Raw genomic sequence first — 57,671 nt, forward strand, 5'->3', positions numbered from 1 at the left:
TAAAATAGCTTGGTACAATAGGATATTTTTTGTCTAAATTCCGGTTATTAGTTGTCTGTTCCGGTTGTTTCTTTTTCAAGAAATGCAGCCGCTTCTGCTTCTGCAATAATGCGTTCGTGGTCTTCATATTTTTCAGAAATAGTTTCTTCCTGTATGAAAGACTCTTTTAGCTCATCAATCGGTGCCGGATGCTTCTCCTTTTCTGTATTTGTCGGATTTTCAGCTTTTTCACGTTCTGCTTTTGCTGCAAAAATGATATCAATAAATTGCGGATCATTTTTGATTTTGTTCAGTGTTTCGTGAGCAGCCTCCTGTTGTGATTCTTTTTTAGAGTATCCTTTACCTTTTCCAGCAGCTATATTTTCAACCAATATTTGCGATTCGAAAACAGGATTCTGATCTTCATCGTGAGATTGTTCAAGTAATTCGAAGCTGATTTCAAATTTGTTTTTCTGACTCCATTCTATCAGTTTCGATTTAAAGTTCACCTCTTTGCGTGAGATTTTCTCCAAATTCAAATATTGTTTGATAATACGCTCTTCCATGAACATTTTGCAGGCACCGTAGCCTCGGTCCAGATAAATAGCTCCTATCAAAGCTTCGAATGCATTCCCGCACATATAACTGTTGTGCGACGACTGTTTTGTAGTGTATTTTATTAGCTTATCCAGACCTATTTGCTTACCGATGTGGTTCAGAGTTTCTCGCTGTACTATTTTAGAACGTGTATTTGTAAGAAATCCTTCCCGTTTTCCCTCAAAACGTTTGTAAACAATATCTGCTACAACTGCATCCAAAATAGCATCTCCCAGAAATTCCAGTCGTTCGTTATTCAACAAGCGTCCCTTCCCTGCTTTGATAGAAGAAGACTTATGTAGCAGAGCTTGTTGATAAATGCTAATGTTGTGTGGATAAAATCCAAGTATTCTATAAAAACAAAGATAAGGCTCCTTATCCTTTCGGAAGAGGAGTCTTATCTTATCTGTTATATTGCTAAACACAGTTTATTCAGTGTATTTTTTTACGATTACACATGCATTGTGTCCACCAAAACCAAATGTATTACTTAACGCAGCACGAACGGTACGTTTTTGTGCCTTGTTGAAAGTGAAGTTCAGGTTGTAATCGATTTGTTCATCGTTGTCACCTTCTTCATGGTTAATAGTAGGAGGAACAATGTCGTTCTTAACAGACAATACGCTAGCAATTGCTTCTACTGCACCAGCAGCTCCAAGCAAGTGTCCAGTCATAGATTTGGTAGAGCTGATATTCAGTTTGTAAGCATGTTCTCCAAACAAAGCCTGGATTGCTTTTACTTCTGAAATGTCTCCTACCGGTGTAGAAGTACCGTGTACATTGATGTAGTCGATATCCTCCGGTTGCATACCTGCATCTTCGAGCGCATTTGTCATAACCAGTTTCGCACCCAGACCTTCAGGATGAGAGGCTGTTATATGATAAGCGTCGGCTGATGCACCTGTTCCGGCCAGTTCGGCATAAATCTTAGCACCACGGGCTTTTGCATGTTCCAGTTCTTCCAAAATCAAACATCCGGCACCTTCACCCATTACGAAACCGTCGCGGCTTGCGCTGAACGGACGTGAAGCGTGGCTTGGATCGTCATTTCGGGTAGATAGTGCATTCATTGCGTTGAAGCCACCTACACCAGCAGGGTAGATTGTTGCTTCAGCACCTCCAGCCACAATCATGTTTGCTTTTCCCAAGCGAATCAAGTTGAATGCTTCACCGATAGCGTTTGATGAAGAGGCACAAGCAGAAGTGGTAGTGAAGTTAGGACCGTGAAATCCATAAATCATAGAGATGTGTCCTGATGCAATGTCTGCAATCATTTTCGGGATAAAGAATGGGTTGAAACGTGGGCCAATAGTATCTTTGGTCTGTGCGTAGTTTAAAACTTCTTCTTCGAAAGTATGAAGTCCACCGATTCCTACTCCGAAAATTACTCCGATTTTGTTTAAATCTTCTTTTTCGACGTCAATGTTGGCATCAGCTACAGCTTCTTTGGCAGCAGTGATGGCATACTGAGTATAAAGGTCCATCTTACGAGCCTCTTTGCGGTCGATAAAATCGGTCGCATTGAAGTTCTTTACCTCACAAGCAAACTGAGTCTTGAACTTGCTGGCGTCGAAATGAGTAATAGGTCCCGCTCCGCTTACTCCGTTAATCAGGTTGTTCCAGAATTCAGGAACAGTATTACCTACAGGAGTCAATGCACCGAGACCTGTTACTACAACTCTTTTTAATTCCATAAGAAGAATTAATTATTTTGCGTTAGCTTCGATGTAAGAGATAGCGTCGCCTACAGTCTGGATTTTTTCTGCCTGATCATCTGGAATAGAGATACCGAATTCTTTTTCGAATTCCATGATCAATTCTACTGTATCCAAAGAGTCAGCACCCAGGTCGTTAGTGAAGCTTGCAGTTGTTGTTACTTCTGATTCTTCTACGCCTAATTTATCAACAATAATCTTCTGTACTTTTGATGCGATTTCAGACATAATTTTAAAATTTTAAGTTTATAAATAGAATAAATTGTTTACTTTTCGGTGCAAAGGTGTGAATATTTCTTGTTCTATACAAATATTCCGGCAAATAAATGCATATTCTTTGCACATTTTTATATATTATGTGCATGAAAAACCATTTTAGAGTGACTATGAATTAGTTCTCTCCAAAATTAGCTTCTATTGTATCCAGAATCTGATTCAGACTTTCAAGAGTTTCAGCGCGTAACATGGCAATCCGTGTTTCTTTAAAGTTCGGTATTCCCTTAAAAAGAGGGGAGGCCGCCAAGTGTCGTCGTACATGTAAAATACCCCGGCGTTCATCAAGCAAGTTTACACTGTCTTGTACCTCCCGTCGCAGGACATCCATTCTCCATTTGAAGGAGAGGGGAGGAAGTTCTTCTCCAGTATTCAGATAGTGTTTTACTTCTTTAAAAATCCAGGGGCGTCCAAAACTTCCGCGTCCTATCATGATGGCATCTACTCCGTATTTGTCGAAACACTCTTTGGCGCGTTGGGGAGTAGTGACATCTCCGTTTCCGATGATAGGAATACGCATCCGAGGATTATTTTTTACTTCTCCAATTAGTGTCCAGTCTGCTTCTCCGGTATACATTTGCGCACGGGTACGTCCGTGTATGGTAAGTGCTTCGATTCCACAGTCCTGTAGCTGTTCTGCCAAGTCGACAATAATTTTATGCTCGGCATCCCATCCCAAACGAGTCTTGACTGTGACCGGAATCTTTACAGCATTTACGACAGCTCGGGTAATTTCCAGCATTTTAGGTACATTTTGCAGCATGCCAGATCCGGCTCCTTTACCTGCTACTCGTTTTACAGGACAGCCAAAGTTTAAGTCCAGAATATCTGGTTGTGCCTGTTCTACGATACGTGCAGCCTCTACCATGGTTTCTGTATCTTTTCCGTATATCTGTATTGCAACCGGACGTTCTGCATCGCTGATGTTCAGTTTTAGCATCGTTTTCCCAACGGAACGGATCAGTGCATCGCTCGATACAAATTCTGTATATACCATATCGGCTCCGAATTCCTTACACAATAGTCGGAAAGCCGGATCGGTTACATCTTCCATTGGAGCCAATAGTACAGGCTTTTCTCCTAAATCTATGTTTCTAATCTTCATATTGACATGCTTTTAGGCTGCAAAGTTAATAAAAATCTGCATGAGTTGATGAGGCTATGGGTAATACCATTTTTATCCCATGATATAATATGGAGCCTGCTTATTTTTAATAAAATAAAAACTCCCAGATGAACTGTGGCTCATCTGGGAGTGTATAACAAACTGTTTTTATATGAACTTTAATTATAGAATGGAAGCATTGGGTATTTTGTGTAAAGATTTGCATTCTGCAATTCTTCCTTTTCCGGAATACGGAACAGATAGTATTTGCTGTTCGGTTCAAATGCTGATCCATCGGGGAAGACTGTTCTTGCTGCAGTATGTCCCTGGATGAGTGTACATCTTTCCTTTTTGTAGCTTTCGGGTTTATCATCTGCAAAAATCAGATTACCGTTTTCGTCTACAATAGGAATATTAGAATTGCTTCCATCAGGATTAAGAACACATTCTACGTAATGACTCCAGTTTTTACGTTCCAGACTTTTCTGATTGCGGAGCAAGTCTGTCAGAGAAAATCCTTCTCCCCACAATTCTTTGCGGCGTTCCATCCAGATTTCTTCTCTCAGCTCATCACCTGTTGCAGTAACCTCTTCTGCAGTGTGCCCAGCTTTCAATCGTGCCTGGCGTAACTCTTTCAACAGGTTCTGCGCTTCACCTTCTTTACCAGACAAATAAGTAGCAGCTTCTGCTTTAATGAGGAACATTTCTGCTACGCGCATCAGGATAATGTCTGCCAATGCATTGTTGATATCGGCAAATTTGAACTTATAGTTCAGCATAGTCCATTCGCCATAACCTGCGTTAGGTCCCCACTGGAATAAATCTTTTCGGTAGTCATTGTCATCAAATTCTTCTTTAAAATAGGGGTCTACATTAAAGCAGCTGTAATAAGAGCCCTCAGTTGTGCAGTCTTTGAAGTTGAAGTTATAGGCAGACAGATTATCTTCCTGAGTAGAAGAAAATCCCCACATCCATTCTTCGTTAGTTGCATCGTTGAATCCTCCCTTAAATTCTTCTTCCGACATGAGGTATTTGTTTTTGGCAGTCATGGCTTCGTCTGCATATTTGTAAGCATCTTCCCATTGTTCCGCATACAAGTTGGTGCGTGCCAGCAATCCTTTTACTACAGTCTTGTCTATACGGTACTGATCGGTTGCATTGATTCCGCGGTTATAACTGTCTGGAATCAGGCTATATGCTTCTTTCAAGTCGGTCAGTGAGCGTTGGAATACCTCTTTTACAGTCGATGCCGGTTTACCGGTCATTGCCATGTTCAGGCCGGTTGGTTCTGTATAGATAGGAGCACATGCATGGTTTGCATACTGTTCGTTTCCTACTCCGAAAGAGTAGTGAGTAGCCAGAAGCATATATACATAGCCACGTGTAGCCAATGCTTGCCCTTTAATAATATTTTTTTCATTATCACTTCCTGCAGCCTGGTCGATATTGGCAATGATGTTGTTGCAGTTATTGATAGCATCGTAAAACAACTTCCATGCCATATTGTTAATTTCTCCGCGTCCGTATCCGTTGGTCAGGCTGTAACTTGCACTATATCCGTAGCTGGTTGTTCTTACTACATCCGATCCGGCGAAATCATCGTTCATCATAATAGAGCCTAATCCGATAGATGCATAGGTAGAGCCGTTGGTAAAAAGTGAACTCCATGTTCCGTTTAGTACACTTTCGCAACGTGCTGTAGTTTTAAACGCGTCTTCAGAAGGAAGGTAGTTAGTGGGAATCGTATCCAAGTCGCAAGATGCCATGCTACATGCGAGTAATATCCCCCAGGCTATATTTTTATAACTGAATTTCATATTTTAAAAATTAAATTAAAGTGTTACATTAATACCGAATGAGAAAGTTTTCATAGCAGGGTAGCGGAATGAAACAGAACCACTGATAGGCTGTTCCGGATCAAGACCCTGCTGGTGACTGAATGTCAGTAAGTTTTCTCCCTGCAAGAAGACACTTGCTTCTTTCAGTGATGCTACGTGTATCCATTTTTTCGGTAATGTATAACTTAATGTCACAGTTTTTAAACGTAAGAATGAACGGTCTACGAGCCAGCGGCTTGAACCACTGGTGAAGTAGTCTGTCTGGTTGTAAGCCAATTTGGGTACATCGGTAATGTCACCCGGTTTCTGCCAGCGTTCCAACATTTCTTCGCTCAGTGAACTACCGTTACCTCCAGAGGTTTTCATCATCATCACATAGTCGTTGTTGTATAATTTACCTCCAATTGCATAAGAGAACAACATCGACAAGGATACATTTTTCCAAGTCAAATCAGACTGGAAACCTCCTGTCAGTGTCGGCAGTGAACTTCCCAATTTTACCTTATCGTTTGAATTCAGGGAAGAATAGTCGCTTGTTGGTACTCGGCTTCCGTCTTTTTGTGTTTTATACCATTGCGGTGCACCTGTGTCAGGATTAACTCCTGCCCATTCATACAACCAGTAATCGTACAAAGAGCCGCCTTTTACCCATTTTTTTGCACCGTTCCACATAACGTCTGTAGGAAGTTCTACAATTTCATTTTTATAGGTAGTTGCGTTTGCACTTAATTTCCATGTCCAGTCTTTAGTTAGAATAGGGGTTCCGCTGATTGTGAATTCCCAACCATAGTTTTTCAGCTTACCGATGTTGGCATCAATACTAGAGAATCCGCTTGATGGAACCAGGTCGCGTGAGAACAGCAAATCTTTAGATGAACGCTGGAAGTATTCGATAGTACCGTTCAAGCGGTTGTTCCAGAATCCGAAATCCAAACCGATATTCAGGTTTAAGTTAGTTTCCCAAGTCAAGTTAGGAGTAGCCAGACGATAAGCTGTCAATGCAGGGTTTCCAAACAGGCTTCCCATACCATACAAAGCCTGATATGCATAGTAACCTACATTATCATTACCCTGTGCACCATAGCTGGCACGCAAAGTCAAGTTTGTCAACCAGTCATTTGCAGCCGATTCGAGGAATTTTTCGCGTACGATTTTCCAAGAAGCACCAAAAGACCAGAATGTTCCCCAGCGATGATCTGGATGGAAACGAGAAGAACCGTCTGTACGTACAGAAGTTGATGCAAAATATTTTCCTTGGTATGAGTATTCTGCACTACCAAAATAACTCAATAATTTGTACTGGTCGCTGTAACCAGAGAAACTGTTCAGTGTAGAAGCAGCATCGGGTTCAAAATATCCGTCGGTGATGACACCCGAACGTGAACCGCCGAAGCTGGATGTATTGTATTCATAATACTCCTGACCCAACATTACACGCACATCGTGTGCATCGTTGAATGTATGATTCCAGTTCAATACATTGTTGAATGTCATACCGGTAGTACGGTTATTTTCTTTCTGTACACTTCCTATCAAAGGTTGTTTACCATAAGTCGGGTTATCATAAAAATGAGTGAAACGGCTGTTATAGTCTAAGTTTACAGACATCTTGTAACTCAATCCTTCAATCGGAGTAATTTGCAAAAATCCACGTACAGATGCAGCGTCACGTTTGTATTCTTTTTTGTCATAGTACATAGACTGTGCAAAGTTATGTCCGTTGTAAGAGCCTTTACGATAGGTACCATAATCGTAGATTCGGTTACCGTTTTCATCCAGAATGTATTCTCCGGTATCCATATTACGTTCGTAAACCGGATAGAATGAAGGAATGCTACGAGCTGCCAATACAATATTGCCAATTGCTGTGTCATTTTGTTTCGGATAATTTTGGATAGAGTGGCTTGCCGATACGTTCAAACCTACTTGCAACCAATCACGTAAATCAGTGGTAATATTGGTTCTTAAGTTGTAACGTTTAAATCCAGAACAGATATAAGCACCTTGATCGTCCAGGTAACCCAATGAGAAATAGTATTTGGTTTTCTCGCTACCGCCAGACACACTGGCATTCAAATCTGCATAATGTGCATCTTGTGTCAATGCATCTTCCCAACTGTCGTCCCAAAGAGGAGTGGCTCCTTCTACCAAGTTTCCGTACTGGTCAATGGGTTGAGGGTATTTGCTACCGTAAGGGTTGATACCCAGTCCGCCGGTACCAGTTGTAGCCAAAATAGCAGAAGCTGCTTTTCCTGCTTCTTCAGCACTCATAGCATTGTTTCCGGTCATATAGCTGTTGCGAAGTGCTTCCCATTGCAATTTAAAGTAGTCGTTTGTACTCAACTGATTATAGTCGCTGACAGCACGGCTTGAAAAACCATATTTAGCAGATAACTGGATGGTTGGTGCAGAACCGGTTTGTCCTTGCTTGGTTGTAATCATAATTACACCATTGGCTGCACGAGAACCGTACAGTGAAGCTGCTGCTGCATCTTTCAGTACAGTGACAGAAGCAATGTCTTGTGATGAAATAGAAGACAGTTTTCCATCGTAAGGAACTCCGTCAACTACATACAAAGGAGTTTGTGAAGCATTTACAGATCCTACACCACGAATATAGATATCTGCATCTTCACCCGGTTGGCCGCTGGTAGAGAATGACTGCAAACCGGCTACGGTTCCCTGCAATGCTTTAGAAACGCTGGCTACCTGTGATGAGGCCACAATTTTTTTGTCAATTACACTGGCTGAACCTGTAAAGGTAGACTTCTTTGCAGTACCATAAGGCACGGCAATCACTACTTCTTCCATCGCAATAGATGATTCTTCCAGATTTACGTTGATTACTTTTTGGCCTTTGATGGGAACTTCTACAGTTTCATAGCCAATAAATGAAAAAACTAATGTGCTTTTAGCGTCTACTTGCAAGGAGTATCCTCCGTCGATAGAGGTAATGGTACCTTGGGTTCCTCCTTTTACCGCTACTGTTACACCCGGCATCTCTTCGCCGTTGGCTGTAACTTTACCGTTCACAGTAATGTTCTGTGCGTAAGTCGTTATGCAGATTAGCATACTGCATAATAGGGATAAAAACTTACTCATAAAATCTCTCTTAATTAAAGTTTACTTAGATTTATAATTAAACAACTCTCTGTTTTTTTTTATTCATCAGGGTATTGATTCGCATCAATATTTTTCAAAGTATTTAAAATTTTTATATACTTCTTCTTTATCGGGGCGCAAAAATATGAAATTTTTAATTAAAAAGTAATAAAGAGTAAAAAAAATCGTCGTTTTTCTTACTATCTGTATGAATAGTTATTTATTATTCTGTTTGTTGAAGGAGAAAAAGAGAGGGGGGAAGGGGTGTTTGTACAAGCTTTTTCTGTGGTTCCCGGAAAAATCGTTACCTTTGTAGCGTAAATCAATAAGAAGCGATGAATTATTCAATAAAGGATTTTGAAATCATGGCACCAGTGGGTTCTCGTGAATCTCTGGCTGCTGCTATTCATGCTGGAGCAGACTCTATCTATTTTGGTATCGAAAGTCTGAACATGCGTGCGCGTTCGGCAAGTACGTTTACTATCGATGATTTGCGCGAAATTGCACAGATCTGCGATGAAAATGGAGTAAAGAGTTATCTTACTATTAATACGATTATTTACGACGAAGATATCACTTTGATGCGCAAGATTGTCGATGCGGCAAAAGAAGCAGGTATCAGTGCGGTAATTGCTGCCGATGTAGCAGTAATGGCCTACTGCAATAAAGTAGGGCAGGAGGTGCATCTTTCTACACAGCTCAACATCAGCAATGTGGAAGCCTTGAAGTTTTATGCACAGTTTGCCGATGTCGTGGTATTGGCTCGTGAACTGAATCTGAAGCAGGTACGCAAGATATACGATGCCATTCAGGAACAAGGTATCAAAGGACCGATGGGAGAGCCGGTACGCATTGAAATGTTCTGTCACGGTGCTTTGTGTATGGCTGTATCGGGCAAGTGTTATCTGAGTCTGAATGAACTGAATGCATCTGCCAATCGCGGAGCTTGCATGCAGGTCTGCCGTCGTTCGTATATAGTGAAAGACAAGGAGAGCGATATCGAACTGGAAGTGGACAATCAGTATATCATGTCACCTAAAGACCTGAAGACCATTCATTTTATGGATGAAATGATTGAGGCAGGTGTACGGGTGTTCAAGATAGAAGGACGTGCACGTGGACCAGAGTATGTACGTACTGTAGTGGAGTGTTACAAGGAAGCTATTCAGTCTTACCTGGATGGAACTTTTACCGAAGAGAAGAAGGCAGATTGGGATACTCGCTTGAAGACTGTGTTCAACCGTGGATTCTGGAACGGATATTATTTGGGACAGCGTTTGGGAGAGTGGAGCTGCAATTATGGTTCGGAAGCTACAGAGCGTAAAGTTTATGCCGGAAAAGGTATTAAATACTTCTCCAATATCGGAGTGGCAGAGTTCCTGATCGAAGCCAGTGAAATCAAGGTTGGCGACAAGTTGCTGATTACAGGACCTACTACAGGAGCAATGTATGTAACGTTGGAAGAGGCTCGTGTCAACCTGAAACCGGTAGATGTAGTGAAGAAGGGGGTACATGTATCGTTTAAAGTACCGGAACGGGTACGTCCGAGCGACAAGCTGTACCGTATTGTACCGGCAGAAGAATTAAAGAAACATTGAAATACAGATAGGGTAGTTGGTATATAAAGCACTTGCGATGAGTGGAGTATACCGATTTCTCTGATTACGTTCTATATTCGACGCCGTCGATTGTAGATTCAGCATCGCCGAATATAAAGCCGGCATCGCTGATTATACGGACAACGGCGTCGTTTTTATTGTATTATATGTAAAAAGAAACCATGCTTCCGGTAGTTTTGATGAAGCTTTCCTGTTTCATCCTGCTTGGAAGCTTTTATTAATAGGAATTAATCGGTATCTTCGTACCGGTTAATTCCTATTTGTCTTATGAAAAAACTGTTCACGTTAATCGTTAGTCTCTGGGTATGTAGCTTGGCTGCATGGGCACAGGAAAGTATACCACAGGTTATTCCTGCATTACAGAATTGGAAAGGATATTCAGGAAGACTGGTTTTGCCGGGGGAGGGGCGGATTGTCATCGAGCCATCGGCAGAAGCACAACTTGGTGAGGTGGCTGCTACTTTAGCAGACGATTTGAAAGAAATGTTCGGACGGATGTATCGGGTAACAACCGGGAAGCCGTCGCGACAGGATATTTATCTGTATCTGGCAAAGCCCGATAAAGTACTGGGTGAAGAGGGGTATGAATTGGACATCCGTTCGCATGTATCGTTAGGCGCTTCGGCACCGAAAGGTGTGTTCTGGGGCACCCGTACCTTGCTGCAAATGCTGTACAACCAGCCGGAAGGGTTGCAGAAAGGAAAGACTGCCGATTTTCCGGCTTATGCACACCGTGGTTTTATGCTCGATACCGGGAGAAAGTTCTTTTCGATGGATTTTCTTGAAAGCTATGTCAAAATACTTTCATTCTATAAAATGAATGAGTTTCAGATTCATTTGAATGACAATGGATTTGTGGAGTTTTTCAATAATGACTGGAACCAGACTTATGCCGCTTTTCGTCTGGAAAGCGACTGTTTTCCAGGGCTGACAGCAAAAGATGGTTCGTATACTAAGGCAGAATTCAAGGAGTTTCAGAAACTGGCAAACCGTTATGGCATTGAAATAATACCGGAAATCGATGTACCGGCCCATTCGTTGGCGTTTACTCATTATAACCCGAGACTGGCAGCCGAGAAGAAGGAGTACGGCATGGACCATCTGGATTTGTATAAGCCGGAGGTATATGCTTTTCTCGATACCTTGTTTGCCGAATATATTGGGGGTGATGATCCTGTTTTTACCGGTCCGTATGTACATATCGGTACCGATGAATACAACATCAAAGAAGTGGAGCAATTCCGTTACTTTACAGATTATTATCTGAAATACATTAGAAGTTTTGGCAAGACTCCCCGTTTGTGGGGAAGTCTGAAACAGATGAAGGGAACTACACCGGTAGATATAAAAGGCTGTTATGTAAATGCATGGAATTATGGGTGGCTGGATCTTGAAACGGCATTGAAAGAGGGATATAAAGTGATTAATACCTGTGATGCCTATCTTTATATTGTACCCGGTGTCAACTATTATCATGACTATCTGGATATACGATGGTTGTACAATGAATGGACTCCGGAGCAAATGAATAATGGGTTTGAAGTAGAAAAAGGAAATCCGGATTTGCTGGGGGCTATGTTTGCGGTATGGAACGACAGAGTAGGAAACGGAATCAGCCAGCAAGATGTACACGCCCGTTGTTTCCCTGCTTTACAGGTACTTTCGGAGAAAATGTGGAGAGGAGATAACCGGAACCGGATGCCTTATGAGGCTTTTGAAAAGCTGTGTCATAACATGCCGGAGGCACCGGGAGTGAATTTGCTGGCGAAGGTAAAGGAAAAAACAGCTTTAACTCCTTCCGAAGAGCTACTTGTTTTCTCGGGGGCAGATACTGTGAATACCGTATTGGATGAAATCGGTTATCCCTATGCTGTGGAGTTTGAAATCTGTCCGGATGCAGAGCCGGTGACAGATGCGGTGTTGTTCAAAGGACCTCATTCTGTAGTGCTTACTAACTGGAATGGAACGGGAAAATTTGCATTTCGTAGAGAGGGGTATGAGTTTGTGTTTCACAATTATCGCTTGCCTGCGGCACAATGGACCAAAATAAGAATAGAGGGAGACGGTAAAGGGACTTCTCTGTTTGTAAACGGGAAATTGGAGGAGCGTTTGGAAGGCCGCGTCGGTGAAGTGTATAATGCGAAATGGAAGCGTAAGGACCGGATCTGGTACATGGAAACGCTGGTGTTTCCGCTCCGACAGATAGGAGATAGTATGATGGGCTTTAAAGGGAAAATGAAAAATGTGGTGTGCATACCACAGGAAAAAGAAGTTCAGTAAGAATTTAAAACTTATAATTTTACATATATGCGAAAATTAGTATTTGCAACAAACAATGCTCATAAGCTGGAAGAAATCCGTGCTATTTTGGGTGATAAAGTAGAAGTGTTGAGTCTGAAGGATATTCAGTGTGATGTTGATATTCCTGAAACAGCTGATACACTGGAAGGAAATGCGGTTCTGAAAGCAGAATATATCTACCGTCATTACGGATTGGACTGCTTTGCCGATGATACTGGTCTGGAGGTAGAAGCACTGAATGGAGCTCCGGGAGTGTATTCTGCCCGTTATGCCGGAGGTGAAGGACACGACTCGGAAGCGAATATGCGTAAACTGCTTGCAGAAATGGAAGGGAAAACTAACCGTAAGGCGCAATTCCGTACGGCTATTTGCCTGATTGAGGGTGGAGCAGAGCATTTGTTCGAAGGTGTGGTAAAAGGCGAAATTATCGAAGAAAAACGCGGTGCTTCCGGTTTTGGTTATGATCCGGTATTTATGCCGGAAGGATATACCGAAACTTTTGCCGAAATGGGAAGTGAAGAAAAGAACTGTATCAGCCATCGTGCACGTGCCGTACAGGCTCTGTGTGCTTATTTGAACCGTTGAGAGAGTAAAAGCATCCCGTATACGTATGTACACGTGTATGGGATGCTTTAGTATAAAATAAGGCGATTATACGCTTTGCTTTCCTACCTCCTTGAGGTATTGCTCTACTTTCTCGAAGAAGAGGGATACATGGGCTCCGTCTACAAAGGCATGGCTCACTGTCATGGCAAGCGGCATTACCAGCCTTCCTTCACGGCGTACTGCTTTTCCGGCATTCATCAACGGATAGTCCAGTGAGTGTCCGGGCGCATATTGGGTATATGTAATGGAGGTAAAATACAGTTTGGGAGTAGCACTGAGCAGAATGACATCAAAATCGCCCTGTTCGGTTATCTGTTTGTCTGTGCCGTAAGGGTCTCCATCTGTAGGGATGTTTTCAATTATATGCCGTGCATTGCGGTAGAAAGCTTCAAAATCTTCGATGTAGGGAATACGTACGGTGTAGAAAGTCTTACCCGGTACGGCTATGGGAGTTGTGATATCTACAGTATCGTGATAGACCACTTGTCCGTGCTTATCCCATCGGTAGCGAAACTCTTTGATTTCGTTTGCAGCACGTACTACGGCATACAGATAATGGAGAAAGAAAGAGCGTCCGGTGCTTTTGGCTGCATCATAAGCTTCGGTGCAGTCTACTTCGCTTGTTATTGCAATCCATGAATTGGCAAAATCACGGAAGAAAAGGTAATTTTCTTTCCGTTCCCAGGTGTCGATGTCGACCAGATGTTTCATATTTGACGGAATTTTGCAGCTACCTTCTGATAGGTAGGAAGTTCAATATCAAATTTTTCACCCAACTCAATCATATCGAAAAGTATACCTTGTATTTCCGACTGATGACCATTGGCCAAGTCTTTTTGCATGGAAGCAGTTGTTTCCGGTTCCAGCTTGTCGATAATCCGCAAGTTATAGGTTACCATATCTTCGGGGAAGGTAATACCCAGACATTTGCCTATTTTTTCGCTTTCGGCAGAAAGTCCCTTGAAGGTATTGCGTGGTTCCCCTTCGTGCTGTACAGCTCCCATGGGTACATCGTAATATGCACCGGTACATGCCATGGCAGAGATAAAGGACCATTTGATGAATGTATCGCGGTTGATATCGTCGGATACGTCAACTTTGATACCACACTGGCGCAGGTCTTCGGCTACATGCTCTATCCGTTCTTGGGCAATACCCTGTTCGGGGCGTGCTCCGCAAACCAGACGGAATACTCTGCCTGACTGGGTTATCTCTCCTTTACCCGACACATAGCCAACAATGTAGATGCAGCCATCCAGTACATCAGCTCCCGGAACAAGGCGCCCGATACGCGGACCAGTGCCGTATACATTCAGAATAGGAATTACTAATGTAGTAGGAGTAGAAGCACGTTTTATTACCTCTTTTACAGAGTCGATGGAGTATCCTTTTACGCAGACAAAGATTACATCTGCCTTTTCTGTCACTTCGTCGGCTGTACTGGCGCAGACCGGGATAAAATGTTCTCCCTTCAAATCAGACTTCAGATGAAGTCCTCGTGTCCGTATCGCTTCCAAATGTTCTCCGCGGGCAATGCATGTTACTTTTCGTCCGGCCAGTGCAAGGAAGCCTGCTATGCTTCCTCCTACACCTCCTGTACCTATAATCAGATAATTCATGGTTATTTCTTCTTTTTACAGCATACTTTCTTTTTACATGCTTTCTTGCAGCAGGTATTCTTGTCACAAGTTTTTTTACAAGAGTGCTTCGGGCAGCATGTATATTGTTTCTGTTTATAAATGACTTTACCTCTCTGGCTGATGGTCCAGATTCCTTCGATGAGGCGTACGTTTTTAGTATCGTCGTCTTCTATGTTCCATGCATAACCACCTTTAGGTAAATTGCGTCTGTAGAGAATTTCTCCTTGGGAGCAATCGGGTAGAAAAATTTCTGCTAATGTAGAATCCGGACTGAATACAATAAAAGCTTGTTGGCGGGTACTGTCGGTCGATTCTACACGGATTCCTTTTTCAAATAAGCGGATACAATCTTTTTGTGCTTCGCTCCAAGTATATCCGGCAGATGGAATACAACCGTGAGCATCTCTGTCGCTACCCGGTTGTTGTGCGTAGGCTGTAGTACCCAATAGCATGAAAAGAATAAAAGAAAGTATTTTCATATTATATTAAATTACAGGGATATAGTTTACAGAGGGCATTGCTGTCTGTAAAGATAACGATGCCCTCTGCTGATTATTGGTCGTATAAATAACTCTTTTAGAAAGACGATGCTTTAAGAAAAAACTGCCATTCGTTTTTCTGAAAAGTGATGCGTTATACATTGAAACGGAAATGCATGATATCTCCGTCTTCTACTACGTATTCTTTACCTTCCACATTCAGTTTTCCGGCTTCGCGTACAGCTGCTTCAGAGCCATATTTGATAAAGTCGTCGAACTTGATTACTTCGGCACGGATAAAACCTTTCTCAAAATCTGTATGGATAACACCTGCACATTGAGGGGCTTTCCATCCTTTGTGGAATGTCCAGGCGCGAACTTCCATCTTACCGGCTGTAAAATAGGTTTCCAGATTAAGAAGTTTGTAAGCGGCACGAATCAGTCGGCTTACACCAGATTCCTCCAAACCTACTTCCTGTAAGAACATCTGGCGGTCTTCATAGGTTTCAAGCTCCGCAATGTCTGCTTCTGTTTTTGCTGCTACAATCAGGATTTCAGCTCCTTCTTCTTTCACAGCTTCGCGTACCTGTTCTACATATTTGTTTCCGTTTACAGCACTGCCTTCATCTACGTTACATACGTACATTACAGGTTTTGAGGTAAGCAGGAATAACTCATGAGCAATTTTCTGTTCGTCCTTAGTCTCAAACTGTACGGTACGTGCCGATTTTCCTTGCAGCAATGCATCGCGGAAACGAACCAATACTTCGTAAGTTTGCTTGGCTACTTTGTCGCCTCCAGTCTGTGCTTGTTTCTGTACTTTCTGGATGCGGCTTTCGATGGTTTCAAGGTCTTTGAGCTGAAGTTCTGTATCGATGATTTCTTTGTCGCGCACAGGGTCTACACTACCGTCTACATGTGTAACGTTTTCATCATCGAAGCAACGCAGTACGTGTAGAATAGCGTCTGTTTCACGAATGTTGGCAAGGAATTTGTTTCCCAATCCTTCGCCTTTGCTTGCCCCTTTTACCAATCCGGCAATATCGACAATCTCTACAGTTGTCGGTACGATACGGTCGGGGATAACCAGCTCTGCCAGTTTGTTCAGACGTTCATCGGGTACGGTGATTACACCCACATTGGGTTCGATGGTACAAAAAGGGAAGTTGGCTGCCTGAGCCTTTGCATTCGATAAGCAATTGAAAAGTGTCGATTTACCTACGTTTGGCAATCCGACAATACCGCATTGTAAAGCCATAATATTTAATCTAAATTATAATTCAATGTATTACGGCTGCAAAGTTAGTCATTTCTTTGTTACATTTGTGTCTGTCGGAAAAGAAAAGTCATTCTCTGAGTAAGAGAGGATGGGTGTGGCTTATGCAATTTGTTCGATACGGCTTTTCTGACAAAGGGGATATGTGGCATTGAAAGCTTCTATCTTCTGCTTCATTTCGAAGAAGGAATGGCCGTAGAAGTAGAGTGCTGTGTATGCTCTTCCTTTCCAATAGCTATATAGTTTCCCGATTCCTTCAATAGCCTTTTCCATTTGTTCCAGTGCATAGTTTACATCACAAGTCTCGTAAATGGAATAGGGGAGTTCTGTATTGTTGAAATAATAAGCAAGTCCTTCCAATGTACCGACTTCAATATTGAACTCGGGGTCTGCACTCCAAAGGGTAGAACCTTTGGGAATTCCTGTTTTACTTAGTATCTCAAGAAGCTGAATAATATTATTGGGTTTGGTTTCGTCTAAATGAATTTCTATTTCGCAGTATGTTGTTTCACCTTCAGGGTCTTGGGCAACACCTCCTCCGCTTGTTTCTCCTATTCCCTTTTTGGTAAGTAGGGTGTGGATTACATCTTCAAACTGAAATTGATGTATGGGCTGTAAACGGGCATTTAGTCTTAAAGTCAGATCCATGGGCTATTTTTTAGGAGAGTGATAATTAGATAAAGGTGAAATGTATGGTAATGATACCATTGGACTTTCTCTCTTTTCCCCGAAGTTACAAAATATTCTTGATTTGTTGTAATTTCAGCCCATTTTTATGTTACTTTTTCTTGATTTTAGCTGTTTTGTCTCTTGTTTGGTGATATTATGTCATTATTTAAAACACTATCAGTACCTTTTTCATTCAGAAGTTTCCAAAATAAAAGGTACTGATAGTTGTCTTAGCTGTTTATGGATTCAGTGTTAATTTCCCTTTTGTATAAGTGATAATATAACTTTTTCCACTTTCTGTATTGAAGCTTAGCTTTTCTCCTTTGTAGTGTAAGTGGCAGACACCTCCTGAGCCGGAATGAACGACTGCTTGAGTAAGATTATTGTCTTTCCACTTCATATCAATAGAAAAATTACCTCGTGCACGTACTCCGGTAAAACTACCTTCGTGCCATACTGCCGGTAAGGCTGGAAGAAGTTGTATAAATCCCATGTGGCTTTGGAGTAGCATTTCGGTAATACCAGCTGTACCTCCGAAGTTGCCGTCTATTTGGAAAGGTGGATGAGAATCCCATAAATTGTCGTTAGTGCCGTTCTTTAACAGATTTCCAAAAAGTGTGTAAGCTCTGTTTCCGTCTTGTAAGCGTGCCCATTGGTTAAGTTTCCATCCCATACTCCATCCTGTGGCTCCATCACCTCGATGTTCCAGTACTACACGGGCTGCACGGGCTAATTGAGGGGTTGTAATAGGAGATAGAGTATGTCCTGGATGCAGCCCAAAAAGATGGTTTACATGACGATGATCATCATTGGGGTCGTCTATATCGGTAGACCATTCCATTAATTGCCCATATCGGCCGATGCGGTAGGGAGCTAAATGGCTGAGTACTTCTTCCCATTGTTTTCGTTCGGTTTCATCTGTTTTGAGTATTTTACTTGCCTCAATTGCGTCTAATAAGATCTCCCGTATGACAGCATGCGAGAAAGTTGCTCCTTCATCAATCGGCCCATGCTCGGGTGAGGTTGATGGGGCTGCTGTATAGGTTCCATCGGGTTTCTTCCACAGATAATCGACCGCGAACTGAGCACTGCTTTTGATAAGTTCGTAACCAGTCTGCTTGAGGAAATCTAAATCGCGGGTATAGTCGAAATAGTTCCATACGTGAGTTGCAAGCCAGGGACCTGCTACTGGTGAGAAATTCCATGTCATGTCTTTATCGCGTAATGGGCTGGTAAATCCGAAAATATTAGACGAAATAGAAGCTGTCCATCCTCGTGCATTGAAATAAGAACGTGCTGTCACCTCTCCTGGTTTTACTAAGGTACGTATAAAATCGATTAGAGGCTTCTCGCATTCAGCTAAATTAGTTGGACAGGCAGGCCAGTAATTCATCTGGATATTGATGTTGTTATGATAATCTACGCGCCAAGGACCATCGATATTATTGTGCCATATGCCCTGCAGATTGGCTGGAAGATTTCCAGGGCGTGAGCTGGCAATGAGCAGATAACGTCCAAACTGGTAATAAAGAGTTTCCAAATCGTAGTCGGGAGCACCGGTACGATATCGTTCAAGACGTTTGGGGATAGATAAATCCAGAACTTCCTGAGAAGTATATTGAGGATTGATGGATAGGGTATTTCGTTTGAATAGACTGCTGTAATCGGCATAATGTTTTTGGAATAATTGGCTATAGCTTTGTCGGGCTGCCTGTTCCATCCATTGTTGAGTTGTTTGGATTGGATTTACTCCCACATAAGTCTTAGGGTTTTTATAGTCAGGAGAGAAGTTCATAAAATAATCTGTATCAGCTGTAATGAGGAATGTGACTTCATCAGCTGCTGTGATAATCAGTTTATCTTTCGTATTTTCAACCTTTCCTCCTTGAGTAAGAACCTTCATGCGCACGGCATATTGCATTTGGTTATCGTTGAGCCGGGCTATGTAGCTGATTCCGTTTTTCCCATCTTTTTTAAAGCTCCCACTGGATAAAGGGTTAGGAGAGTAGGTAAAAGTGAGATTTTGTTTCCCTTTTTCATTGGCAGAAAAACGGATTACCATCACATTGTCGGGGTAGGAGATAAAGTAGTTTCGTTGATAATGTATATCTTGATGTGTAAATTCAACTGTAGCTAAGGCAGAGTCGAGAGATAGTGAACGATTGTAATGCTGGATATTGTTTTCTGGAATATCTGTTTTAATTTGAAATTCTCCGGCAGAGGTAAAGCTTCCAAAACGGAATGGAGTTTCTCCATCAGCATTATAAGCTGCTTTGCCATTAAAATGATCTTGAGTTAATTGTGTTGCTTTGTCTATGTCTTTTTGAATAAATGCTTCTCGTATTTCTTTCAGAATGGAAGCCGATTGTTTATTTACATCCCAATAGTGTGCACTGTTTTTGCATGTGTTGGGACCTCCTCTCCATAATGATTTCTCGTTGAAAGTAATACGTTCTGTTTGAATCGACCCCATAATGTTAGCTCCTATATTTCCATTTCCAATAGGAAGTGAATAGTTTTCCCAATTAGGATCTAAATTAGCAGGTCCGTCTCCGCAAGTAGAAAGAGAAGAAGCTCCATTCCATACAGGGTTTGCTACAGAGGGGTTGGGGGTATCAAACCAGATTCGCATAGAGGCTTGTGAATGCTCGGCTGCATATCCTGATAAAGGAAAATAAAGACTTGTAATAAGCAATAGTAGTTTTTTCATAGTGATAAATCTCAAAAATAAGTTTTGCAAAGATAGCTCTTTCCCTATAGAATTTGATATTAAGCAATTTTTTTTTTAATAATCTCTATTTAAGTTATAATTTATAACTGTTTTGAGGAATATATTGGGGAATTATATCCTTTAAAAGAAAAAAAGAGGCACTTCATCACGAGGTGCCTCTGATTTGATAAGAGAGTTTATGAATTATTATTTATATTATCTTTTTATTTGTCCATTGTAACTGTCATATCAGGGACAAGAACAAATTCCTGTTTTTTCTTATTCCATTTATAATATTCTGTTGTTACACTTTTCTTGTCGTATATATACTTGATGCACAAGTTGTTTTCCCAAGTCTGGCTGTCGTTGTTCCATTTCTGTGAAAGGTTTTCGATCACCTGCTGGTTATCATCATACTTATAGTTGTATTTCATGTAGTTTGTCAGAATATTTCCATTCATTTTATAAACGGTTTCTGACACTTTCACTCCGTCAACTTCTTCTGAGTTATAGATTAAATTATTTTCCGGTATGCCAGCAAAAACTGTAAGGTTAGCAACAAATGCAAGTACTACAACTAATAGGCTTCTGAGGAAATTAATCTTTTTCATATCTTTAATTTTTTAAGGTTTTACTATCTTTTTGTTTTTGATTACGGTGCAAATATAGTGAAACCTTTGATATCTACTATCATTTTTGCCATATTTTTCTCAAAAATTAGCAAAATGATAGAATTTAAAGGTACGTTAACATTTGAAATAGACTAATGTGCTTCAAGCCAATTTTGTCCCCAACCACAGTCTGCACGCAAAGGTACTTTCATTTTGTAAGCTCTTTCCATTTCTTCTATCACAATCTGCTGTACTTTTTGCTTTTCTTCGGGCAGTACGCTGAAGTTCAATTCGTCGTGTACCTGGAGAACCATTTTCGATTTAATTCCTTCTGTACGGAAGCGTTGGTAGATTTGAATCATGGCCACCTTGATAATATCAGCAGCACTTCCCTGTATGGGAGCATTGATGGCATTACGTTCGGCATATCCTCTTACTACTGCATTGTGGGAGTTGATATCCGGCAAATAACGTTTCCGTTTGAATATGGTTTCAATGTATCCTTGTTCTTTAGCGATACGTATACTCTGATCCATATATTCTTTGACATGCGGATAATTGGCAAAATAACCGTCGATAAGTTCTTTGGCTTCTTTTCTGTCTACATTTAATCGTTCTGCCAATCCAAATACAGATATACCATATATAATACCGAAATTAGCAGTTTTGGCTTTGCTTCGTTGTTCGCGGGTGACTTCGCTAATTTCCTCCTTATATATTTTAGCGGCTGTAGCTGCATGGATATCCAGTTCTTTCTGGAAAGCTTCTATCATATGAGGGTCACCACTTAAATGTGCCATAATACGCAATTCAATCTGAGAATAATCGGCAGAGAAGAACTCACATCCTTCATCGGGGATAAATGCTTTTCTTATCTCTTTTCCTTCTTCATTGCGAATGGGAATATTCTGCAGATTGGGGTTGCTGGAACTTAAACGTCCGGTAGCAGTTACAGTCTGGTTGAAAGAAGTATGTATATGTCCTGTCTGTGGGTTGATGAGCAGAGGGAGAGCATCAATATAAGTACCCAAGAGCTTTTTAAGTCCACGATGCTCCAGAATTTTTCCTACTATTTCATGCTTACCTCGCAGGCTTTCCAACACTTCCTCGGAAGTAACATATTGTCCCGTCTTTGTCTTTTTAGCTTTTTCTGTAATCTTTAGCCGGTCGAAAAGAACCTCACCCACCTGTTTGGGAGATGCAATGTTGAACTCTATACCCGCAAGCTGGTGCACTTCTTCTTCAATCTGATGCATTCGGGCAGTAAAATGGGTAGAAGTTTCTTTCAGAGCATTGGTATCAATGCGGACTCCATTTCGTTCCATGTAGGCAAGTACAGGAACGAGAGGCATTTCGATATTCCAGAACAATTCTTCCACCCCGTTAGTCTTCAGCTCTTTTTCCAAGATAGATTTGAGCTTTAAGGTTACATCAGCATCTTCACATGCATATTTGTAAACAGAGGCAGGGGAGAGGTCACGCATATTTTTCTGATTCTTCCCCTTGGGACCGATCAGCTCTTCGATTTTGATGGTATTGTATTTCAGGTAGACCTCTGCCAGGTAATCCATCCCATGATGCAGTTCGGGTTGCAGTACATAGTGAGCAATCATGGTATCGAACAAGGGACCTTGTACTTCGATACCATAGTTTCCTAAGACGAGCATATCGTATTTGATATTTTGTCCGATCTTTAAAGTTTGCTTGTTTTCGAGCAGAGGCTTGAACTGATCTACTATTTTTTGTGCTTCTTCACGATTTGCCGGTACTGGGACATAAAAGGCCTGATTTTCGGCATAACTGAAGCTCATTCCTACCAATTCTGCGGTGATTGGCTCTGTTCCGGTTGTTTCCGTATCAAAACTAAAAAAATCCTTTGTAAGGATATTTTGTAAAAAATCAGCTCTTTTTTCTTCTGTATCAATGAGTTGGTAGTCGTATTTTAACGTTTCAAGGCTCTGTAAAATCGAATTTTTTGAATCGTCTGTACTTTCGGACGCAAAAAAGCCGAAAAGATCGCCCTGTGAAGAGGAAGTAGGAGAGGCTGAAACAGCTGTTTTTTTCTCACTTTTCAAAATACGGTCGATTAGTGTACGAAATTCGAGTTCCTCAAAAATTTTACGAAGTTCCTCTTCATTGATAGATTTTCTTTTTAAACTCTCCATGTCGAGTGTAACAGGTACATCTGTTTTAATTGTAGCCAGGAACTTGGAGAATTCAATTTGTTGCCGGTTGTTTTCTATTTTCGTTTTGATAGCACCTTTCAGCTCATGTGTATGTTCGAGCAGATTCTCGATACTTCCAAATTGTGCGATGAGTTTTTGTGCAGTTTTTTCTCCTACTCCCGGACATCCGGGAATGTTGTCTGCACTGTCTCCCATCAAGCCCAGCATGTCGATGACTTGTGAAGGAGACTGTATATCGAATTTTGCTTTTACTTTTTCCACTCCCATAACCTCAAACTCTTTATCTCCATATTTAGGGCGATACATAAATACATTATCGGAGACAAGTTGTCCATAGTCTTTATCAGGAGTCATCATATAAGTTTTGATGCCTTGCTTTCCAGCTTCGGTAGCCAGTGTTCCGATTACGTCGTCGGCTTCGAATCCGGGAACTTCAAGGATAGGAATGCGATAAGCTCGGATAATATCTTTAATGATAGGGACGGAGAGACGGATTGCTTCCGGTGTTTCTTCACGTTGTGCCTTGTACTGTTCAAATGCTTCATGACGGAAAGTAGGGCCTGCCGGGTCGAAAGCAATTCCGATATGAGTAGGCTGCTCTTTCTTCAATACATCTTCTAATGTATTTACAAATCCCATGATGGCGGAGGTGTTGAAGCCTTTGGAATTAATACGCGGATTCTTAATAAGGGCATAATATGCACGGTATATAAGCGCATAGGCATCTAATAGAAATAGTTTCTCCATTCGTGTAAAAATATTAAGATTTTCTATGTAAAAGTACAAAAAAATACCGTATTCCCTGTTTTATTATTACTTTTGTACGCAAATAAGCCTCTATGAATAAAATAGAATTGATCCGAAAACCTGTTGAAAAAGAGTTAGGTGAATTTAAGTTGCTTTTTGATGATTCGTTGAAAAGTTCAACTCCACTGCTCAATGAAGTGCTGTCGTATATCAAAAAACGCAACGGAAAGATGATGCGTCCTGTTTTGGTATTATTGATGGCAAAGTTGTTTGCTGCTCCTAATGCCTCTACTTTACATGCTGCTCTTTCGTTGGAGTTGCTTCATACTGCCAGTCTGGTACATGACGATGTGGTAGATGAGAGCAACCAAAGACGCGGACAGTCTTCTGTCAATGCTATGTATGATAATAAAGTATCGGTATTGGTGGGTGATTATTTATTGGCTACAAGTTTGAAGCATGCTGCTTTCACAGGACAGATTGAACTGGTTGATTTGGTATCACGTTTAGGGCAGGAATTATCGGAAGGAGAAATTATTCAATTGGCGAATATCAATAACTTGGATTTTTCAGAAGAGATTTATTTTGATGTAATTCGTAAGAAGACAGCTGCCTTGTTTACTGCCAGTGCGGAGGGGGGAGCTATATCTGTCAAAGCTTCTGAGGAGGATGTGAAACGGGCTGCTCTTTTTGGAGAAATGATTGGTATTGCTTTCCAGATAAAAGACGATATATTCGATTATTTTGAGAACGAAGAGTTGGGTAAACCCACAGGAAATGATATGTTGGAGGGGAAATTGACCCTGCCTGCATTATATGTTCTGAATAATAAAGCCGGTGAGGAGTATCGTCAATTGGCTTTGAAAATTCGGGCATTTGAGGCTTCTCGGGATGAAATAGAAGATTTCGTTCGTTTTGTGAAACAAGAGGGGGGAATAGAGTATGCACAGAATGTGATGTACGACTATAGAAACCGGGCTCTGGCCTTGCTTCCCGAAACTGCCGATGAATCGGTAAGAGAGGCGCTGACAATGTATATTGATTATGTAATTGAAAGAAATAAGTAATAGTATTAAAATGTAAAGCGGGGCTGTTGCAAACCTTATTTTGCGGCAGCCCCGTTTTTGTATCCGGATGCTCTGGTCCCCGTGTCGGGAAGGCCGGTTATACCGTAAACCGCTTTCCGAATCAACAGTCTTTTACATATACTGTATGAGTCGTTTCTTTATCTGGAACAGGTACAACGAGATCAGAAGTTGATATATACTGTAGCAGGAAGGAAAAAGAGGTGAGGAGTGTCGGGCACTTTAATTGCCGACGTTGTTTGTACATTCGACGGTGTTGGCTGTACATTCAACGTCGTCGATTCTACAGCCGACGTCGTCGGTTTCATTCAATGAATAGAATCTATGGTAATGAATCGATTTTCTGCCGATGAATTGGAGCAGAAGTATCTTATTTTTGAAATAAAAAAACAGAGATTGTCTCAAAATCGAATTGAGTCAATCTCTGTTTGTTGTATAGGTGATTCTTCTGTATTAGAAGAATTTGGTTTCTTGTCCTACAATGTCAGAAAGAAGCAGATTGGCCATTCTGCTGGTTCCTAAGCGGAACAGTTCATTAGTCAGCCATTCTTTACCCAACACTTCTTTTACGATGGTGTAGTAAACCAGAGCATCGTGTACGGTATTGATACCTCCTGCCGGTTTGAATCCTACTTTTCGTCCGGTTTCAAGGAAATATTCCTTGATTGCCTGACACATTACGTATGCAGCTTCTGGAGTGGCTGCTGGCTTTTCCTTACCTGTAGAAGTCTTGATAAAATCAGCTCCAGAGTACATCGATAGGATAGAGGCTTTTTTGATATTGGTTGCGCTTGCCAAAGCTCCTGTTTCAAGAATTACCTTCAGATGTTTGTCACCGCATACATCTTTCAGTTCTTCGATTTCATCGCACATACCTTCGTAGTCACCGCTCAAGAACTTGCCCACAGAGATAACGATGTCGATTTCGTCTGCGCCGGCATGGAGTGCCATTGCAGTTTCTGCAACTTTTATTTCTGTGAATGTCTGTGAGGAAGGGAAACCACCCGATACGCAAGCAATATTCACGTTGTCGGCTTCCAGTGTATCGTTTACAATTTCTGCCATGTTAGGATATACACAGATGGCAGCTACGTTGTCCAAGTCGGGATATTTGTCTACAAATTCGTTGACACGTTCTGTAAACTTCATTACGCTCTGTTCGCTGTCTGTGCATTTCAGTGTAGTCAGGTCGATACAGTGGAATAAGAATTTCTTTACTTCCACAGTGTCATTTTCCTTCAGATGTTTCTCGATGAGTTGTGCTGTTTTTGCTGCAATTTCATCGTCATTTAAAACTGTATTATACTTGCTGAGTGCTGAATGATATTTGTCAGGCTGATGCAAGTTTTCGTGACCTTCGTCACAGCATGTGCAGTCATCTTCATCGCATTCTTCTGCATAATGATGTTCGTGGCCACACTGACAACTTTCTTCATGGTGGTGAGTGTGATGATGTCCGCACTCACAGCTTTCTTCGTGATTATACTTCATATCCTTTATAGTTTAGGGTTGTTTTTATGTCTTTCTTTGTCTCTGTTCGTCTTTTTTTCGAGATTCTTTTGGAATGCTTCGGTCAGATTAACTCCCGTTTGATTAGCCAAACAAAGGAGTACCCAAAGCACATCGGCCATTTCATCGCCAAGGTTGTGTTTCTCTCCCTCTTTAAACGATTGGTCTCCGTAGGTTCTTGCCATAATCCGGGCCAATTCACCCACTTCTTCGGTCAATACGGCCATATTGGTGAGCTCGCTAAAATAGCGCACACCGTATGTCTTTATCCAGTTATCGACTGTTTTCTGTGCTTCTTCCAGTGTCATATCATTCCTTGTTTTTAGTATCCATGCAAATGGTTACGGGGCCATTGTTTAATAGCTCAACTTTCATGTCGGCTCCAAACTCTCCGGTACCGACAGGTTTTCCTAAACCTTTGCTGAGTTCTTCGCAGAAGTATTCATACAAAGGAATGGCTGTTTCATGTCGTGCTGCCCGGATGTATGAAGGACGATTTCCTTTTTTTGTTGATGCCATTAATGTAAACTGACTGATGACTAATATTTCTCCCTGTATGTCTAATATGGAGCGATTCATTACCCCGTTTTCATCGTCAAAAACTCGTAAGCCAAGGACCTTTTTACAAAGCCAGTTGGCATCTTCCTGAGTGTCGGCTTCTTCTATTCCGACCAAAATCATGAATCCTTCTTGTATTGCGGATTTACATCTTCCGTCGATTGTTACGGAAGCATGACTGACACGTTGAATAACTACTCTCATGTGATAATCTCGTTTCTACAAAGATAACAATTAATTTTTACTCTTTGTTTATAAACTTTCTTTAATACTTTGTGCTGCGGCCATTCCCACCACTTCGGCAATCTCTTCCACTGTAGCCTGCTTGATACGGTTCACGCTCTTAAACTTCTTGAGAAGGGCTGTTTTTCTTTTCTCTCCGATTCCTTTTATCTGATCCAATGCAGAGGCAACCTGGCTTTTGCTTCGCTTGTCTCGGTGGAAGGTAATGGCAAACCGGTGGACTTCATCTTGGATATTTTCCAGCAGATGGAAGAGGGGAGTTCCTTGTTTTATCCCTACAATCATCGGAGGAAATCCGTACAGCACTTCGGAGGTACGGTGACGGTTGTTTTTGGCAAGTCCGGCGATGGGAATGGTTAGCTTGAGTTCATCTTCTATAACCTGACGTACTACCTCCATTTGCCCCTTTCCACCGTCGGTCAGGATTAAGTCAGGAAGTTCACCTTGCTCTTCTATAATGCGGGTATATCTTCTTCGTACGACTTCCTGCATGGAGGCATAGTCGTCTGGGCCGACTACAGTTTTAATGATATACTTCCGGTAGTCTTTTTTACTGGGTTTCCCTTTTTTGAAAACGACACAGGCGGCTACGGCATCCGAACCCTGTATGTTGGAGTTGTCGAAGCATTCAATATGCATAGGAAGACGGTCCATATGCAATTGTTCCTGTATTTCCTTTAATATACGCGTGGTCCGTTGTTCGGGGTTTAGCTTCTCTGCTTGTTTCAGTCGGTCTACCTTATACTGTTTTACATTTAGAATAGATAATTCCAGCAAATGTTTTTTATCACCACGCTGAGGAATTGTGAAAACAACGCCATTCATCTCCATGTCCAATTCAAACGGAATGATGATTTCCTTGGAAAGGCTTTTGTAACGCTCGCGCATCTCGATGATGCCAAGCTCCAGCAGTTCCTCTTTTGTCTCATTCAACCGCTTCTTATATTCAAAGGTGAATGCCTGGTTGATGCAGCCGTTTGTGATATGCAGATAATTGATATATGCTGCATTTTCGTCTGTCTCAATCGAGAATACATCGATGTTATGCAGAATAGAACTGACGACTTCGCTCTTGGAACGATAGTTCTCTATCAGCTCAAATTTCTCTTTCAACTTTTGTGCTTCTTCGAAACGGAGTTCTGTAGCCAAATCCTGCATTTCTTTTAGAAGAGCCGTGCAAATAGTTTGTGTATTTCCACGGAGTATCTCCTTTACCTCTGCAATATTTTGCATGTATTCTTCGTGCGACTGAAGTCCTATACAAGGGCCTTTGCAATTCTTGATATGGTATTCCAGACAGACATTGAATTTACCTTCCCGTATGTTCTCCGGGGTGAGAGCCAAGCGGCAGGTGCGAAGAGGGTATAGCTTTTTAATCAGATCTAATACAGCATGCATGGATGGAACATGGCTGTATGGACCGTAGTAGGTCGATCCATTCCGTACAATATTACGAGTCTTGAAAACACGGGGAAAGTACTCGTTGCTTACACAAATAGAAGGATAGCTCTTATCGTCTTTCAGCAATACATTGTATCTGGGTTTGTATTTCTTGATTAGATTATTCTCTAATAATAGAGCGTCTTCTTCTGTATTAACAACAATATAACGAATGTCTGCAATTTTACTGACCAGTATTCGGGTTTTAGCCGAATGCTGGTCTTTATTGAAATAAGAGCTTACTCGTCTTTTCAGGTTCTTGGCTTTCCCTACATAGATGATGGTTCCTTCTGAGTTTAGGTATTGGTAAATACCCGGACCTTCTGGGAGGTTAAGCACAATACCCCGCAAATATTCGTTTGTCTTTATCCCTTCTTTTTCTTCCATGCACTGTTATAGTTCTGTTTTGGGAGTTTGCTGTTATAGTTGCAGAAGGGTAGTAATGTCTACATTTTCCGGAAATGCTTTTCTTCCTTCCAGATCTTTCAGTTCAATGACAAAGTTTACATAAGCTTTCTTAACTCCGCAACTTTGAACCAGACGATGAGTGGCTGCCATGGTTCCGCCTGTTGCCAACAAGTCGTCGTGTAATAAAACAACGTCATCTTCACAGATTGCATCTTTGTGGATTTGGATTGTATCTGTGCCATACTCTTTCGCATATGTTTCTTCAATGACTTCAGCAGGCAGTTTTCCTGGCTTGCGGGCCATGATGAATCCTGCTCCTAAACGAGCTGCGACAGCAGCGCCTAAGATGAAGCCTCTTGATTCGATACCTACTACTTTGGTAATGCCTTTGTCTTTGTATAACTCATACAACTCATCAATTAAAGCTCGCAGACATTCTGCATTTTTAAAGAGAGTGGTTACGTCATAGAATAAAATTCCAGGGATCGGAAAATCGGGTATTTCCCGAAGGTTTTCTTTGAGTAATTCTTTGTTCATATTCAGTGTTTTATAATAATTCCTTAAACAAGTTGTTTCACGTGAAACACATCCTTTATCTGCCAAGAAGTACCAGCAGAACGTTGATGTCGCTGGGAGATATCCCTGGTATGCGGCTGGCTTGAGCCAAAGTCTCAGGATCTATCTTGATCAGTTTTTGACGGGCTTCTGTAGAAAGCGATTGGAGGTTCGCATAATCGAACTTTCCTTTTATGCGGATAGATTCTAAACGATGAATCTTGTCGGCTATCATACGTTCGCGGTCTATGTATCCTTTGTACTTGATACGTATTTCTGCAGCCTCAATGATTTCGTCCTTGCGCTCTTCTATTTTATTCAGTTGTTCCATGAAGGCCGGTACGTGGGGCGCTATGTTCTCTATGGTAATCTGTGGGCGTCCGATTAGATCAATGAGTTTACATCCATGTGTTAGACGAGCCGTTCCCAAAGTCTCCAATGCATCGTTAATCTTATCAGCCTTGATGGAGTAGGTTTGGGTGAATTCTACGATACGATTAATTTCAGCCTGCTTTTTCAGTAACATCTCGTATCGGTCTTGTTTAACCAGCCCCAACTTATAAGCACGTTCTGTCAAGCGCATGTCAGCATCATCCTGACGAAGCAGAATGCGGTATTCAGCACGCGATGTAAACATACGGTATGGCTCATCCACTCCTTTGGTTACAAGGTCGTCGATTAATACGCCGATATAAGCTTCGTCTCTTCCCAAAACAAATGGTTCACCACCGTGGCAGTTGATGTGTGCATTGATACCGGCAACGATACCTTGTCCGCCTGCTTCTTCGTATCCGGTTGTTCCGTTTACTTGTCCGGCAAAGAAGAGATTCTTGATAACCTTCGATTCCAACGTATGCTTGAGCTGGGTTGGGTCGAAGTAATCGTATTCAATTGCATATCCCGGACGGTATATAACCAAGTCCTTGAAACACGGTATACGCTTCAGTGCTTCTATCTGGATGTCCATTGGCAGTGAAGACGAGAATCCGTTCAAGTAGAGTTCATGCGTGCTTTCACCTTCCGGCTCAAGGAACAGTTGATGCTGTGGCTTGTCGGGGAAGGTTACGATTTTAGTTTCTATACTCGGGCAATAGCGAGGACCTATACTTTGGATTTGTCCGTTGAATAGGGGAGAATCAGCAAGTCCGCTTCTTAATACTTCATGCACTTCTTCATTCGTATAGCATGTCCAGCATTGCAATTGTTTCAGCTTGCGCGGCTCGCTGATGTATGAAAAGCGATGGAAATCGTTTTCTCCATCTTGGGTTTCCATCATGTCGAAATGGACACTTCTTGCATCGATGCGTACAGGAGTTCCAGTTTTCATTCTTCCGGATGTGATGCCATGGCGTGTGATGGATTCGGTCAAATGATAAGAAGCGGGCTCTGCACAGCGTCCGCCTGCCAGCATTTTGTGACCAATATGCATCAAACCATTCAGGAAAGTTCCTGCGGTAAGAACGATGCATTTTGCATGGAAGGTTACTCCCCAGCATGTAACAAGTCCTGTAACTTCACCATTCTCTATGATCAATTCCTCTACTGTATCTTGCCAGATATGTAGATTGGGAGTATTCTCTAAGACTGCCCGCCACTCCCAGATGAACTTGGCACGGTCGCATTGTGCACGCGGACTCCACATGGCAGGTCCTTTTGAACGGTTCAGCATTCGGAATTGAATGGCGGTACGGTCGGTTACCAATCCCATGTATCCACCCAATGCATCAATTTCTCTTACGATTTGCCCTTTGGCAATACCTCCCACAGCCGGGTTGCAGCTCATTTGTCCGATCTTGTTCATATCCATAGTAATCAGACAAGTCTTTGAGCCGAGATTAGCCGCAGCAGCCGCGGCTTCGCAGCCTGCATGTCCGGCACCGATTACAATAACGTCGTACTTAAAGTCCATTTTATATTATTCTTATAAATCTATTTGCAAAGGTACTAAATTTTGTATTTGACAGAAAAACAGGCTGGTGAAAAGAATTTAATGGGAGTGTTTGTTCCGGTTGGTGAGGAAAATCTTCTTTTGGGGACGAAATGGTAGAAAAGAAGGGTATAGACAATCTCTGTTTGTGGAGAAATCAGATTTAAGTGAGGGAGGAAATGCTTTTCCCTCTTTTTTTGACGAGTATTTTGATGTGTGATTTTGCCAGGAAAGATGTAGTAGGAAATGAAAAGTGTACGCCTGTTTCGAATGTAAGAGGTTATTTCTGTAATGCTAATAGCATTCTGCCTTTCTTTTTGTGTAAAATAAGATGCCTGAAAAACGCCAAAATCACATTCATCTGTATACTTGCACGTAAAAAAGCCTGTTTTTTGAAGGGTACGGAAGGGTTAGTATATCCTTTGTAAGTGATCGGTGTAAAAAGAATCTACTTATACTTTTTATTTTTTCACTTAGTCGCAGATAAGAGCTACATAGTTTGTGTCGTAGAGAGATCTGGTTTGTCATTGAAAAATGAAAGACAGAACTTTGCATATCAACTTATGCAAATTGTCATTTATTAAAAAGGTAAATTATGAGAAAATTGAAAATGTTGTCAGGTATGTTGCTTTTGTCAGCACTGACTTTAGGGAGTGTGTCATGTAGTAGCGATGATGATCCAGGTGAAGGACTTGGAGGTGGTCAAGGAACAGGAACTTGCAGCGTAGAGGGGCGTACTATTTCGTATAATCATGGATATTATTACAAAGAAAACTATGGAACTCCTGGCTCAATAGAATTGATGTTTACAGATTATGATGTAACGACTCTTCCTGATAAAATGGTGAATGGTTTTTTGCTTTCGTTTACTACAACCGATACAACTTTACCGGAAGGAACTTTTCCTTATTCCAATTCGGATGAAGATCTTAATACATGGGGTTTTGTTGAATTGTATGATTATAATCCGGCGCAGGATGCGGCCTCTGGTGGAGATGAAGATCTTATCTCGCACGGAACTTATACTTATGTGACAGACTGGAATCCTGGGTATGAATCAGGTAATATTGTTATAACTCGTGATGGGAATTTCTATCGTATTGAATTCAATGATTTGAAATTCTTGAAAGATGCAAATGGAGACGATGGGGTAGATTCTTTCGAACCGAAAGCTTCAGGTTCTTTCGTTTGGGAAGGCGAACTGAAAGATATTACCTCTTGGATGAACGGTGATGAATATGGCAGAAGCTTATCATACGGTTCTCCTTGGAATAAACTGAGCCGTATAGCCCGATAATATGGTATCTGGGATCTTATTATAAGGCCCTTGTATGACAGTTATACAGTCTCGGGTAGAGGTATAAAAGTAGGTCAAAAGATTGTAGATTATTGTTCAGAGTAGAGATTCGTATAAATAAAAATGGCAGGATGTTATCTTTGGGGAATGCATCCTGCCATTTTATGTTGATTATTTTTTAGGCAAACTTTTATTTCACTTTCAGCTTCTCGAAACCTTCACCATAAACACCCACTACGTTGCTTTGTGAGATAAAAGCGTTTGGGTCGATGTCTTTAATCAGACGGAAAATATCGAGTGATTCACTTTTCTTGGCCAGTACAACTACTACTTTCATTTCTTGTTTGCTGTACCATCCTTTTCCGTCAAGCAGCGTCACACCGCGATCCACCTTTGTGGAAATTGCTTCGGCTATTTCCTCATGTTTGCGTGAGAAAATAAGAAACTGTACCGATTGCCGGGTCGTATTAATCACATAGTCGATGACAATACTCATAATGAAAAGTACGCAAAAACCGAACAATACACGACGCCAGTCCTGGAATATAATGTAACAAGACGATATGATTACAATGTCGCAATACATCATCATTCGTCCTAAGGTTACATCTTTATACTTATTGATAACCCATGCAATGATATCTGTACCACCTGTACTACCGTTGTTGCAGAATACAATTCCGATACCAAACCCTAAGAGTCCAGCTCCAATAACGCAAGCCATAAAGTCTTGTCCTGGTCCTAATAACTGGGGGAGATGTCCGTTTTCATCCTTTAGAAGCATCTGGAAAAACCAGAGCAAGAAAGTAAGCATAAAGATGGCATAAATTGTCTTCAGACTGAATTTGGGACCTAAAATCTTGAGTGCAATTCCCATAAATACAGCATTGATGATAAAATATGACACCTGAATTTCAAGGCCTGTTGCATAATAGATAATAGCTGAGATACCAGTTACTCCTCCGGTTGTAATTTGATAAGGAAGCAAGAATGCCGCCCAACCAATAGCATAACAAATCAGACCGAATGTGATGGCCAGATAGTCTTTGGCTTCTCTGCCCAATTTCCTTTTTAACAATGCTTCCATGAAAGTTGTATTTTAAAACGAAGAGGCACAAGATATAGAGTTTATGAGTGTTTCTCTATACCAGTGCCTCTGTGTTTGATTTTTATTATAATACAATGTTTACAATCTTCTTCGGAACGATGATCACCTTTTTCGGAGTTTTACCTTCAATCCATTTTTGAGCCTGTTCATTGCTCATTACGGTAGATTGAATGGTTTCATTATCCGCGTCTGCCGGGAATTCCAGCGTAAAGCGAGCTTTACCGTTGAATGAGATTGTATACTTGATACTGTCTTCTTTCAGATACTCTTCATTGAATGCCGGCCATTGTGCATCACATACAGAAGTAGAGTGTCCCAATGCTTCCCATAATTCCTCTGCCAAATGTGGAGCAAACGGTGCAATGACCACAACCAGCTGACTCAGTACTTCCTTATTGCGGCATTTCAGAGAGTTCAGTTCGTTTACACAAATCATGAATGCACTGATGGAAGTATTGTAAGAGAAGGTTTCAATATCACCAGATACCTTTTTAATCAACTTGTGAATTGCCTTCAACTCTTCTTTAGTTGCTTCCCCTTCTGCTGGAAGGAATTCGTCTGTACGTGAGTAGAACAATGCCCAAAGTTTCTTCAAGAAGCGGTGTACTCCGTCGATACCGTTAGTATCCCAAGGTTTAGACTGTTCTACCGGACCCAGGAACATTTCATACATACGTAATGTATCCGCTCCGTATTTGTCAACAATCATATCCGGGTTGACTACGTTGTACATCGATTTACTCATCTTTTCTACTGCCCATCCGCAAACATATTTGCCATCTTCCAGAATGAATTCGGCATTGTTATATTCCGGACGCCAGTTTTTGAAGGCTTCCACATCCAATACATCGTTTGTTACGATGTTTACATCTACATGAAGCGGAGTTACTTCGTACTGATCTTTCAGGCCTAATGAAACGAAGGTGTTGGTATCTTTGATACGGTATACAAAGTTGCTTCGTCCCTGAATCATACCCTGATTTACCAACTTCTGGAACGGCTCTTCTTTTACACTTACGCCCAAATCGAACAGGAATTTGTTCCAGAAACGAGAATAAATCAAGTGGCCGGTAGCATGTTCTGTACCTCCTACGTAAAGGTCTACATTCTGCCAGTAATGGTCGGCTTTTTCAGAGACCAGTGCTTCTGTATTGTGAGGATCCATATAACGCAGATAATATGCGCTTGAACCTGCGAATCCAGGCATTGTATTCAGTTCCAGAGGGAATACATTTACGTGGTCAATCTTAGAGTTCTCTACCACTTCACCTTTGGTTACATCCCAAGCCCAGCGTGTAGCATGACCCAATGGAGGTTCACCGCTTTCAGTTGGCAAGAACTTGTCTACTTCCGGCAATTCCAGCGGCAATTTCTGCTCGTCTATCATGTAAGGCATACCATCCTTGTAATATACAGGGAACGGTTCTCCCCAATAGCGCTGACGCGAGAAAATAGCATCACGAAGACGGAAATTAACCTTTACACGTCCCAACTGATGTTCTTTTACATATTTCTTTGTAGCTGCAATTGCTTCTTTGATGGTCAGCCCGTTCAGATTCAGGTCGCAGTAAGGAGTAACTCCGGCTTTTGGAGAGTTGCATACGATACCTTCTTTGGCATCAAAGCTTTCTTCGCTTACATCGCATCCTTCTACCAGCGGTACAATCGGAAGGTTGAAATGTTTGGCAAATGCATAGTCACGGCTATCGTGAGCAGGTACGGCCATGATGGCACCTGTACCGTATCCAGCCAATACATAGTCGCTGATCCATACCGGAACAGCATCGCCGGTAAACGGATTGATGGCATACGAACCACTGAATACACCGGTTACACGACGGTCTGAGATACGTTCACGTTCAGTACGTTTTTTAGTGCGGTCCAAATAAGCTTCCACTTCTGCCTTTTGAGCCTCTGTTGTCAGTTGAGGAACAAGTTCGCTTTCCGGAGCCAACACCATAAATGTAACACCAAACATTGTATCTGCACGAGTGGTGAAGATAGTAAATTCCAAATCGCTGTCTTTTACTTTGAAGCGTACTTCTGTACCTTCCGAACGTCCGATCCAGTTACGTTGAGTCTCTTTCAGAGAATCGGTCCAATCTACAGTTTCCAGTCCGTCCAGCAAGCGTTGTGCATAAGCCGATACACGCAGACACCACTGACGCATCTTCTTCTGCACCACTGGATGACCTCCACGTTCAGATACTCCGTCTACCACCTCATCGTTGGCCAATACAGTACCCAAAGCCGGACACCAGTTCACCATTGTCTCTCCCAGGTAGGCAATACGATAGTTCATCAGTACTTCCTGCTGTTCTTTTTCCGATTTGTTTTTCCATTCTTCAGCAGTAAAGTTCAATTCTTCGCTGCAAGCAACATCCAAGCCTTCTGTACCTTTCTGTTCGAAATGTGCTACCAGCTTACTGATGGGTTCTGCCTTCTGGCAGGCATTGCAATAATAGCTGTTGAACATCTTCTGGAAGGCCCATTGTGTCCAATGATAATAACCCGGTTCGCAGGTACGTACTTCTCTGTCCCAGTCAAAGCTGAAACCTATTTTATCCAACTGCTGGCGATAACGGTTAATGTTATTTACAGTGGTGATAGCAGGATGCTGACCTGTCTGGATTGCATATTGTTCTGCCGGTAATCCGTAGGCATCGTATCCCATCGGATTCAATACGTTAAAACCTTGCAGTCTTTTGTAACGAGCATAAATATCGCTGGCAATGTAGCCCAGAGGATGACCTACGTGGAGTCCCGCTCCCGATGGATAAGGGAACATGTTCAATACGTAGAATTTCTTCTTTGAATCATCTTCCGACACTTGATAGGTCTTGTTTTCAACCCATTTCTGTTGCCATTTTTGCTCAATCTCTCTGAAATTATATTCCATAAGTGAAGAGTGTTTTTATGTTTGATTTTTATATAATTTTCTTTATAAAGCACAAAGATAGTAAGACTTCGGAAATAAATGGAAGTAAATCGAAATGAAAAGTTTATCTTTGTTTGTAAATCAAGTAAGAAATGAATTTTAAACTCGTTATGAAGCTGAAGAAAACGTATGTGATGGCCTGTCTGTTTGGCTGTCTGGTAGGAAATCTCTATGCGCAACGCACGGAAATGCTACTTGAAAAAGGGTGGAAGTTTACAAAAGGAGATGTATCGGGAGCAGAAGGTACAGGCTTCAATGATACACATTGGGAAAGCGTAGTTGTTCCACACGACTGGGCGATATACGGTCCTTTCGATCGTAATAACGATTTGCAGAATGTGGCGGTAACCCAAAACTTCGAGAAAGAAGCGTCAGTAAAGACCGGACGTACCGGAGGTTTGCCTTATGTGGGAGTAGGATGGTATCGTACCCGGTTTGATGTGGAACCCGGACGACAGACTATGCTGGTGTTCGACGGAGCCATGAGTGAAGCCAAAGTATATGTCAACGGAAAAGAAGCCTGTTTTTGGCCTTTCGGTTATAACTCCTTCTACTGTGATGTGACTTCTTTCCTCAATCACGACGGAAAGCAGAACCTGCTTGCTGTACGTTTGGAGAATAGACCTCAGTCTTCCCGATGGTATCCGGGAGCCGGGCTATACCGGAATGTACGGGTGGTGACTACCGGACAGATTCATGTGCCTGTATGGGGAACACAACTTACTACTCCTCATGTATCTGAGGATTATGCTTCGGTATGTCTTCGTACATCGGTTGAGAATGCCGGTCGTACGGAACTGACGGTGCAGACAGAGATTATTTCTCCCGAAGGAAAAGTCGTTTCATCGAAGAAAAACAAAGGATACATCAATCACGGATTACCTTTTACACAAAATTTCATTGTGGAGCATCCGGCATTATGGTCACCGGAGTCTCCCTCTTTGTATCGGGCTGTATCAAAGATTTATTCGGGCGATACCTTGCTGGATACATATACTACTCGTTTTGGAATCCGTTCCATCGAGTACATTGCAGACAAAGGCTTCTTTCTGAATGGGAAACACCGTAAATTCCAGGGTGTATGCAATCATCACGATTTAGGTCCACTGGGGGCGGCAATCAATGTATCCGCCTTGCGTCATCAACTCAGAATGCTGAAGGATATGGGTTGCGACGCCATTCGTACCGCCCATAATATGCCGGCTCCCGAGCTGGTTTCACTGTGCGATGAAATGGGCTTTATGATGATGATTGAGCCATTCGATGAATGGGATATTGCGAAATGCGAAAACGGCTACCACCGCTTCTTCAATGAATGGGCTGAGCGCGATATGGTGAATATGCTGCATCAGTACCGTAATAATCCTTGTGTGGTGATGTGGAGTATTGGTAATGAGGTGCCTACACAGTGGAGTGCAGAAGGATACAAGGTCGCAAAATTCCTGCAAGACATCTGTCACCGTGAAGACCCTACACGTCCGGTTACTTGCGGTATGGATCAAGTGGACAGTGTGCTCGACAATGGCTTTGCAGCTATGCTGGATATTCCCGGCTTTAACTATCGTGCCCACCGCTACGAAGAAGCCTATGGACGTTTGCCTCAGAATATCGTATTGGGGTCTGAAACTTCGTCTACCGTCAGTTCACGTGGAGTATATAAGTTCCCTGCAGAACGCAAGGCTGGAGCGATGTACGATGACCATCAGTCTTCTTCTTACGATTTGGAGTATTGCAGTTGGTCGAATATTCCGGATATTGATTTTGCACTGGCAGAAGATTACGACTGGACAATCGGTCAGTTTGTGTGGACAGGCTTCGATTATTTGGGAGAACCCAGTCCGTATGATACCAATGCATGGCCTAACCATAGCTCCATGTTCGGTATTATCGATTTAGCTTCTATTCCTAAAGACCGTTACTATCTGTACCGTAGTATCTGGAATAAAGACGAAGAAACCTTGCATATTCTCCCGCACTGGAACTGGGAGGGCTACGAAGGCAAGCCGATACCGGTATTTGTATATACGAATTATCCTTCGGCAGAACTGTTTGTCAACGGTAAAAGCTACGGACGCCAGACAAAGAACCGTCAGACTGTAGAAAACCGCTATCGTCTGATGTGGCACAACGTAACGTATGAGCCGGGAGAAGTGAAAGTGATTGCATACGATACAGACGGAAAGGCTGTGGCGGAGAAGAAAGTATATACAGCAGGAAAGCCTCATCATATTGAACTTCAGACCGATTATACCTCACTGAAAGCCGATGGTAAAGATTTGGCTTATGTCACTGTGCGAGTAGTTGACAAAGAAGGAAATCTTTGTCCTACAGACGGACGTCTTCTGAATTTCCGTGTAAAAGGAGCCGGTTCATACCGTGCATCAGCCAATGGAGATCCTACTTGCCTTGATTTGTTTCATTTGCCCCAGATGCATGCTTTTAATGGAATGCTTACCGTTATCGTACAGGCTGGTGAGACTGCCGGTAACTTGGAACTTCAAGTCTCGGCAAAAGGTTTGAAAACAGCCCGACTGGTCTTGCCGGTACAATAAAGCCGATACAACAACCGGATAAAAACAAGAAGCAGTGCAAGAGAATATCTACTCGTGCACTGCTTCTCTATTTTTAGCATGGATGTACTGAAAAACTTATTTGTTCAGTTTCCAGGTAAATCCGTCTTTAGTATCCTTCACTTCAAATCCTAATGCAGCCAGACTGTCGCGTATCTTGTCGCTGGTAGCCCAGTCTTTGTTTGCTTTCGCCTGCATACGCTGTTCCAGCAGCATATCTACCACCTTGCCGTATGCTTCTTCGCGTGCAGCGTTGTTTTCTGCTTCGGCTTTCAGTCCCAAGATGTCGAATACGAACAAATGGAATACACTCTTCAGCTCTTCCAAATCTTCTGCACTGATGGTTGCTTTCTTGTCGATAACAGTATTAATCATACGAGTAGCATCGAACAGGTGTGAAATTACAATCGGTGTATTCAAGTCATCGTTCATAGCCTCGTAGCACTTCTCACGTAAGCCCGCAGGAGTAATACCGGTTGTTGTCTTCGACGGAGTAATGCGTTCCAGGTTTTTCAATCCTTCCATCAGACGTTCCAAGCCTTTTTCTGCAGCCTGCAATGCTTCGTTGCTGAAGTCTACTGTACTGCGGTAGTGTGCCTGCAAGATGAAGAAGCGGATAGTCATGGCAGAATATGCCTGCGACAACAGCTTGTTGGAACCGCTAAAGAATTCATCCAGTGTGATGAAGTTGCCCAACGATTTGCCCATCTTCTGTCCGTTGATGGTAATCATGTTGTTGTGCATCCAGTAGCGCACCATGTCGTGTCCCTGTGAAGCCACGCTCTGTGCAATTTCACATTCGTGGTGAGGGAACACTAAGTCCATACCTCCTCCGTGAATATCGAAGTTTTCTCCCAAATATTTGCGACCCATAGCGGTACATTCGCAATGCCATCCCGGGAATCCGTTGCTCCAAGGCGAAGGCCAGCGCATGATATGTTCAGGCTGTGCACATTTCCACAAGGCAAAGTCTGCCGGATTATGCTTTTCCTGCTGTCCGTCCAGTTCGCGGGTTGTGTTGATTACATCATCCAGGTTGCGTCCCGAAAGTTTGCCATAATGATGGTCTTTATTATATTTCGCTACATCGAAATACACAGAACCCTGACTTTCGTAAGCATATCCGTTTTTCAGAATCTGCTCTACCAGTTCAATCTGTTCGATGATATGTCCCGAAGCGTGCGGTTCGATGCTGGGCGGAAGCACGTTCAAGGCTTCCATTGCCTTATGATAGCGGTTCAGGTAGAACTGTACCACTTCCATCGGTTCCAGCTGCTCCAGGCGTGCTTTCTTTGCAATTTTGTCTTCTCCTTCGTCGGTATCGTGTTCCAGATGACCTACGTCGGTAATGTTGCGTACGTAGCGCACCTTATATCCCAGATGTGTGAGGTAACGGAACAAGATATCGAATGTGATAGCCGGACGGGCATGGCCCAGATGGGCATCACCGTATACTGTAGGACCGCAAACATACATGCCCACATGAGGAGCGTGAAACGGAACAAACAGTTCCTTTTTGCGGGTAAGTGTATTGTAAATGGTTAGTTTATTCTCCATAATGAGATAGTTTTTGTTAGGAAGGCAAAAATACATAATTTTTTTGAACCTAACTCACAGAACTACCGTGTTTTTCTTCTCTTTTCCTGTAAGGAAAGATTCTGAAATGTTAATACATCTGTAAGAGACTGGTAGAAGTCTTAATACATGTTATAAAACATCGTTTTTAGACCGGATTATTTGCATAATACCAGAAAAGCCGTACCTTTGCATCGTGTTTTTCATAGTATTAGATTTAAGGTTAACAAAGGTTGGAGTACAGCGGTACTCCTTTTTTTATGCCTATACCTCAAGTTATGAAAGAAAATAAGAAAGTTTTGTTGGGAATGAGCGGAGGAACAGACAGTTCCATGGCAGCTCTCTTGTTGCTGGAAGCCGGATACGAAGTAACTGGTGTCACTTTCCGTTTCTATGAGAAAGACGGTCAGACGGCTTATCTGGACGAAGCCCGAGAACTTTGTGAGCGTCTTGCTATTCCCCATTTGGTATACGATGCCCGTGAGGCCTTCCAACAGCATATCATCCGCTATTTTATTGATACTTACATGAAGGGACAGACGCCTGTTCCCTGTACGCTTTGTAATAATTATCTGAAATGGCCGTTGTTGCAGCAGATAGCCGACGAACGGGGTATTTATCATCTGGCTACCGGTCACTATGTACGCAAGGTACAGGCGGAAGGTTATTGGCACATCCGGTGTGGAGCAGATCCCGACAAAGACCAGTCATTCTTTTTGTGGGGATTGCCTCAAACCATTCTTGAACGGATGCTGCTGCCGATGGGCGAGCTGACCAAGGTGCGTGTCAGGGAACTGGCTGCCGAAAGAGGTTTTCAAAGAGTGGCGCACAAGCGGGATAGCTTTGGGGTTTGTTTCTGCCCGATGGATTATCGCAGTTTCCTGAAGAAACATCTCCCCGAAGGAAGCATTGTGCCCGGCAGTTTTTACGATGAAGAAGGACATTGTATCGGTAAGCACGAAGGCTATCCTTTCTATACGATAGGACAGCGTCGGGGACTGGGAATTTATCAGAATAAGGCTTTGTTTGTCAAACAGATTATTCCCGAAGAAAACAAAGTGATTATCAGCGACAATCTCCAGTCGCTGGAACAGAATGAGATGTATCTCCATCAGTCTTGTGTGATCAATCCCGAAGCTTTGCTGGGAAGAGACGATGTGGTGGTGAAAATACGATACCGTAAACAGGCCAACCGCTGTACAGTGACCCGTATCGATGCCGACCGTCTGCATGTATGCCTGCATGAACCTCTCGCATCCATTGCTTCCGGACAGGCTGCCGTGTTCTACCGGGACGACAAGGTGCTGGGAGGAGGAATTGTGGAGTGAGCCAAGTGTGAATTGTCTTTTTGTCAGAAATGACAATATGATAATTTACCCCCTTAAAAACAGCCGTTTTTGTATGCGGTATCAGTTGTGCTGACTTTTTCCCGCAAATTTTCCCCTTTGTGAAATTGGAAAAGAAAGTATTATTCTTTATTTCTTGGCAGAAAGATATAAAAGAAGAGCAGGTGGCTTCTTTTTGTGTGTGTATTAAAGGTAATGTTGTCGGAAAGATATTCTTACGGCAAGCGATAGTATGCGTAAGAAAAGCAAGTTGGGGTAGTTGAAGAGGCGTATGAAAGCCATCGGAGAGAGAAAATTTCACACTTTTATTACCATTTGCCTGCGCGATTATTCGCGTAAGCCTTCATTACAGGTCGCGTAAGGCTCCGATACTTGTAACAGAAGCTGCCGATACAAGTATCATCAGCCTCTGTTACAGGTCGGATATGATGTTGTAAAGCATGTATTTGCCTTATTTTAAAGGTTGTTTTCTCCCTTTTTCTTCTTCTGAGTGAAGATAAAGAAGAAAGTAGCGGTTAGCAGGAATCCTCAAATCTTCTCTAATTGTCAGAAAAAACGGTTTTTCTCTGACTTTTGGATTTTAGAAATTCTTCCACATTTCGAGTGCCTTATTTTCGGCTGCTTCCATGATTTCACGTTCGCCCGGACCTTTGTCGTTAATACCGCAAAGATGAAGAATACCGTGGATAATTACACGATACAACTCGGTGTTGTAGTCCGCTCCAAACTGTTCGGCATTGGTACGTACAGTATCCAGACTGATAAACAAATCCCCCGATATGCGGTTTCCTTCGCAATAGTCGAATGTAATGATATCTGTATAATAGTCGTGCTGCAGATACTGGCGGTTGACTTCCAGTATTTTTTCATCCGAGCAGAAGATGTAGGCAATATCTCCCGTTCTTTTCCCGTATGTTTCGGCTACAGCTTTAATCCATGCGCTGGTTTCACGCTTGCGGATAGCAGGCATTTCAATGTCTTCGGTCTGATAAGTAATCATATATGTAAGTTTTTAATGAAAGAACAAATAACAGATAAAAATAGCAGAAGTAATTCCGGCCAGATCGGCAAGTAATCCACAGGGAACAGCATGTCGCGTTTTAGTCACACCTACACTGCCGAAGTAAACTGCCAGAATATAGAATGTGGTATCGGTAGACCCCTGGAAGATGCACGACAGGCGGCCCACAAACGAATCGGCTCCATACGTCTTCATCGCATCAATCATAAGTCCTCTTGCTCCGCTTCCGCTTAAAGGTTTCATCAGGGCGGTAGGCAGTGCACCGGTAAAGTCGCTGTCTATTCCACACAGACTGATGAGGCTGGCCACTCCCTGTATCAGGAAGTCCATGCATCCCGAAGCACGGAATACTCCGATTGCTACCAGAATAGCGACCAGATAAGGAATGATACGTACGGCAGTGGTAAATCCTTCTTTGGCACCTTCTACAAATGCATCGTATACATTGATTTTCTTGCGCATTCCTGCTACGATGAATCCTATGATAATGACAAACAGAAATACATTGGCTGTCGTAGTAGAATACACATCAATCTGCTGGCGCGACAAGGTACTGAAGAGGTAGATGATGCCTGCAATGAAAAGACTGGTTCCTCCCAAAAACAACAGAATTGTCCGGTTGAGTAAGTTGATACGCTGATACAGACTCACGGCAATGATTCCGGCCAGTGTAGAGAAGAAAGTAGCCAGCAGGATGGGAACAAATACATCGGTAGGCTGGGCAGCTCCCAATTGTGCCCGATATACCATGATACTGATAGGAATCAGGGTGAGTCCGGAGGTATTCAGTACCAGAAACATAATCATGGGATTGCTTGCTGTGTCTTTTTTCGGGTTCAATTCTTGAAGTCCCTCCATGGCTTTCAGTCCCAAAGGAGTGGCGGCATTGTCCAGTCCCAGCATATTGGCTGCCAGATTCATAAAGATACTTCCTGTTACCGGATGTCCTTTGGGAATATCGGGAAACAGTTTGCAGAACAATGGAGAAAGAAGACGTGAAAATAGCCGGATGACTCCTCCCTGTTCGCCGATGCGCATGATACCCATCCAGAGAGAAAGTACACCGGTCAGTCCCAGCGAGATTTCGAATGCAGTTTTCGACGACTCGAACGTAGAGTTGATGATAGTGGGAAACACTTCCGTATTGCCGAAGAAAATCAGTTGGATGGCTGCCACCACAAAGGCAGCAATGAAAAAGGTAATCCAGATATAGTTTAATACCATTGTCTTTAGGTTTTTAAGTTTATGGTTCAGCAAGCAAACAGAATGCATGCAACTGATACTTGCCCATGAATTATCCGGACAAAAATAGTGAAAGGCGAGCGCAGTACCAAGCCAAACGCTTGCTTTTGAGCGAAAGTAATGCCGAGCCGCATCCTATTTTATGAAAAAATAGTGAAAGGCGAGCGCAGTACCAAGCCAAAGCTTGCTTTTGAGCGAAAGTAATGCCGAGCCGCATCCTATCTTATCAAAAAATGAGGTAACTTTCATCAGAATCAGTTATTTTTGTTTCCATGAAAAAGCATAAATACCTTTTTATCCGGCGAATACTTTTGATGCTCCTCTTATTGGGAGTAATCGTTTTCCGTTTCATACCTGCTGCAGGCGAGTGGTATGCCCGTTGCATTTACCCTTCGGTTTCGTTGGTCTTATCGTGGATTACCTCGTGGATACCCTTTTCGTTAGACGAGTGGCTGGTAGTTTTGGCTGCTGTACTTCTGGTTGCATATCCGTTTTGGGCACGGAAGCATGGCAGGAAGTGGCGTTCGCTTTTGCTTGTTGAGGGAGAAATGGTACTGTGGATTTATGTCTGGTTTTATTGGGGATGGGGAAATAACTATTTCCGTGACGGATTTTATCAGCGTGCAGAAGTAGCTCCCCGTGCTTATCACGAAGCAGAGTTCAAACAGTTTTTGAGTGAGTATACAGATAGCCTGAATGCTTCTTACTGTACTGAAACAGAAGAGGAGAGAGAAGACATTCACCGGCATATCAAGCAATTGTATCGTACTGTGCCGTCCCGTTTCGGTCTGACAGTTCCTTACGATTTTCAGCATCCTAAATATACTTGCTTCAATATCCTGTATTCCAAAGTCGGTGTGTTGGGCTATATGGGGCCGTTCTTTGCCGAGTCGCATGTCAACCGCGAACTGCTCCCCGTGCAATATCCTTTCACTTATGCGCATGAGTTGTCGCACCTGCTGGGTATCAGCAGTGAAGCAGAAGCCAATTACTGGGCTTATCAGATTTGTACCCGTTCTCACCGCTCTTTTGTACGCTATAGCGGCTATTTCGGAATCCTTCCGTATGTAATTTTTAATGCACGTATGCTACTTGGTGAGTCCGATTATCAGGCTTGGGCAAACACGCTCCGTCCGGAAGTCATTGCCCAATTGAAAGCAGAACGGGCCTATTGGGATGAACGCTACAGCCGAATGTTGGGCAAGATACAGTCTGCTGTCTACGAATTCTATCTGAAAGGAAACCGCATATCAGACGGACAGAAAAACTATGCAGAAGTGGTAGGAATGTTGCTTGCTTTGCCTGAAGTGCATTAGTCTTTCGTTTTCCGAATGGAAATAATTATCTTTGGCCGGAAATATATATTTAAAAAACGATGATACTCAATATTTTTCTTTTGATAGGCGGACTTGCCTTGATTCTTTTGGGGGCAAATGGGCTGACAGATGGAGCAGCCTCAGTAGCCAAGCGCTTTCATATATCCGATCTGGTCATCGGACTTACCATAGTCGCTTTCGGAACTTCGGCTCCGGAACTGGTTATCAGTGTACTTTCGTCTATACAGGGAAGTGCAGAGATGGCTATTGGTAATGTAGTGGGAAGCAATATCTTCAATGTACTGATGATTATCGGCTGTACAGCCATGGTTCTTCCGATACAGGTAGGAAAAGGTACGATGAGCAAGGAGATACCACTGGTTATCCTTTCGGCACTGATGTTTGCCTGCTTTGCCAATGATGTATGGCTGGACGGGGGTGAGAAGAATGTCATCAGCCGTATCGACGGATTGGTACTGCTGGGATTTTTCCTGATATTCATGCGCTACACGTTTGCCATTGCCCGCAATGGAGAAGGACAGGAGGAAGAGCAGAAAGTCAAGGAATTGCCCGTCTGGAAATCTGTTCTGTATATTGTGGGAGGTTTGGCCGGACTGATATTCGGTGGACAATGGTTTGTAGATGGAGCCAGTGGGGTAGCTCGTGCCTTGGGCGTAAGCGAATCTGTGATTGGCTTGACACTGGTAGCGGGAGGAACCTCCTTGCCTGAACTGGCTACTTCTGTAACAGCAGCCTTGAAAAAGAATCCGGGCATTGCCATCGGTAATGTAATAGGCAGCAATCTGTTCAACCTTTTCTTTGTTTTGGGAATCAGTGCAAGCATCTCTCCACTTCCGATGGGAAACATCAACAATGTAGACATTGCCGTACTGGTAGCTTCTTCTGTACTCTTCTGGCTGGTAGGTTGGTTCTTTAAAAAGCGGACCATTACCCGTATTGAGGGAGCCTTGCTGGTGATTTGCTATGTGGTCTATACGGCTTGGCTCATTATGCAGCAATAAGCTCTAATCGGTCCATCGCAAGCCTATTATCAGGCGGTTAGGTACGAAAATGAAAGAATTAAAATTATTCTTCGGATAAAAAATATTATCTTTACCGCTTGAAATTTCAAGCATAATGAACAGATGGCCATTCTAATTAAAAAAGTAAGTAATAAAAAAGACCTTAAGCGTTTTATTCGTTTCAACTACGAACTCTATAAAAACAATCCTTATTCAGTTCCCGACCTGTACGATGACATGGTAGGTACATTCAGTACAGAAAAGAATGCTGCATTTGAGTTTTGCGAAGCAGATTATTTCCTGGCTTACAAAGATGATAAGCTGGTAGGTCGTGTGGCTGCCATTATTAACCGTCGTGCGAATGAGACATGGAACAAGAAGGAAGTCCGCTTTGGATGGATTGATTTTGTGGATGATCCGGAAGTGTCGAAAGCCTTGCTTGATACTGTAGAAGCATGGGGAAAAGAACGCGGAATGGAGGCTATTGTAGGGCCGTTGGGCTTTACCGACCTTGATGCAGAAGGAATGTTGGTAGAAGGATTCGACCAGCTGAGTACGATGTCGACCATTTACAATTATCCTTATTATCCCCAGCATATGGAACGTCTGGGCTTTGAGAAAGAAGCCGATTGGGTAGAATATAAGCTGACTGTGCCCGATAAACTGCCTGAAAAGTTTGTCCGTATTTCGGAAATTATCCTTCAGAAATATAATTTGAAAATCAAGAAACTGAAACGTAGCGAAATCAAAGAAAAGAATTACGGTCAGAAGATTTTCGATTTGATAAATGAGGCTTATGCTCCTTTGTATGGCTATTCCAAGATGACACAGGGGCAGATTAATCAATATATCAAGACTTATCTTCCTCTTATCGACCTTCGTATGGTTTCACTGGTAGAAGACGAGGCCGGAGAATTGGTTGCAGTGGGTATTTCGATGCCTTCTCTGTCTAAAGCCTTGCAGAAAGCCAAGGGAAAGATGCTTCCTTTCGGATGGTTTCATTTGTTGAAAACTTTGTTTGTAAAGAAACCCGATGTGCTCGATTTGCTGTTGGTAGGAGTGAAGCCGGAGTATCAGAGCAAGGGAGTAAACGCATTGCTTTTCTATGATTTGGTTCCTACTTATCAGAAAATGGGCTTTAAATATGGAGAAAGTAATCCTGAACTTGAACTGAACAAGAAAGTGCAGGCACAATGGAGTGCGTTCGAATCTGTACAGCATAAGCGCCGTCGTGCTTTCCGTAAGAGTATTGACCGTTAAGAATGGACAATTGATAATGGACAATTGGCAAGAGAGGTCCTTTCGTCAACTTAAAAGAAATCGTATGGAAGAATTGAACGAACAACAAAATAGCTCTGTTTCCTATACCGAGGAGAACATCCGCCACCTGAGCGATATGGAACATGTACGTACCCGTCCGGGTATGTATATTGGTCGTTTGGGAGACGGTTCACAAGCCGAAGACGGTATTTATGTGTTGCTCAAGGAAGTACTCGACAACAGTATTGACGAGTTCAAGATGGGAGCAGGAAAGCGGATTGATATCCAGATGGAGGACAATCTGCGCGTATCGGTGCGCGACTACGGTCGAGGTATTCCTTTGGGAAGCCTTGTCGATGCGGTGTCGATGCTGAATACCGGAGGTAAATATGATACAAAGGCATTCAAGAAGAGTGTCGGTCTGAATGGAGTAGGTGCCAAGGCTGTCAATGCGCTGAGTGCCCGCTTTGTGGCACGCAGTGTGCGCGACGGACAGATGCGTGAGGCTATATTCGAAAAAGGTAACCTTATTAGCGATGTAACCAAACCTACCGATGAGGAGCGTGGTACTTATATCTTTTTCGAACCCGACAATACACTGTTTCTGAATTATCACTTCCGTCCGGAATTCATCGAAACCATGTTGCGTAATTACACGTATCTGAATACCGGTTTGTCCATTTATTATAACCATCATCGTATTGTCAGCCGTAACGGGTTGGAAGACTTGCTGAACGATAATATGACAGCGCAGGGATTGTATCCTATTATCCATCTGAAGGATGAGGATATTGAGATTGCCTTTACTCATAGTCCGCAATATGGTGAAGAATATTACTCGTTTGTAAACGGACAGCATACTACACAGGGTGGTACACATCAGAGTGCGTTCAAGGAACATATCGCACGTACCATCAAGGAGTTTTACGGAAAGAACCTGGAGTTTCAGGATATTCGTAACGGGCTGGTGGGAGCCATTGCCATTAATGTGATTGAGCCTACATTCGAAAGTCAGACCAAGATTAAGTTGGGTTCGCTGACTATGGCACCGGAGAAAGACTCCGATGGAAATCCGTATCCGCTTTCCGGAATCAGTGTCAATAAGTTCATTGGCGACTTTATCAAGGAAAAGGTAGACAACTATCTGCATCAGCATACCGATGTGGCAGAAATCCTGCTACAGAAGATTCAGGAGTCGGAAAAAGAGCGTAAAGCCATTGCCGGTGTGACCAAGATAGCTCGCGAGCGTGCCAAAAAGGCCAATTTGCACAACCGTAAATTGCGCGACTGCCGTGTACATCTGAATGATGTAAAAGGAGCCAAGAAAGACGAGGATGACGACCCGCGTCTGGAAAGTTCTATCTTTATTACCGAGGGAGATTCTGCAAGTGGTTCTATTACCAAGAGCCGCGATGTCAATACGCAGGCAGTATTCAGTTTGCGCGGTAAACCGCTCAACTCTTACGGACTGACCAAGAAGGTGGTGTACGAGAACGAAGAATTCAACCTTTTGCAGGCTGCTCTGAATATTGAAGACGGACTGGACGGTTTGCGTTATAATAAAGTAATTGTAGCAACCGATGCCGATGTCGACGGTATGCATATTCGTCTGCTGATGATTACTTTCTTCCTTCAGTTCTTCCCCGATTTGATAAAGAAAGGGCATGTATACATCCTGCAGACCCCTCTGTTCCGTGTGCGCAACCGTAAAAAAGGAGTATACGAAACGATTTACTGTTATTCGGAAGACGAACGCCTGGCGGCTATCGAGAAGCTGGGACCTAATCCGGAAATCACCCGATTCAAAGGTTTGGGAGAAATTTCGCCGGATGAATTCCGTAACTTCATTGGCAAAGATATGCGTCTGGAGCAGGTTACCTTGCGCAAAACCGATGCTGTGAAAGAATTGTTGGCTTTCTATATGGGTAAGAATACCATGGAACGTCAGAATTTTATTATTGATAACCTGGTAGTAGAAGAAGATATTGTTTGAAAATGAAAAGAGCCATATTTCCCGGTACATTCGATCCGTTTACTATCGGGCATTATTCTGTAGTGCAGCGTGCACTGACCTTTATGGATGAGGTAATTATCAGTATTGGTATCAATGAAAGCAAACGGACCTGTTTTCCTACGGAAAAGAGAGTAGAAATGATTCGGAAACTCTATGCGAATGAACCTCGTGTAAAGGTGGAAGCCTACAATGGGCTGACCGTCGACTTTGCTTTGCAACATGAAGCAAAAGTCATCATTCGTGGTATCCGTACCGTGCGCGATTTCGAGTACGAAGAAACCATTGCCGATATCAACCGTAAACTTTCGGGTATTGAAACCATTCTGCTTTTTACAGAACCGGAACTTACTTCAGTAAGCTCCACTATCGTTCGCGAGCTTCTTCAGTTCGGAAAAGACGTAACCCCTTTCTTGCCGGAGGGCATGGATATTAATTTGTAGTAGATAAAATAATCTTGTGAGGTAATATTCCTCAAGAAATGTAAAATGACTTTTTATGTATCATTACATTTCTTGAGGAATTTTTTTGTGTCTTTATATTATTTTATTTAAATTGGCGGCTCTTTTGAAATAGAAAGTAATATTAATGTTGGCTTGTGTTGTTTAATTATTAATTAATATCGACTATTTATTTACTATTCGTTGTTTTATTTCGTGTAATATTAATTATCTGTTATGTACAATAGATGTAAACTTTTTTAGATAAATTAAATTAAGGAGGAAGTGGATTTATGAAGAAGAAACACATTGGTGCCGACAAGCATCGTAGATTGCTGTTTGGGGGGATGGCTGTACTCACGTTTATGACTTGTACGAATATTCCTTTGGAAGTACAAGCAAGTGGTTTAAATTCTGTAAATAGTATATCAATTGATAAAACATTAACTGTAAAAGGTTGTGTTACTGATGAGAATGGAGAACCCATTATAGGTGCCAACGTAATTGTGAAAGGAACAGGACGTGGTACGATAACCGATATTGATGGAAAGTATGTATTGAAAGTAGCTCCAGGTGAAACATTGGTTTTTTCTTTTGTTGGAATGGAGAACAAGGAGATAAAAGTAAAATCTTCTCAAACAGTCATCAATGTCGAAATGAGTTCCAATACTACCATGTTGGAAGATGTGGTAGTAACTGGTTACCAGACTTTATCGAAAGAACGTGCAACAGGTGCTTACTCGGTATTGACAGAGAAGAGCACAAAGGGAAAATTGGAGACTAATATTATGTCTCGTATTGAAGGAATGGTGGCTGGTATCAATCGTACTGCAAACAGCGATGAATCCATAGTCATTCGTGGTATTACCACTATTAATGAAAAAACAACTCCTCTTTATGTGGTAGATGGCATGCCTTTTGAAGGTGATTTGTCTTCTATAAACCCTTCTGACGTACAAAATATAACAGTGCTGAAAGATGCTGCAGCAAGTTCTATTTATGGTGCGAGAGCAGCAAATGGAGTTATTGTAATTACAACCAAGCGTGGTCAGCAGGGTAAAACCCGTGTAACTTATGATGGAAGTGTAAAGTTTACTCCCAAACCCGATTTGGACTATTTGAATTTAATGAGTAGCTCTGAATTGGTGGATATGCAGATAGAGGGATTCAATTACTATCATACAGATTATGAAAACCTTAATAAGCGAAGTTCTTTAAATCCTGTAGTTTCTTTGCTTTATCAACATGAACAAGGGCAATTGTCCGATCAGCAACTTGCGGATGCATTAGTGCCTTATCGTACGTTGGATAACCGGAAACAGATGGAAGATGAATTTGCCCGGGTAGGTATTGTACACCAGCATAATGTGTCTATTTCAGGTGGAACAGAAAAGAACCGCTATATAGCATCTGTCAATTATACCGGTGACTATGGTAATCAAAGATATCAAAGTTCCAGCCGCTTGGGTTTCAATGTAAAGGATGATATGCAGTTCTTTAATTGGCTGTCGGCATATGTGGGTGTTTCCGGTAGTTTTACAAAAAGCAAGGGAGATACAGGAGCAGAAAGCAGCTATGTGTCTTTGATGCAAAGCTATCCCAGTTACTATATGCTAAGAGATGAGGCTGGAAATGCTTTGAACTGGCAGACAGGAAAATCTGATTATGAATTGAATCGTTTGCTCTCCATTGGATTGATGGACGAACACTACAATCCGATTAATAACCGTTCGTTGGAAAACTATGAAAACAACAGCAACTATTATCGTATTTTTGCAGGTTTGAATTTTAAATTGATGGAAGGTCTTACATTTGACTTGAAATATCAGACAGAAAGTACTTTTAGCAAGAATCGTACATTGTACAATGGCGAGTCTTATCAAGTCAGAAGTATGGTAAATAATGCTGCTCAATACGATGCCGCAAGTCAGACGCTTACTTTGAATATACCTAAAGGCGGGCAGTTGTCGGAAAACAGAGGAGATATTTATGCTTATACATTACGTGGTCAGTTGAACTTCAATCGTATTTTTAAAGAAAAACATAATGTAACAGCCTTGGCGGGTGCAGAACGCAGATTGGTTCGTTCATCTTCTACCAATGCTTATTATTTAGGTTACGATGATAATAGTCTGGCATTTACTCCTATCAATCCATTGATATTTGAGCCTTTGAACGGAACAGAATCTTTGAATGGTTATTTTAATTGGAGTTATACTGACTATAATTATTTGCGATACGATGAAGACCGTTATGTATCATTTTATTTAAATGGTTCTTATACGTACGACGAACGTTATGCTTTGACAGCAAGTATGCGTATAGACCAGTCCAATTTATTTGGTACTGATCCTAAATATCAGTATCGTCCTTTATGGTCTGTCGGAGGAAGCTGGCAGTTGGGTAACGAAGAGTTTATGAAAGACCAGGAATGGATTGACCGCTTGAATGTACGTCTTACATACGGTATTGGTGGTAATGTTCCCAAGAGTGCAGGTCCTTATTTGAGTATTGAAAATACAGGTTATAATAGTTGGGTAAACGGTATTGGTTCTACTATTTCCAATCCGCCCAATGATCAGTTGCGTTGGGAGAAGACATCTTCTACCAATGTGGGTGTTGACTTTTCAATTTTCCGTTCCCGTTTAAGTGGTAGTATTGATTTCTATCATAAATATACTACAGACTTGTTAGGATATCGTAATGCAGATCCTACATTGGGTTGGTCTACTTTGTTGCAGAACTATGGTACTATGTACAACCGTGGTGTAGAAATTTCTTTGCAAAGTATTAATCTTGAAACTAAAGACTTTACTTGGGGTACTAATTTTACGTTTAGTTATAACAAGAACAAACTGCTTAATCTGGAAGGAACAAAGGAAAGTGTATTCAATTACTCTGCTTACAATGTAGCTGCAGTAGGTTATCCGTTGAACAGTTTGTTCAGTTACCGGTATGCAGGACTAAGCCCGGAAGATGGTAGTGTGTTGGTATACGACAAGGATGGAAACAAAGTTTCTCAGGTAAGTTCTGTAGAAGATTTGGTTTATTCCGGTACACGTACTCCGAAGTATTCGGCATCGTTGAAGAACTTCTTCCGTTATAAAGACTTTGATTTGTCTTTCATGTTCGTGTACTATGGAGGTCATGTAATGCGTGACATCACTTCTTCTTATCTGTCTGGTGCTCCTAGTGCCAATTTGAATCGTGTAAACTTGAATCATTGGAGAAAACCGGGAGATGAAAATATTCCGGGAGTTGGACCGGCATTCAACCGTAATATGTATTATACCAATGCTCAGGCATGGTATTCTGCCGATGTACACGTCAAACGTGCCGATTATATTAAACTTCGTGACATTTCTCTTAGCTATAATTTGCCTAAGAAATGGTTACGTAAATATGCAATAGAGTCTGCTTCTGTGATTTGTCAGATAAGCAACGCATGGTGGTGGGCTGCCAACGGTGATATTGATCCGGAAGCTTATTCAGCTACGGGTGGTTATGGAAGAGGTCAATTGACATTGCCTAACCCTACTACTTATACATTAGGTTTATCTGTTAATTTTTAATTGAATACTCTTATGAATAAAAAAATATTGTTTTTAGGGGCTGCTTTATGTTTCTCCCTTACAGCTTGTAATGATTTCTTGGATATTAAGCCCAAAGGAATTGTCATTCCTGAAACATGTGATGACTATGAAGCATTGCTCAATGATGCTCAATTGATGAAAGCTTCAGAATCTTATCCTATTTATATGACCGATGACATTCTTCTTTTCGAAGATGATGATATGACAGGAGGATTCAACGGTATGGAGCTTCCTCAGCAGCGCTTGTATACCTTCGATTCCAAGGTATTTGGAGATGGAGAAGATGATGGCTTGTGGAATTATTCTTATCAGCGCATTTATACCTATAATGTAATAATCTCGGATATAATGCAGTCTACCGGTTCTACGGAGAAACATAAAAAGGAAGTGTTGGCCGAAGCGCTGGTTGGACGTGCTTTTGAATATCTGACACTGGTCAATGCCTATGCAAAACATTATGATCCCCAAACAGCTTCTACGGATTTGGGAGTGCCTCTGAGCTTGGATAAAGACATTAATAAAACCAATTTGACTCGTGCTACCGTTCAGGAGGTGTACGACCAGATAAAAAGCGATTTGGATCAGGCTGCCCCTAATTTGCCCGATCGTCCATTACTCAATGCCTATCGTGCTTCCAAACCTGTAGGTTATGGTATGCTTGCCCGTATGTATCTGTATATGGGCGATTATCAGAAAGCATTGGACAATGCCCGTCTTTCGTTGGAGAACAACTCTTCGTTATTGGATTTGCGTCAATACAATGTCGTTAATCCGGAACAATACTTCGGCCGTACCGATTTGCCTCGGGAATTGGCAGACAGCCCGGAAAACATCTATATTCGTAAGATGCCTTATGTATATGGTGTCAACGCTTCCGTATATGGTTCCGAGGATTTATTGTCCCTCTACGATCAGGAGAACGACAAGCGTTTCTTGCTCTATTTTACAAGAAGGCTGGGTACTGTAACCTGTGAAGCAGATCTGTATGCTCCCTATGTAAGTTTCAATGTAGCGATGGGTACTCCCGAAATCTATCTGATTGCAGCAGAGTGTGAGGCTCGTATCGGATCGAAAGACCAAGCAATGAACTATATCAATACCTTGCGCGACAACCGTATTCTGAACAATAAAGCATTAAGTGCAAAAGACAATGCCGAAGCATTGCGTATTGTGTTGGAAGAAAGAAGGCGAGAGTTGACAATGGTGGGATGTACACGTCTGATTGACTTGAAACGCTTGAACCGCGAGCCGGAATTTGCAAAAACAATCACTCATACAATCAATGGAACAGCATACAAACTTGAGCCTAATTCACCCAAGTATGTATTGCCTATACCGCCTACCGTATTGCGTTACAATCCGAATATGCCGGATAATCCTAGAGACTGACATAAAAATAAGATTTTGATATGAAAATAAAATACTGGAGTATGGGAGTTGTATCGGCATTGCTGATCAGTGGATGCCAGATGCAATCTCCTGTACTGGAGGGAACATTAGATGCCATACAGGCTGATTCGTTATACCTTTATCAGGTTACAAACGATTGGTATGGAACATTGGAAAAAGAAGCTGCCATACCGGTAAAAGACGGAACCTTTACATATTCTCTGGACAGTTTGAAGTCTGGTTTGTATGCACTGGCTTTAGAGAATCAGGAAATGTCCCGGGTCACTCATTTTGCAAAGCTCTTTATTGAACCTGTACCCATGAAGGTTACCGTACGTCAAGGCGATTACGAGGAACTGGATTTACAGGTCGAAGGTTCTTCTTTGAACGAACGGTATACATCTTTTGTACACGGATTGAACGTTGCAGGCAATAAGGTAATGCTGGATTCGTTAGACCGTGCTTTCTATGCTGCACGCGATAAAGGTGATACAGCACTGATGGCAAAGATTAAAACAGAGTCTATGCCTTATTACGACAAGAGCAGAGAACAGTCCCGCCTGTTTATTGACCAGGCTATATTAAAGGAACAGCATACCGCCTTTGGACTTTATCTGTATTATACTTACCGTTTTCAGAATCAAACATTCAATACGGTAGGAGCAATCGATACAGTATTTCAGCATTTGCAGGAATATCCGGATGAGGCCCGTCAGATGGTGTTCTATTCTCGTATTACCGATACTTTGGAACGCTTCAGAAAGTGCGCCATAGGAAGCAAAGCCCCCTTTATTGAAGGAGTCGATGCCAATGGCAAGCAAGTTTCTTTAGACAACTTCAAAGGCCGTTATGTATTGGTCGATTTCTGGAGTTCCGGATGTCATTGGTGCCGCCTGGAAACCCCTCATCTTCAGAAAGTATACGATGCCTTTAAAGATAAGAACTTTACCATACTGGGAGTTTCTTCCGATTACAGTAAAGAAGACTGGTTAAGGGCTATAGACGAAGATAAAAGTTTCTGGAATCAGATTATAGTACCGAGAAAAGAAATCCGTCCTTTGATGGAACGTTATTGCATTGTAGGAATCCCTCATATCATATTGGTAGATCCCTCCGGAGTAATTATTGCAAAAGATTTGCGTGGCGAAGATATATATCAAACAGTAGAATCATACATTCAAAAGAAATAATCGATAAGATGAAAAAGATTGCTTATTTTTTAGCTATGGGAACCATAGCCTTTGCAGCCTGTACAGAGCAGGCAAAAGAACAGCCCACTACAGTCCATTTAAAAGGTCAGCTCATTGATATGGGCAGTACAGAAGTAACCATGAAATACGATGGTGCGGCAAGTATGTTGGGCGACAGTCGCGATATACATTTGATAACCGATGCAGAAGGCCGTTTCGATACAATTGTTACCATTACCGAACCTACTTACTATTCCATCAGCCGCAATACATTATATCTCACCCCAGGCGATGATATGACTGTAAAAATAACTCCCAACAATAAAGAAGCAGAATTTCAGGGAAAAGGAGCAATAGCCAATAATTATATGAAGTATCGTCTGTTCCCTAAAGGAGGCTCCTTTTTAGAGGCAGGACGAAATTTAAGAAAAGACTTTGCTTCCACCAAAGCATTGGTAGACAGTCTGGCTCAGGTACGTCAGCAGCAGTTAGATGCACTCGACAGCGTTTCTTCCGAGTTCAAGGAACTGGAAACAATGCGTATCAAAGCCGATGTATTAAATAGCTATATCAGTTATGCCGGTTATTCTGGTATGATGTATAAAGCCAAGACCAGAGAGGAAGCCAAGGCTATGTATGATGAATTTAGAAGCCAGCTTACCCCTTATGTACAACCTATTTTTTCACAGCTTAATCAAGACAAATATCTTGATGTAGCAGTAGTACGCGATGTGTTGGGATACATAGCAGGCGAGTCTGATACAGAGTGGGGAAAAGGTATAACATTGTCTGCCAAGACCCAAGAACTCTACGATGCAGAGAAATATGTTGATATTTTAAGAAAAGAAATCAATACACAGATAGCAGACAGTGTCCGCCAATACATTGCTACAATGAAGCATGCAGAATTTGCTACAGAAGTAGAAGCGAAGCTGAAACAGGCTTCCCGATTACTTCCCGGACAGCTAGCCTTCGATATCGAGATGAAAGATGTAAACGGTAAGGTATGCCATTTAAGCGACTTGAAAGGAAAGGTTTTATATGTAGATTTATGGGCAACATGGTGCGGTCCGTGTTGTGCCGAATCTCCTCATTTCGAGTCACTGAGTAAAGAATACCAGGGAAAAGACATCGTTTTTGTACCGATTTCTACCGATACAAATAAAAAAGCCTGG

General features: G+C 42.1%; 40 protein-coding genes and 1 pseudogene (1 of these 41 running past the window's edge). 16 read left to right on the forward strand and 25 right to left on the reverse strand.

From position 1 onward, the window contains the following. Positions 1–47: 47 nt before the first annotated feature. The 6 genes from rnc to WKU26_RS09355 all read right to left on the reverse strand — a co-directional run bounded on the left by rnc (position 48) and on the right by WKU26_RS09355 (position 8,609). Positions 48–1,001 carry a ribonuclease III gene (gene rnc, locus WKU26_RS09330; protein WP_340321781.1) on the reverse strand — a complete coding sequence of 318 codons (954 nt, stop codon included), beginning with the start codon at positions 999–1,001 and terminating at the stop codon, positions 48–50. A 3-nt stretch (positions 1,002–1,004) separates the two neighbouring features. Continuing rightward, entirely contained in the window at positions 1,005–2,270 is a 1,266-nt protein-coding gene (gene fabF / locus WKU26_RS09335; protein ID WP_178267322.1) for a beta-ketoacyl-ACP synthase II, read from the reverse strand. Between the two features lie 12 nt (positions 2,271–2,282). Continuing rightward, positions 2,283–2,519: an acyl carrier protein gene (locus WKU26_RS09340; protein ID WP_178267321.1), complete on the reverse strand. Its 237-nt coding sequence runs from the start codon at positions 2,517–2,519 to the stop codon at positions 2,283–2,285. A gap of 163 nt (positions 2,520–2,682) precedes the next feature. After that, a complete protein-coding gene (gene dusB / locus WKU26_RS09345) occupies positions 2,683–3,669 on the reverse strand; it encodes a tRNA dihydrouridine synthase DusB (protein WP_178267320.1) in 987 nt (328 codons plus the stop codon). A gap of 179 nt (positions 3,670–3,848) precedes the next feature. After that, positions 3,849–5,486, reverse strand: a complete 1,638-nt coding sequence (locus WKU26_RS09350; RefSeq protein ID WP_340321782.1) for a RagB/SusD family nutrient uptake outer membrane protein — start codon at positions 5,484–5,486, stop codon at positions 3,849–3,851. A gap of 15 nt (positions 5,487–5,501) precedes the next feature. After that, positions 5,502–8,609 carry a SusC/RagA family TonB-linked outer membrane protein gene (locus WKU26_RS09355; RefSeq protein WP_340321783.1) on the reverse strand — a complete coding sequence of 1,036 codons (3,108 nt, stop codon included), beginning with the start codon at positions 8,607–8,609 and terminating at the stop codon, positions 5,502–5,504. A 335-nt stretch (positions 8,610–8,944) separates the two neighbouring features. Between WKU26_RS09355 and WKU26_RS09360 the strand changes: the two genes are divergently transcribed. The 3 genes from WKU26_RS09360 (at position 8,945) to WKU26_RS09370 (ending at position 13,114) form a co-directional block, all read left to right on the forward strand. Then, positions 8,945–10,207: a peptidase U32 family protein gene (locus WKU26_RS09360; RefSeq protein ID WP_340321784.1), complete on the forward strand. Its 1,263-nt coding sequence runs from the start codon at positions 8,945–8,947 to the stop codon at positions 10,205–10,207. 288 nt (positions 10,208–10,495) lie between these two features. After that, positions 10,496–12,508 (forward strand): family 20 glycosylhydrolase, encoded by a 2,013-nt coding sequence (locus tag WKU26_RS09365; RefSeq protein ID WP_340321785.1) that lies wholly within the window; start codon positions 10,496–10,498, stop codon positions 12,506–12,508. Positions 12,509–12,535: 27 nt separating this feature from the next. Further along, positions 12,536–13,114 carry a non-canonical purine NTP diphosphatase gene (locus WKU26_RS09370; protein ID WP_340321786.1) on the forward strand — a complete coding sequence of 193 codons (579 nt, stop codon included), beginning with the start codon at positions 12,536–12,538 and terminating at the stop codon, positions 13,112–13,114. Positions 13,115–13,180: 66 nt separating this feature from the next. On the opposite strand, the gene WKU26_RS09375 is transcribed toward WKU26_RS09370, so the two are convergent. The 8 genes and pseudogenes from WKU26_RS09375 to polA all read right to left on the reverse strand — a co-directional run bounded on the left by WKU26_RS09375 (position 13,181) and on the right by polA (position 23,453). Next, positions 13,181–13,846: a chloramphenicol acetyltransferase gene (locus tag WKU26_RS09375; protein ID WP_340321787.1), complete on the reverse strand. Its 666-nt coding sequence runs from the start codon at positions 13,844–13,846 to the stop codon at positions 13,181–13,183. Beyond that, the gene (locus WKU26_RS09380; RefSeq protein WP_340321788.1) at positions 13,843–14,754 is read right to left on the reverse strand and encodes a ketopantoate reductase family protein; all 912 of its coding nucleotides are present in this window, start codon (positions 14,752–14,754) and stop codon (positions 13,843–13,845) included. The genes WKU26_RS09375 and WKU26_RS09380 overlap by 4 nt, the downstream gene beginning before the upstream one ends. A 107-nt stretch (positions 14,755–14,861) precedes the next feature. Next, positions 14,862–15,206 (reverse strand): annotated as a pseudogene (locus tag WKU26_RS09385) (copper resistance protein NlpE); the annotation flags it as partial. A gap of 202 nt (positions 15,207–15,408) precedes the next feature. Continuing rightward, the gene (ychF, locus tag WKU26_RS09390; RefSeq protein WP_178265779.1) at positions 15,409–16,512 is read right to left on the reverse strand and encodes a redox-regulated ATPase YchF; all 1,104 of its coding nucleotides are present in this window, start codon (positions 16,510–16,512) and stop codon (positions 15,409–15,411) included. A gap of 120 nt (positions 16,513–16,632) precedes the next feature. Continuing rightward, a complete protein-coding gene (locus WKU26_RS09395; protein WP_340321789.1) occupies positions 16,633–17,178 on the reverse strand; it encodes a hypothetical protein in 546 nt (181 codons plus the stop codon). A gap of 259 nt (positions 17,179–17,437) precedes the next feature. Next, positions 17,438–19,909, reverse strand: a complete 2,472-nt coding sequence (locus WKU26_RS09400) for a glycosyl hydrolase family 95 catalytic domain-containing protein (protein ID WP_340321790.1) — start codon at positions 19,907–19,909, stop codon at positions 17,438–17,440. Positions 19,910–20,133: 224 nt separating this feature from the next. Further along, positions 20,134–20,520 (reverse strand): DUF3836 domain-containing protein, encoded by a 387-nt coding sequence (locus WKU26_RS09405; RefSeq protein WP_269878938.1) that lies wholly within the window; start codon positions 20,518–20,520, stop codon positions 20,134–20,136. A gap of 152 nt (positions 20,521–20,672) precedes the next feature. Beyond that, positions 20,673–23,453 carry a DNA polymerase I gene (gene polA, locus WKU26_RS09410; RefSeq protein WP_340321791.1) on the reverse strand — a complete coding sequence of 927 codons (2,781 nt, stop codon included), beginning with the start codon at positions 23,451–23,453 and terminating at the stop codon, positions 20,673–20,675. A 92-nt stretch (positions 23,454–23,545) separates the two neighbouring features. On the opposite strand from polA, the gene WKU26_RS09415 reads away from it, so the two are divergent. Beyond that, a complete protein-coding gene (locus WKU26_RS09415) occupies positions 23,546–24,520 on the forward strand; it encodes a polyprenyl synthetase family protein (RefSeq protein WP_340321792.1) in 975 nt (324 codons plus the stop codon). A 471-nt stretch (positions 24,521–24,991) separates the two neighbouring features. Here the strand turns inward: WKU26_RS09415 and deoC are convergent, their stop codons facing one another. The 6 genes from deoC to mnmG are packed head-to-tail and all read right to left on the reverse strand — an operon-like array spanning position 24,992 to position 31,160. Then, entirely contained in the window at positions 24,992–26,029 is a 1,038-nt protein-coding gene (gene deoC / locus WKU26_RS09420) for a deoxyribose-phosphate aldolase (protein ID WP_340321793.1), read from the reverse strand. A 5-nt stretch (positions 26,030–26,034) separates the two neighbouring features. Continuing rightward, on the reverse strand, positions 26,035–26,355 hold the full coding sequence (locus WKU26_RS09425; RefSeq protein WP_340321794.1) for a nucleotide pyrophosphohydrolase: 321 nt from the start codon (positions 26,353–26,355) through the stop codon (positions 26,035–26,037). Position 26,356: 1 nt separating this feature from the next. Next, a complete protein-coding gene (dtd, locus tag WKU26_RS09430) occupies positions 26,357–26,809 on the reverse strand; it encodes a D-aminoacyl-tRNA deacylase (RefSeq protein ID WP_269878931.1) in 453 nt (150 codons plus the stop codon). A gap of 48 nt (positions 26,810–26,857) precedes the next feature. Further along, the gene (uvrC, locus tag WKU26_RS09435) at positions 26,858–28,675 is read right to left on the reverse strand and encodes an excinuclease ABC subunit UvrC (protein ID WP_340321795.1); all 1,818 of its coding nucleotides are present in this window, start codon (positions 28,673–28,675) and stop codon (positions 26,858–26,860) included. A 33-nt stretch (positions 28,676–28,708) separates the two neighbouring features. Continuing rightward, positions 28,709–29,233, reverse strand: a complete 525-nt coding sequence (locus WKU26_RS09440) for an adenine phosphoribosyltransferase (protein ID WP_178266375.1) — start codon at positions 29,231–29,233, stop codon at positions 28,709–28,711. Between the two features lie 55 nt (positions 29,234–29,288). Beyond that, the gene (gene mnmG, locus WKU26_RS09445; protein WP_269878930.1) at positions 29,289–31,160 is read right to left on the reverse strand and encodes a tRNA uridine-5-carboxymethylaminomethyl(34) synthesis enzyme MnmG; all 1,872 of its coding nucleotides are present in this window, start codon (positions 31,158–31,160) and stop codon (positions 29,289–29,291) included. A 613-nt stretch (positions 31,161–31,773) separates the two neighbouring features. Between mnmG and WKU26_RS09450 the strand changes: the two genes are divergently transcribed. Continuing rightward, complete coding sequence (locus tag WKU26_RS09450; RefSeq protein WP_340321796.1) at positions 31,774–32,475, forward strand: hypothetical protein; 702 nt, start codon at positions 31,774–31,776, stop codon at positions 32,473–32,475. 190 nt (positions 32,476–32,665) lie between these two features. On the opposite strand, the gene WKU26_RS09455 is transcribed toward WKU26_RS09450, so the two are convergent. Further along, positions 32,666–33,562, reverse strand: a complete 897-nt coding sequence (locus WKU26_RS09455) for a YitT family protein (RefSeq protein ID WP_269878928.1) — start codon at positions 33,560–33,562, stop codon at positions 32,666–32,668. Positions 33,563–33,647: 85 nt separating this feature from the next. After that, entirely contained in the window at positions 33,648–36,482 is a 2,835-nt protein-coding gene (leuS, locus tag WKU26_RS09460; protein ID WP_340321797.1) for a leucine--tRNA ligase, read from the reverse strand. Positions 36,483–36,631: 149 nt separating this feature from the next. Here leuS and WKU26_RS09465 point away from each other — a divergent pair, with 149 nt between their 5' ends. Then, positions 36,632–39,073, forward strand: a complete 2,442-nt coding sequence (locus WKU26_RS09465) for a DUF4982 domain-containing protein (protein ID WP_445323235.1) — start codon at positions 36,632–36,634, stop codon at positions 39,071–39,073. Between the two features lie 96 nt (positions 39,074–39,169). Here WKU26_RS09465 and cysS read toward each other — a convergent pair whose 3' ends face one another. Further along, positions 39,170–40,648, reverse strand: a complete 1,479-nt coding sequence (gene cysS / locus WKU26_RS09470; RefSeq protein WP_340321798.1) for a cysteine--tRNA ligase — start codon at positions 40,646–40,648, stop codon at positions 39,170–39,172. Positions 40,649–40,944: 296 nt separating this feature from the next. Here cysS and mnmA point away from each other — a divergent pair, with 296 nt between their 5' ends. Further along, the gene (gene mnmA, locus WKU26_RS09475; RefSeq protein WP_340321799.1) at positions 40,945–41,994 is read left to right on the forward strand and encodes a tRNA 2-thiouridine(34) synthase MnmA; all 1,050 of its coding nucleotides are present in this window, start codon (positions 40,945–40,947) and stop codon (positions 41,992–41,994) included. A gap of 598 nt (positions 41,995–42,592) precedes the next feature. Here mnmA and ybeY read toward each other — a convergent pair. Then, positions 42,593–43,012 (reverse strand): rRNA maturation RNase YbeY, encoded by a 420-nt coding sequence (gene ybeY / locus WKU26_RS09480; protein ID WP_269878922.1) that lies wholly within the window; start codon positions 43,010–43,012, stop codon positions 42,593–42,595. A gap of 12 nt (positions 43,013–43,024) precedes the next feature. After that, the gene (locus WKU26_RS09485) at positions 43,025–44,257 is read right to left on the reverse strand and encodes a nucleoside recognition domain-containing protein (RefSeq protein ID WP_340321800.1); all 1,233 of its coding nucleotides are present in this window, start codon (positions 44,255–44,257) and stop codon (positions 43,025–43,027) included. A 290-nt stretch (positions 44,258–44,547) separates the two neighbouring features. Between WKU26_RS09485 and WKU26_RS09490 the strand changes: the two genes are divergently transcribed. The 9 genes from WKU26_RS09490 to WKU26_RS09530 form a co-directional block, all read left to right on the forward strand. Further along, positions 44,548–45,591 (forward strand): DUF3810 domain-containing protein, encoded by a 1,044-nt coding sequence (locus WKU26_RS09490; protein WP_340321801.1) that lies wholly within the window; start codon positions 44,548–44,550, stop codon positions 45,589–45,591. Positions 45,592–45,653: 62 nt separating this feature from the next. Further along, complete coding sequence (locus WKU26_RS09495) at positions 45,654–46,613, forward strand: calcium/sodium antiporter (RefSeq protein WP_340321816.1); 960 nt, start codon at positions 45,654–45,656, stop codon at positions 46,611–46,613. A gap of 123 nt (positions 46,614–46,736) precedes the next feature. Then, positions 46,737–47,873 carry an N-acetyltransferase gene (locus WKU26_RS09500; RefSeq protein ID WP_340321802.1) on the forward strand — a complete coding sequence of 379 codons (1,137 nt, stop codon included), beginning with the start codon at positions 46,737–46,739 and terminating at the stop codon, positions 47,871–47,873. Positions 47,874–47,937: 64 nt separating this feature from the next. Next, positions 47,938–49,866 carry a DNA topoisomerase IV subunit B gene (locus WKU26_RS09505; RefSeq protein WP_340321803.1) on the forward strand — a complete coding sequence of 643 codons (1,929 nt, stop codon included), beginning with the start codon at positions 47,938–47,940 and terminating at the stop codon, positions 49,864–49,866. A gap of 2 nt (positions 49,867–49,868) precedes the next feature. Next, the gene (gene coaD / locus WKU26_RS09510) at positions 49,869–50,327 is read left to right on the forward strand and encodes a pantetheine-phosphate adenylyltransferase (protein WP_340321804.1); all 459 of its coding nucleotides are present in this window, start codon (positions 49,869–49,871) and stop codon (positions 50,325–50,327) included. Positions 50,328–50,617: 290 nt separating this feature from the next. Continuing rightward, positions 50,618–53,896 carry a SusC/RagA family TonB-linked outer membrane protein gene (locus tag WKU26_RS09515; RefSeq protein WP_340321805.1) on the forward strand — a complete coding sequence of 1,093 codons (3,279 nt, stop codon included), beginning with the start codon at positions 50,618–50,620 and terminating at the stop codon, positions 53,894–53,896. A gap of 12 nt (positions 53,897–53,908) precedes the next feature. Further along, a complete protein-coding gene (locus WKU26_RS09520) occupies positions 53,909–55,306 on the forward strand; it encodes a RagB/SusD family nutrient uptake outer membrane protein (protein ID WP_340321806.1) in 1,398 nt (465 codons plus the stop codon). A gap of 20 nt (positions 55,307–55,326) precedes the next feature. Beyond that, entirely contained in the window at positions 55,327–56,496 is a 1,170-nt protein-coding gene (locus WKU26_RS09525; RefSeq protein WP_340321807.1) for a TlpA disulfide reductase family protein, read from the forward strand. An 8-nt stretch (positions 56,497–56,504) separates the two neighbouring features. Continuing rightward, positions 56,505–57,671: the 5' portion of a TlpA family protein disulfide reductase gene (locus tag WKU26_RS09530; RefSeq protein ID WP_340321808.1), read on the forward strand. Its footprint extends 204 nt past the window's final position; the window shows 1,167 of its 1,371 coding nt (coding positions 1–1,167); it begins with the start codon at positions 56,505–56,507; its stop codon lies off the right edge, out of view.

The sequence above is a fragment of the Phocaeicola sp. HCN-40430 genome (assembly GCF_037890285.1).
Lineage (GTDB): Bacteria > Bacteroidota > Bacteroidia > Bacteroidales > Bacteroidaceae > Phocaeicola > Phocaeicola acetigenes.

Excerpts from the sequence above, each read along its gene's own strand:
- fabF (WP_178267322.1), bottom strand. The coding sequence starts at position 2,270 with ATGGAATTAAAAAGAGTTGTAGTAACAGGTCTCGGTGCATTGACTCCT.
- WKU26_RS09340 (WP_178267321.1), bottom strand. The coding sequence starts at position 2,519 with ATGTCTGAAATCGCATCAAAAGTACAGAAGATTATTGTTGATAAATTA.
- dusB (WP_178267320.1), bottom strand. The coding sequence starts at position 3,669 with ATGAAGATTAGAAACATAGATTTAGGAGAAAAGCCTGTACTATTGGCT.
- WKU26_RS09350 (WP_340321782.1), bottom strand. The coding sequence starts at position 5,486 with ATGAAATTCAGTTATAAAAATATAGCCTGGGGGATATTACTCGCATGT.
- WKU26_RS09355 (WP_340321783.1), bottom strand. The coding sequence starts at position 8,609 with ATGAGTAAGTTTTTATCCCTATTATGCAGTATGCTAATCTGCATAACG.
- WKU26_RS09360 (WP_340321784.1), top strand. The coding sequence starts at position 8,945 with ATGAATTATTCAATAAAGGATTTTGAAATCATGGCACCAGTGGGTTCT.
- WKU26_RS09365 (WP_340321785.1), top strand. The coding sequence starts at position 10,496 with ATGAAAAAACTGTTCACGTTAATCGTTAGTCTCTGGGTATGTAGCTTG.
- WKU26_RS09370 (WP_340321786.1), top strand. The coding sequence starts at position 12,536 with ATGCGAAAATTAGTATTTGCAACAAACAATGCTCATAAGCTGGAAGAA.
- WKU26_RS09375 (WP_340321787.1), bottom strand. The coding sequence starts at position 13,846 with ATGAAACATCTGGTCGACATCGACACCTGGGAACGGAAAGAAAATTAC.
- WKU26_RS09380 (WP_340321788.1), bottom strand. The coding sequence starts at position 14,754 with ATGAATTATCTGATTATAGGTACAGGAGGTGTAGGAGGAAGCATAGCA.
- ychF (WP_178265779.1), bottom strand. The coding sequence starts at position 16,512 with ATGGCTTTACAATGCGGTATTGTCGGATTGCCAAACGTAGGTAAATCG.
- WKU26_RS09395 (WP_340321789.1), bottom strand. The coding sequence starts at position 17,178 with ATGGATCTGACTTTAAGACTAAATGCCCGTTTACAGCCCATACATCAA.
- WKU26_RS09400 (WP_340321790.1), bottom strand. The coding sequence starts at position 19,909 with ATGAAAAAACTACTATTGCTTATTACAAGTCTTTATTTTCCTTTATCA.
- WKU26_RS09405 (WP_269878938.1), bottom strand. The coding sequence starts at position 20,520 with ATGAAAAAGATTAATTTCCTCAGAAGCCTATTAGTTGTAGTACTTGCA.
- polA (WP_340321791.1), bottom strand. The coding sequence starts at position 23,453 with ATGGAGAAACTATTTCTATTAGATGCCTATGCGCTTATATACCGTGCA.
- WKU26_RS09415 (WP_340321792.1), top strand. The coding sequence starts at position 23,546 with ATGAATAAAATAGAATTGATCCGAAAACCTGTTGAAAAAGAGTTAGGT.
- deoC (WP_340321793.1), bottom strand. The coding sequence starts at position 26,029 with ATGAAGTATAATCACGAAGAAAGCTGTGAGTGCGGACATCATCACACT.
- WKU26_RS09425 (WP_340321794.1), bottom strand. The coding sequence starts at position 26,355 with ATGACACTGGAAGAAGCACAGAAAACAGTCGATAACTGGATAAAGACA.
- dtd (WP_269878931.1), bottom strand. The coding sequence starts at position 26,809 with ATGAGAGTAGTTATTCAACGTGTCAGTCATGCTTCCGTAACAATCGAC.
- uvrC (WP_340321795.1), bottom strand. The coding sequence starts at position 28,675 with ATGGAAGAAAAAGAAGGGATAAAGACAAACGAATATTTGCGGGGTATT.
- WKU26_RS09440 (WP_178266375.1), bottom strand. The coding sequence starts at position 29,233 with ATGAACAAAGAATTACTCAAAGAAAACCTTCGGGAAATACCCGATTTT.
- mnmG (WP_269878930.1), bottom strand. The coding sequence starts at position 31,160 with ATGGACTTTAAGTACGACGTTATTGTAATCGGTGCCGGACATGCAGGC.
- WKU26_RS09450 (WP_340321796.1), top strand. The coding sequence starts at position 31,774 with ATGAGAAAATTGAAAATGTTGTCAGGTATGTTGCTTTTGTCAGCACTG.
- WKU26_RS09455 (WP_269878928.1), bottom strand. The coding sequence starts at position 33,562 with ATGGAAGCATTGTTAAAAAGGAAATTGGGCAGAGAAGCCAAAGACTAT.
- leuS (WP_340321797.1), bottom strand. The coding sequence starts at position 36,482 with ATGGAATATAATTTCAGAGAGATTGAGCAAAAATGGCAACAGAAATGG.
- WKU26_RS09465 (WP_445323235.1), top strand. The coding sequence starts at position 36,632 with ATGAAGCTGAAGAAAACGTATGTGATGGCCTGTCTGTTTGGCTGTCTG.
- cysS (WP_340321798.1), bottom strand. The coding sequence starts at position 40,648 with ATGGAGAATAAACTAACCATTTACAATACACTTACCCGCAAAAAGGAA.
- mnmA (WP_340321799.1), top strand. The coding sequence starts at position 40,945 with ATGAAAGAAAATAAGAAAGTTTTGTTGGGAATGAGCGGAGGAACAGAC.
- ybeY (WP_269878922.1), bottom strand. The coding sequence starts at position 43,012 with ATGATTACTTATCAGACCGAAGACATTGAAATGCCTGCTATCCGCAAG.
- WKU26_RS09485 (WP_340321800.1), bottom strand. The coding sequence starts at position 44,257 with ATGGTATTAAACTATATCTGGATTACCTTTTTCATTGCTGCCTTTGTG.
- WKU26_RS09490 (WP_340321801.1), top strand. The coding sequence starts at position 44,548 with ATGAAAAAGCATAAATACCTTTTTATCCGGCGAATACTTTTGATGCTC.
- WKU26_RS09500 (WP_340321802.1), top strand. The coding sequence starts at position 46,737 with ATGGCCATTCTAATTAAAAAAGTAAGTAATAAAAAAGACCTTAAGCGT.
- WKU26_RS09505 (WP_340321803.1), top strand. The coding sequence starts at position 47,938 with ATGGAAGAATTGAACGAACAACAAAATAGCTCTGTTTCCTATACCGAG.
- coaD (WP_340321804.1), top strand. The coding sequence starts at position 49,869 with ATGAAAAGAGCCATATTTCCCGGTACATTCGATCCGTTTACTATCGGG.
- WKU26_RS09515 (WP_340321805.1), top strand. The coding sequence starts at position 50,618 with ATGAAGAAGAAACACATTGGTGCCGACAAGCATCGTAGATTGCTGTTT.
- WKU26_RS09520 (WP_340321806.1), top strand. The coding sequence starts at position 53,909 with ATGAATAAAAAAATATTGTTTTTAGGGGCTGCTTTATGTTTCTCCCTT.
- WKU26_RS09525 (WP_340321807.1), top strand. The coding sequence starts at position 55,327 with ATGAAAATAAAATACTGGAGTATGGGAGTTGTATCGGCATTGCTGATC.